This window comes from Sphingomonas glaciei, from assembly GCF_023380025.1.
Taxonomy (GTDB): domain Bacteria; phylum Pseudomonadota; class Alphaproteobacteria; order Sphingomonadales; family Sphingomonadaceae; genus Sphingomicrobium; species Sphingomicrobium glaciei.
Window position 1 is genome coordinate 1 of the sequence record NZ_CP097253.1, and the last position, 57,671, is coordinate 57,671.

Annotated in this window: 48 protein-coding genes (1 of these 48 running past the window's edge); 30 read left to right on the forward strand and 18 right to left on the reverse strand. The window is 65.6% G+C overall.

Features of this window, described 5'->3' with window-relative positions:
- Nucleotides 1-118 precede the first annotated feature (118 nt).
- Entirely contained in the window at nt 119-1,525 is a 1,407-nt protein-coding gene (dnaA, locus tag M1K48_RS00005; protein ID WP_249503851.1) for a chromosomal replication initiator protein DnaA, read from the forward strand.
- 9 nt (nt 1,526-1,534) lie between these two features.
- Here the strand turns inward: dnaA and M1K48_RS00010 are convergent, their stop codons facing one another.
- Nucleotides 1,535-2,701: a glycosyltransferase family 4 protein gene (locus tag M1K48_RS00010; protein ID WP_249503852.1), complete on the reverse strand. Its 1,167-nt coding sequence runs from the start codon at nt 2,699-2,701 to the stop codon at nt 1,535-1,537.
- Between M1K48_RS00010 and M1K48_RS00015 the strand changes: the two genes are divergently transcribed.
- The 3 genes from M1K48_RS00015 to M1K48_RS00025 are packed head-to-tail and all read left to right on the forward strand — an operon-like array spanning nt 2,700 to nt 4,231.
- Nucleotides 2,700-3,317 (forward strand): DNA-deoxyinosine glycosylase, encoded by a 618-nt coding sequence (locus M1K48_RS00015; protein WP_249503853.1) that lies wholly within the window; start codon nt 2,700-2,702, stop codon nt 3,315-3,317. The two genes, M1K48_RS00010 and M1K48_RS00015, sit on opposite strands and share 2 nt — an antisense overlap.
- A 31-nt stretch (nt 3,318-3,348) precedes the next feature.
- Complete coding sequence (locus M1K48_RS00020; RefSeq protein WP_249503854.1) at nt 3,349-3,651, forward strand: hypothetical protein; 303 nt, start codon at nt 3,349-3,351, stop codon at nt 3,649-3,651.
- Between the two features lie 49 nt (nt 3,652-3,700).
- Nucleotides 3,701-4,231 carry a sterol desaturase family protein gene (locus M1K48_RS00025; RefSeq protein WP_249503855.1) on the forward strand — a complete coding sequence of 177 codons (531 nt, stop codon included), beginning with the start codon at nt 3,701-3,703 and terminating at the stop codon, nt 4,229-4,231.
- Here M1K48_RS00025 and M1K48_RS00030 read toward each other — a convergent pair.
- Genes M1K48_RS00030 through crtY form a run of 3 tightly spaced genes read right to left on the reverse strand, consistent with a single transcriptional unit; the run spans nt 4,182 to nt 7,731 of the window.
- The gene (locus M1K48_RS00030) at nt 4,182-5,117 is read right to left on the reverse strand and encodes a phytoene/squalene synthase family protein (protein WP_249503856.1); all 936 of its coding nucleotides are present in this window, start codon (nt 5,115-5,117) and stop codon (nt 4,182-4,184) included. The two genes, M1K48_RS00025 and M1K48_RS00030, sit on opposite strands and share 50 nt — an antisense overlap.
- The gene (locus M1K48_RS00035; protein ID WP_249503857.1) at nt 5,117-6,595 is read right to left on the reverse strand and encodes a phytoene desaturase; all 1,479 of its coding nucleotides are present in this window, start codon (nt 6,593-6,595) and stop codon (nt 5,117-5,119) included. Before M1K48_RS00035 ends, M1K48_RS00030 begins: the two co-directional genes overlap by 1 nt.
- A complete protein-coding gene (gene crtY / locus M1K48_RS00040; protein ID WP_249503858.1) occupies nt 6,592-7,731 on the reverse strand; it encodes a lycopene beta-cyclase CrtY in 1,140 nt (379 codons plus the stop codon). Before crtY ends, M1K48_RS00035 begins: the two co-directional genes overlap by 4 nt.
- Nucleotides 7,732-7,824: 93 nt before the next feature.
- On the opposite strand from crtY, the gene M1K48_RS00045 reads away from it, so the two are divergent.
- On the forward strand, nt 7,825-8,286 hold the full coding sequence (locus M1K48_RS00045) for a DUF2141 domain-containing protein (RefSeq protein ID WP_249503859.1): 462 nt from the start codon (nt 7,825-7,827) through the stop codon (nt 8,284-8,286).
- A 115-nt stretch (nt 8,287-8,401) separates the two neighbouring features.
- On the forward strand, nt 8,402-9,457 hold the full coding sequence (locus M1K48_RS00050) for a phytanoyl-CoA dioxygenase family protein (protein WP_249503860.1): 1,056 nt from the start codon (nt 8,402-8,404) through the stop codon (nt 9,455-9,457).
- Nucleotides 9,458-9,662: 205 nt separating this feature from the next.
- Here M1K48_RS00050 and M1K48_RS00055 read toward each other — a convergent pair whose 3' ends face one another.
- Entirely contained in the window at nt 9,663-10,409 is a 747-nt protein-coding gene (locus M1K48_RS00055; RefSeq protein WP_249503861.1) for an outer membrane protein, read from the reverse strand.
- 312 nt (nt 10,410-10,721) lie between these two features.
- Between M1K48_RS00055 and M1K48_RS00060 the strand changes: the two genes are divergently transcribed.
- From M1K48_RS00060 to M1K48_RS00090, 7 genes are all read left to right on the forward strand, one after another.
- Nucleotides 10,722-11,726: a KpsF/GutQ family sugar-phosphate isomerase gene (locus tag M1K48_RS00060; protein WP_249503862.1), complete on the forward strand. Its 1,005-nt coding sequence runs from the start codon at nt 10,722-10,724 to the stop codon at nt 11,724-11,726.
- A 6-nt stretch (nt 11,727-11,732) separates the two neighbouring features.
- The gene (locus M1K48_RS00065; protein ID WP_249503863.1) at nt 11,733-12,533 is read left to right on the forward strand and encodes a 3-deoxy-manno-octulosonate cytidylyltransferase; all 801 of its coding nucleotides are present in this window, start codon (nt 11,733-11,735) and stop codon (nt 12,531-12,533) included.
- 50 nt (nt 12,534-12,583) lie between these two features.
- Nucleotides 12,584-14,176 (forward strand): glycosyltransferase family 2 protein, encoded by a 1,593-nt coding sequence (locus M1K48_RS00070; protein ID WP_249503864.1) that lies wholly within the window; start codon nt 12,584-12,586, stop codon nt 14,174-14,176.
- A 29-nt stretch (nt 14,177-14,205) separates the two neighbouring features.
- On the forward strand, nt 14,206-14,958 hold the full coding sequence (locus M1K48_RS00075) for a DUF5672 family protein (RefSeq protein ID WP_249503865.1): 753 nt from the start codon (nt 14,206-14,208) through the stop codon (nt 14,956-14,958).
- A 162-nt stretch (nt 14,959-15,120) separates the two neighbouring features.
- On the forward strand, nt 15,121-17,361 hold the full coding sequence (locus M1K48_RS00080; protein ID WP_249503866.1) for a glycosyltransferase: 2,241 nt from the start codon (nt 15,121-15,123) through the stop codon (nt 17,359-17,361).
- Between the two features lie 6 nt (nt 17,362-17,367).
- A complete protein-coding gene (locus M1K48_RS00085) occupies nt 17,368-19,896 on the forward strand; it encodes a glycosyltransferase (RefSeq protein ID WP_249503867.1) in 2,529 nt (842 codons plus the stop codon).
- A gap of 55 nt (nt 19,897-19,951) precedes the next feature.
- Nucleotides 19,952-20,746: a class I SAM-dependent methyltransferase gene (locus M1K48_RS00090; RefSeq protein ID WP_249503868.1), complete on the forward strand. Its 795-nt coding sequence runs from the start codon at nt 19,952-19,954 to the stop codon at nt 20,744-20,746.
- A 33-nt stretch (nt 20,747-20,779) separates the two neighbouring features.
- On the opposite strand, the gene M1K48_RS00095 is transcribed toward M1K48_RS00090, so the two are convergent.
- Nucleotides 20,780-21,793 (reverse strand): FkbM family methyltransferase, encoded by a 1,014-nt coding sequence (locus M1K48_RS00095; RefSeq protein WP_249503869.1) that lies wholly within the window; start codon nt 21,791-21,793, stop codon nt 20,780-20,782.
- Nucleotides 21,794-21,976: 183 nt separating this feature from the next.
- Between M1K48_RS00095 and M1K48_RS00100 the strand changes: the two genes are divergently transcribed.
- From M1K48_RS00100 to M1K48_RS00110, 3 genes are read left to right on the forward strand one after another with little or no spacing between them, the layout of a single operon-like run.
- Nucleotides 21,977-23,140, forward strand: a complete 1,164-nt coding sequence (locus M1K48_RS00100; RefSeq protein WP_249503870.1) for a capsule biosynthesis protein — start codon at nt 21,977-21,979, stop codon at nt 23,138-23,140.
- Nucleotides 23,141-23,180: 40 nt separating this feature from the next.
- Nucleotides 23,181-23,924: an ABC transporter permease gene (locus M1K48_RS00105; protein ID WP_249503871.1), complete on the forward strand. Its 744-nt coding sequence runs from the start codon at nt 23,181-23,183 to the stop codon at nt 23,922-23,924.
- Nucleotides 23,921-24,568, forward strand: coding sequence for an ABC transporter ATP-binding protein (locus M1K48_RS00110; RefSeq protein ID WP_249503872.1), 648 nt, complete (start codon nt 23,921-23,923; stop codon nt 24,566-24,568). Before M1K48_RS00105 ends, M1K48_RS00110 begins: the two co-directional genes overlap by 4 nt.
- A 3-nt stretch (nt 24,569-24,571) precedes the next feature.
- On the opposite strand, the gene M1K48_RS00115 is transcribed toward M1K48_RS00110, so the two are convergent.
- Both M1K48_RS00115 and M1K48_RS00120 read right to left on the reverse strand, forming a co-directional pair.
- A complete protein-coding gene (locus M1K48_RS00115) occupies nt 24,572-25,690 on the reverse strand; it encodes a phytanoyl-CoA dioxygenase family protein (RefSeq protein ID WP_319941182.1) in 1,119 nt (372 codons plus the stop codon).
- 8 nt (nt 25,691-25,698) lie between these two features.
- Nucleotides 25,699-27,276 (reverse strand): glycosyltransferase family 2 protein, encoded by a 1,578-nt coding sequence (locus M1K48_RS00120; RefSeq protein WP_249503873.1) that lies wholly within the window; start codon nt 27,274-27,276, stop codon nt 25,699-25,701.
- A gap of 265 nt (nt 27,277-27,541) precedes the next feature.
- On the opposite strand from M1K48_RS00120, the gene M1K48_RS00125 reads away from it, so the two are divergent.
- From M1K48_RS00125 to M1K48_RS00185, 13 genes are all read left to right on the forward strand, one after another.
- Nucleotides 27,542-28,690 (forward strand): polysaccharide biosynthesis/export family protein, encoded by a 1,149-nt coding sequence (locus M1K48_RS00125; RefSeq protein WP_249503874.1) that lies wholly within the window; start codon nt 27,542-27,544, stop codon nt 28,688-28,690.
- Between the two features lie 59 nt (nt 28,691-28,749).
- Nucleotides 28,750-29,589 carry a 3-deoxy-8-phosphooctulonate synthase gene (kdsA, locus tag M1K48_RS00130; protein WP_249503875.1) on the forward strand — a complete coding sequence of 280 codons (840 nt, stop codon included), beginning with the start codon at nt 28,750-28,752 and terminating at the stop codon, nt 29,587-29,589.
- Nucleotides 29,576-30,424 carry an inositol monophosphatase family protein gene (locus M1K48_RS00135; protein ID WP_319941183.1) on the forward strand — a complete coding sequence of 283 codons (849 nt, stop codon included), beginning with the start codon at nt 29,576-29,578 and terminating at the stop codon, nt 30,422-30,424. The genes kdsA and M1K48_RS00135 overlap by 14 nt, the downstream gene beginning before the upstream one ends.
- The gene (locus M1K48_RS00140; protein ID WP_249503876.1) at nt 30,382-31,584 is read left to right on the forward strand and encodes a glycosyltransferase family 4 protein; all 1,203 of its coding nucleotides are present in this window, start codon (nt 30,382-30,384) and stop codon (nt 31,582-31,584) included. The genes M1K48_RS00135 and M1K48_RS00140 overlap by 43 nt, the downstream gene beginning before the upstream one ends.
- 69 nt (nt 31,585-31,653) lie before the next feature.
- Nucleotides 31,654-32,220 carry a dTDP-4-dehydrorhamnose 3,5-epimerase gene (rfbC, locus tag M1K48_RS00145; protein WP_249503877.1) on the forward strand — a complete coding sequence of 189 codons (567 nt, stop codon included), beginning with the start codon at nt 31,654-31,656 and terminating at the stop codon, nt 32,218-32,220.
- Nucleotides 32,220-33,278, forward strand: coding sequence for a dTDP-glucose 4,6-dehydratase (gene rfbB, locus M1K48_RS00150; RefSeq protein ID WP_249503878.1), 1,059 nt, complete (start codon nt 32,220-32,222; stop codon nt 33,276-33,278). Before rfbC ends, rfbB begins: the two co-directional genes overlap by 1 nt.
- Before the next feature lie 5 nt (nt 33,279-33,283).
- Nucleotides 33,284-34,189, forward strand: a complete 906-nt coding sequence (gene rfbD / locus M1K48_RS00155) for a dTDP-4-dehydrorhamnose reductase (RefSeq protein ID WP_249503879.1) — start codon at nt 33,284-33,286, stop codon at nt 34,187-34,189.
- On the forward strand, nt 34,186-35,055 hold the full coding sequence (gene rfbA / locus M1K48_RS00160; protein ID WP_249503880.1) for a glucose-1-phosphate thymidylyltransferase RfbA: 870 nt from the start codon (nt 34,186-34,188) through the stop codon (nt 35,053-35,055). Before rfbD ends, rfbA begins: the two co-directional genes overlap by 4 nt.
- A gap of 41 nt (nt 35,056-35,096) precedes the next feature.
- The gene (locus tag M1K48_RS00165) at nt 35,097-36,680 is read left to right on the forward strand and encodes a capsular polysaccharide export protein, LipB/KpsS family (protein ID WP_249503881.1); all 1,584 of its coding nucleotides are present in this window, start codon (nt 35,097-35,099) and stop codon (nt 36,678-36,680) included.
- Entirely contained in the window at nt 36,677-37,873 is a 1,197-nt protein-coding gene (locus tag M1K48_RS00170) for a capsule biosynthesis protein (RefSeq protein WP_249503882.1), read from the forward strand. Before M1K48_RS00165 ends, M1K48_RS00170 begins: the two co-directional genes overlap by 4 nt.
- Before the next feature lie 63 nt (nt 37,874-37,936).
- On the forward strand, nt 37,937-38,677 hold the full coding sequence (locus tag M1K48_RS00175) for a class I SAM-dependent methyltransferase (protein ID WP_249503883.1): 741 nt from the start codon (nt 37,937-37,939) through the stop codon (nt 38,675-38,677).
- Nucleotides 38,678-38,973: 296 nt separating this feature from the next.
- Entirely contained in the window at nt 38,974-40,713 is a 1,740-nt protein-coding gene (locus tag M1K48_RS00180; RefSeq protein WP_249503884.1) for an FG-GAP-like repeat-containing protein, read from the forward strand.
- A gap of 397 nt (nt 40,714-41,110) precedes the next feature.
- Complete coding sequence (locus M1K48_RS00185; protein WP_249503885.1) at nt 41,111-46,060, forward strand: beta strand repeat-containing protein; 4,950 nt, start codon at nt 41,111-41,113, stop codon at nt 46,058-46,060.
- A 65-nt stretch (nt 46,061-46,125) separates the two neighbouring features.
- Here the strand turns inward: M1K48_RS00185 and M1K48_RS00190 are convergent, their stop codons facing one another.
- Together M1K48_RS00190 and M1K48_RS00195 are read right to left on the reverse strand one after the other, a co-directional pair.
- On the reverse strand, nt 46,126-46,518 hold the full coding sequence (locus tag M1K48_RS00190) for a response regulator (RefSeq protein ID WP_249503886.1): 393 nt from the start codon (nt 46,516-46,518) through the stop codon (nt 46,126-46,128).
- A gap of 210 nt (nt 46,519-46,728) precedes the next feature.
- Nucleotides 46,729-47,706 carry an ATP-grasp fold amidoligase family protein gene (locus M1K48_RS00195; protein ID WP_249503887.1) on the reverse strand — a complete coding sequence of 326 codons (978 nt, stop codon included), beginning with the start codon at nt 47,704-47,706 and terminating at the stop codon, nt 46,729-46,731.
- A 5-nt stretch (nt 47,707-47,711) separates the two neighbouring features.
- Between M1K48_RS00195 and M1K48_RS00200 the strand changes: the two genes are divergently transcribed.
- Nucleotides 47,712-48,821 carry a glycosyltransferase gene (locus M1K48_RS00200; RefSeq protein ID WP_249503888.1) on the forward strand — a complete coding sequence of 370 codons (1,110 nt, stop codon included), beginning with the start codon at nt 47,712-47,714 and terminating at the stop codon, nt 48,819-48,821.
- Here the strand turns inward: M1K48_RS00200 and M1K48_RS00205 are convergent.
- From M1K48_RS00205 to M1K48_RS00240, 8 genes are all read right to left on the reverse strand, one after another.
- Nucleotides 48,752-49,672, reverse strand: a complete 921-nt coding sequence (locus M1K48_RS00205) for a glycosyltransferase family 2 protein (RefSeq protein WP_249503889.1) — start codon at nt 49,670-49,672, stop codon at nt 48,752-48,754. The two genes, M1K48_RS00200 and M1K48_RS00205, sit on opposite strands and share 70 nt — an antisense overlap.
- Entirely contained in the window at nt 49,669-50,805 is a 1,137-nt protein-coding gene (locus tag M1K48_RS00210; protein ID WP_249503890.1) for a hypothetical protein, read from the reverse strand. The genes M1K48_RS00205 and M1K48_RS00210 overlap by 4 nt, the downstream gene beginning before the upstream one ends.
- Nucleotides 50,802-52,814: an HAD-IIB family hydrolase gene (locus M1K48_RS00215; RefSeq protein WP_249503891.1), complete on the reverse strand. Its 2,013-nt coding sequence runs from the start codon at nt 52,812-52,814 to the stop codon at nt 50,802-50,804. Before M1K48_RS00215 ends, M1K48_RS00210 begins: the two co-directional genes overlap by 4 nt.
- 266 nt (nt 52,815-53,080) lie before the next feature.
- Nucleotides 53,081-53,782, reverse strand: a complete 702-nt coding sequence (locus tag M1K48_RS00220) for a FadR/GntR family transcriptional regulator (protein ID WP_257794154.1) — start codon at nt 53,780-53,782, stop codon at nt 53,081-53,083.
- 15 nt (nt 53,783-53,797) lie between these two features.
- A complete protein-coding gene (locus M1K48_RS00225; protein WP_249503893.1) occupies nt 53,798-54,559 on the reverse strand; it encodes a helix-turn-helix transcriptional regulator in 762 nt (253 codons plus the stop codon).
- Between the two features lie 57 nt (nt 54,560-54,616).
- Complete coding sequence (locus tag M1K48_RS00230; protein ID WP_249503894.1) at nt 54,617-55,945, reverse strand: MFS transporter; 1,329 nt, start codon at nt 55,943-55,945, stop codon at nt 54,617-54,619.
- Nucleotides 55,942-57,345: an FAD-binding oxidoreductase gene (locus tag M1K48_RS00235; protein ID WP_249503895.1), complete on the reverse strand. Its 1,404-nt coding sequence runs from the start codon at nt 57,343-57,345 to the stop codon at nt 55,942-55,944. Before M1K48_RS00235 ends, M1K48_RS00230 begins: the two co-directional genes overlap by 4 nt.
- A gap of 3 nt (nt 57,346-57,348) precedes the next feature.
- Nucleotides 57,349-57,671, reverse strand: partial view of a TonB-dependent receptor gene (locus tag M1K48_RS00240; RefSeq protein WP_249503896.1) — the 3' end only. 1,885 nt of this gene lie beyond the right edge of the window; only the last 323 of its 2,208 coding nucleotides appear in the window; the start codon falls outside the window, past its right edge; its stop codon occupies nt 57,349-57,351.

Consider the following 57,671-nt stretch of genomic DNA (forward strand, 5'->3'; position numbering starts at 1 on the left):
GCGAGGCAGAGGACAGGCTCGTCGACAGCAGTCGGCGTGATCGCCCCCTCTTGCCTGTGACGCGACGCTGTTGGCGCGGACGATTGGGAGGCAGGGTCGAGTGAGCGGATTCGGAATTTTGGATCAGGGACGGGGTAGCGATGCGGAGCTGGCGGGTGCCGGCGACAGCTCGCCGCTCAGCGCCGCCTGGGCCGCGATCCGGACCGGCCTTCGCCGCGATTGCGGCGCGCGGACCTTCGATGGCTGGCTGAAGCCCGCCGAACTGGGCGCGTTCGATCCCGAATCGGGCAACCTCGAGCTGGTGATGCCGAGCCAATTCATGGCCGACTGGGTGCGCAGCCACTTCGGCGAGCGGCTGCAGCTGGCCTGGCGCACGACCTTGCCGATCGTGCGTGAAGTGCGGGTGGTCGCCTGCGAAGGCGGCCCTCGTCCCGCGCCGCTGCTGATCCTCGACGAGGAGCCGTTGCCGGTCGAGCGCGCTGCCGCCGCCGCGGCGCATCCGCGTCCGGCGTTCGATCCGCGCTACAGCTTCGGCAGCTTCATCGTCGGCAAGGCCAACGAGGTCGCCGCGACCGCCGCCAAGACCCTGGCCGAAGCGCCGACCGTTACCTTCAATCCGCTGTTCCTCCATGGCGGCACCGGCCGGGGCAAAACCCACCTGCTGCACGCGCTGGGCCAGCGCTTCCTCGAGCTCAATCCCGCCGCGCAGGTGGTGATGATGAGCGCCGAGAAGTTCATGGTCGAGTTCGTCCGCGCGATCCGCGAGAATGACACGATCGGGTTCAAGCAGCGGCTGCGCAGCGCGGACCTGCTGCTGATCGACGACGTCCAGTTCATCGCCGGCAAGGAGTCGACGCAGGAAGAATTCTTCCACACGATGAACGAGATCATCAATGCCGGTAAGCGGCTGGTGATCACCTCGGACCGCGCGCCGCAGGACCTCGACGGAATCGCCCCGCGCATCCTCTCGCGCCTGAGCTGGGGCCTGGTCGCGGACATCAACGCCGCCGACCTCGAGCTTCGCTACAACATCCTGCTGGCGAAGCTGGCGCTGCTGCCCGGCATCAGCATGGCCGACAATGTGGTCGATTTCCTCGCCCGCCGCCTGACCAACTCGATCCGCGAGCTGGAAGGCGCGCTCAACCGGATCGGCGCCTACGCGCTGATGACCGGCCGGACGATCGACCTGGCGTTCGTCGAGGAAGTGCTGGCCAATGTGCTTCGCGCCAACCAGCGGCGGATCAGCATCGACGAGATCCAGACCCGCGTCGCCGATCACTACTGCATCCGCAAGGCGGAGATGGTGTCGGCCCGGCGCGCCCGCGAAGTTGCCCGGCCGCGGCAGGTGGCGATGTACCTGTCCAAGCAGCTGACGCCCAAGTCGCTGCCCGACATCGGCCGCCGCTTCGGTGGGCGCGACCATACGACGGTGATCCACGCGGTGAAGCAGATCGAGAAGCTGCGCGCGAGTGATCCCGATATCGACGCAGCGATCCGGCTGCTGACCCGCCAGCTGGAAGGCTGAGGCCTTTCTCTAGCCCTGCATGCGGCTGAGCCGCTCGCGGCGTTCGATCGCTCGGGCGTAGGTCTTGAGTACCGACGCGTTGATCACGTCCCAATCCTGGGTCTTTGCAAAGGCTAGGCCGGCCGCACCGTGGCGCGCGCGTAGCTCCGGGTCAGCGGAATAAGCGGCGACCGCGGCAGCGATGGCGCAGATGTCGCCCGGCTCAGCCAACGTGCCCGTCTCTCCGTCGCGCACGAGGTTGGTGGCGCCGGTGGCGGCGGCAGCGACCACCGGCAGGGCGCAGGCCATGGCTTCGAGCGTGACGTTGCCGAAGGTCTCGGTGATCGAGGGATTGAGGAACAGGTCGCAGCTGGCAAGCGCGCGGGCGAGGTCGTCCCCCTCCTGGTGGCCGACGAAGACGCCGTTGGGCAGTGCCTTCTCGAACCAGGCGCGGGCAGGGCCTTCGCCGATCACCAGCACGCGGTGGGGGACCTGGGCGGCGACCAGCTCGTCATGGACGGCGGCGAACACGTCGAGGCCCTTTTCCATGACGATCCGGCCGAGAAAGCCAACCACCAGCTCGTCGTCGCCGAGGCCGAGGCTGCGGCGCCAGTCGAGGCTTCGCCGCTCGGGATTGAACTGGGCGCGGTCGACGCCGCGCGACCAGATCGAGATGTTGCGGTTCATCCGCTGGGCGCGGAGCACGGCGGCGGTGGATTCGGCGGGGACCAACAGCGCGTCGCAGCGCAAATACAGGCGGCGGAGGGCGGCGCGGACGGTCGGTTCGAGCAGTTCGAGGTGATAATAAGCGAGGTAGGTCTCGAACCGGGTGTGGACCGAGGCGACCGCCGGGATCTTGCGCGCGCGGGCCCAGCTGACCGCGCGGTGCGAGCTGATGTCGGGGCTGGCGATATGGACGATATTGGGCGCGAACGCTTCGAGGTCCTTGCGCACCGCGCGGGTCAGGCCGAGGGGGATGCGATATTCGGGCCGCCCGGGCGCCGCGATCGAAGGCAGCGAGACGAGGTCTCCGGTCGGCGGGAAGGCCGGCTCGGCGACGGTCGGCGAATAGGTGCGGACCTGGGCGCCCTGGCGCAGCAGATAGCCGACGAGCCGGTTGAGCGCCTGGTTGGCGCCGTCGCGAACGTAATTGTAATTGCCCGAGACAAGGGCGATGCGAAGGTCCTCGGGAGCCATGCAGCAGCCCTTAGCGGCGGCTGGGCGGGTTCGTCCAATCGCGGCTGCTGCGGGTGAGCAGGATCGCGAGCAGGCCGAGGATGGCGAGATGGAAGGGCCGGGGCATGGGGGCGCTGCTAACATGATCGGAGCGCTGAAGCACGGCCTGCCGCCGGTGGTGCGGGCCGACGCCCGGCTGCTGGTGCTCGGCAGCCTGCCGGGGGAGGCGTCGCTGCAGGCGGGGCGCTATTATGCCCATCCCCGCAACCAGTTCTGGCGGTTGATGGAGGGGGTGGCGGGGGAGCCGCTGGAGGGGCTCAATTACGGCGAGCGGCTGGAGCGGCTGGTAGAGCGGCGGATCGCGCTGTGGGACGTGATCCACGCCGCGCGGCGGAGCGGGAGCCTGGACGGCGCGATGCGAGAGATCGAGGCGCGCGACCTCACCGGCTTCGTCGCCGGGCTTCCGGAGCTTCGGGCGGTGGCCTTCAACGGCGGAACGGCGGCGCGGCTGGGGCGCAAGGCGCTGGCCGGGTCGAGCCTAGCGCTGATCGACCTGCCGTCGTCGAGCCCGGCCTACACCCTGCCGTTCGCCGAGAAGGCGAGGCGCTGGAACGCGCTCGCTGGCTTTCTCGATTGACCTCGGGGCGGCACTTTCCTCTAAGCGGGCCATGGCAGAAGAAGTTGAGATCCCGCCCGCCGAGGAGCCCGAAGAGGACCGCGGCGAGCTGTCGATGGTGGACGAGGCGCTGGTCGCCGGAACCATCGCCAATACCAATGGCCTGCTGGTGATCCTGGCCAAGCTGGTCGCCCGCGGCGTGTTCGATGAGAGCGACTTGAAGGCGTTCAGCGACAGCTATTCCAAGCCGCTCGACCATGAAGGCATGCGCGAGAACGAGCTGGTCAGCCAGATGCAGGACCAGATGGAAAGCACGCTGGCCGAGCTGATGCGGTTCATCGCCGAGCGGGGCTAGGGCATTTCGTCCGGGTGACTGTGGCTCCCTGCGTGCCTATATCCGCCCCATGCCCTGGCTAGCCGGAATAGCGCTGTTCACCGCTACCGTCCTCGTGATGGAGGGGTTCGCCTATGTGCTGCATCGCTTCGTCATGCATTCGCGGCTGGGCTGGGCGTGGCACGAGAGCCACCACCGCGAGCGCGAGGGGTGGTTCGAGCGAAACGACCTGTATGCGGTCGTCTTCGCGCTGCCTTCGATCGTGCTGATCTGGGGCGGGCTGAACGGCGGGTGGGGCGACTGGGCGACCTGGATCGGGGCCGGCGTCGCCTTCTACGGGATCATCTACTTCGGCTTCCACGACGTCATCGTGCATGGCCGGCTGCCACACCGAATCGTGCCGCGGTCGCGTTATTTCAAGCGGATCGTGCAAGCCCACAAGCTGCACCATGCGGTGGAGAGCCGCGACGGGGCGATCAGCTATGGTTTTCTGTACGCGCCGCCGGTGGATGCGCTAAAGCAGGCGCTGAAGCGCAGCGGCGAGGCGCGGGTCAGGGCCGCGAAGGGCGCGTCCACAGACCGGTCCTCGGAACGGGTTTGACCGGCCACAGCGCTTCCCAGAAGGCTTCCATCACCAGCGCGGCTTTCTCGGCCTTGGAGGTGCTGATCCGCTCATCCCAGGCGCGGGGCCCAAGCGCCGCGGCGCGGGTCGCAATCTCGCCATAGATGCCGCTTGCTGACAGCACGGCCCAGCGACTGCGGAATGGCAGTCGGGCAGCGCCGATGCGGGCGGAGCGGCGGTAGTCGTCGGCCATGTCGCTCAAGCGGCGGGCGAGGCGGGCAAGGGCGGGGCGGTGCCGGGGGTCGGCGAGGTCGGTTCCGGCGAGGCCCTCCGCTTCCAGCCAATCAGTGGGCAGGTAGATGCGGCCGACCCGGGCATCCTCGACGATGTCGCGCGCGATGTTGGCAAGCTGAAAGGCGATGCCGAGATCGGCGGCGCGGTCGAGCGTGTCGGTGTCGGACTCGGGCACGCCCATGACGTGCGCCATCATGACGCCCACCGCCCCGGCGACCTGGTAGCAGTAGGATAGCAGGTCCTCGGTCGTGACCGGGCGCCAGCCCGCGGCGTCACGCTCGAACCCGGCGAGGTGGTCGCTGGCGACCGCTTGCGGAATGGCGCAGTCGGCGGCGACTACGCGCAGCGCGTCAAACGGGACGAGGCCGGTGTCCTCGCCGGCGAAGGCGGCGGCGGTCCGGTCCTTGAGGAAGGCGATGCGCGCGGCGGGATCGACGACGCGTTCGGCATCGTGGCCAAGGGTCTGACCGTCAGTGATGTCGTCACAGGCGCGGCACCAGCTGTAGAGCAGCCAGCTACGCTCACGGGTGGGCAGGTCGAACAGCTGGCTGGCGAAACGGAAGCTCTTGGAGCCCGCCGAAATGCTTTCCAACGCGCCCTGGACCAGCCGCGCCCGTTCTTCGCCCGACATCACGCCAGCATCAGTCCCGCGGTTGCCTCCGCGCTTCCGACCACGCCGGGAATGCCCGCGCCCGGATGGGTGCCGGCGCCGACGAAGTATAGGTTGCGCAGCTTGTCGTCACGATTGTGGGTGCGGAACCAAGCCGACTGCCACAACACCGGCTCAAGGCTGAACGCGGATCCGAGGTGCGCGGCGAGATCGGTCGAGAAGTCGGCCGGGGTGTAGTGGAAGATGGTGCGGATGCGACTGCGGATGTCGGGGATCAGGCGCTCCTCGAGCGTATCGAGGACGACTTCCTGATATTTCGGGCCTTCGACCGCCCAGTCGACGTCGGCGCGGGCAGCATTGGGAACGGGTGCCAGCGCGTAGAAGGTCGAGCATCCCGGTGGCGCCATCGACGGATCGGTAATCGTCGGATGATGGAGGTAGAGCGCCGGGTCGGTGGCGAGCTTGCCGGTCTGGTAGATGTCGTTGACCAGCCCCCCGTATCGCGGCCCGAACAGGATGGTGTGGTGGGCGATGTCGCAGGTGCCTTCGAGCCCGAAGTGAAGCACGAACAGGCCGGGCGAGAAGCGCTTGCGCTTGAGGGCACGGACCTGTTGCGCGCCGCGGCTGCTGCCTTCGATCAGGCCGTAGCTGTGGACCACGTCGCCGTTGGAGGCGACCGCGTCGGCGGTGGCGCTCCATCCTGATTTCGTGCGGACGCCGGTAACCCGATCGTTCTCGGCGGTGATGGCGGTGACCGGATCGCCGAGGCGGACGGTGCCGCCGATCCGCTCGAAATGGCGGACCATGCCGGCGATCAACTTGTTCGTGCCGCCCTTGGCGAACCACACGCCCCCGTCGCGCTCCAGCTTGTGGATCAGCGCGTAGATCGACGAGCAGGTCATCGGGTTGCCGCCGACCAGCAGGGTGTGGAAGCTCAAGGCTTGGCGGAGATGCTCGTCCTCGACGAAGCTCGACACCATCGAATAGACCGAGCGCCAGGCCTGATATTTGGCCAGCGCAGGGGCGGCCTTGAGCATGTCGCCGATGCTTTCGAACGCCTTTGTGCCGAGCTTGACGTAGCCTTCCTGGAACACGCCGGCGCTATAGGCGAGGAAGCGCTGGTAGCCGGCCCAGTCATTGGGATTGAGCGCGTCCATCGACGCCTTCAGCTCGGCATCGTCGTTGGTGTAGTCGAATACCGTCCCGTCGGGCCAGCTGAGGCGGTAGAAGGGCTTCACGGGCACGAGGTCGACGTCCTCGGCCATGTCGTGGCCCGACAGCTTCCACAGCCGCTGGAGACAGTCGGGATCGGTGATCACCGTCGGGCCGGCGTCGAAGACGTGGCCGTCCTTTTCCCATACATAAGCGCGGCCGCCGGGACGGTCGCGGGCTTCGACGATGGTCGTCTGCACGCCCGCCGACTGGAGCCGGATGGCGAGCGCGAGGCCGCCGAAGCCGGCGCCGATGACGATCGCAGTCTTGTAGGGGGAAGTGGTCACAGACTGTCCTTCAACACGCGAAGCGCCCGGAAGAAGGGCACGGGAGGCTTGCCGAACAGGACGCGCGCCTTGTCCAGCCCCGTACTGGTCCCCGCATAGAAGCGTGCGATCAAGGGGCCGGAAAGGCGGTAGAAACGCTCCAGCACCCGGTAGCGGTCATGTGGCGCGGCGGCATGGAACAGCAAGGCGGTCAGCAGGCGGTAGAAGGCGCCCTTTTTCCAGTGCTTGCGGGCCCGCGCGCGGGTCGCGGCGCCGAGCCTGACATCGAGCGGCGCCTTGCCCGCCAGCCAGATCGCGAACCGCACCGCGTCAGGCAGCGAATAACTGGTCAGCGGGTGGAAGAAACCGCCGCGGGCACCGGCGCGGGCGACCGGGTCGGCCCGGGGCCACAGCTTGTCGAAATCGCCGCCGGTGACCACGGGGAGGGCGCCATGCTCCTCGCGGGTGCGCTCGGCGACCTGCCAGCCTTGCGCGGCGGCATAGTCGCCGATCCGGTCGCGCAGCTGATCGTGGTCGATCTCGGGCCCGTCGGAGTAATAAGTGTCCTCGACGAACAGGCGGGTCGGGGAAAAGGGCAGGCAGTAGACGAAGCGATAGCCGTCATGCTGCTCGACCGTGGCGTCCATCACGATCGGGTCGGCGAGGCCGTGGCCCTGGGGGATGGTGAGGAGTTGGCCGACGAACTTCTGCCAGCCGAGCTCGAGCCCCTCGGCCTTGCCGCCACGGGCGTCGAGTACGGCGGCGGCGTCGATCCGCTCGCCGCTGTCGAGCACAACATGGGTAGGGCCGAGGTTGCGCACGCTTGCGGCGAGGATTTCGTCGGGCTCCAGGGCCGCGCGGACCGCGGCGTCGAGCGCTTCACTTTCGATCGTCTGGTAGGTCTGGTCGAGGTGGCGCTGGTGGGCCGGGAAGCGCACTTCGTAGCCGGGCCAGCGGTGGCCGATCAGCGGGTCGGTCAGCCAGCGGTGTGCTGGAGCCACGTCACTTGCGAAGAACGACCACAGGTGATTGCCGCCGATGCGTTCGTCGGGCTCGACCAGCAGCAGGCGGATGTTGGGACGGCGACGGCGCAGGGCGAGGGCACAAAGACCACCGGCAAGCCCGCCACCAACTATCACCAGGTCCAGAGCTCGCATGAAGTTTACCGTCTAGCGTGTCCCACAGACTCTGGCGACCCCGGACAAGGTCCGTTAATCATAACACAAGGGGTAGGGTGCCAAGGGGCAATCATGGGCATGAAGCAGATCGGGGTGTTGGCGGCGGCGCTGCTGACGGCGGGGGCGACCATCGGAGCGGCATCACCAACGGTGCCGAGGCCCGGTGCCGACCTGCAGGTGCAGCTATCCGGCCTGCGATCGGCCAAGGGCATGGTCCACCTGTGCCTGTCGTCGAGCGCCTCGCGCTTCCTCCATTGCAAGGACGATCCGTCGGCCGTGGCACGGTCGGTACCCGCCTCGGCGGCCGGGCGCCTCGACCTTGGCGCGGTCAAGGCGGGGACCTATGCCCTGTCGGTCGTGCATGACGAGAACCGCAACGGCAAGCTCGACATGATGCTGGGCATCCCGCGCGAAGGGTTCGGCTTTTCCAACAATCCGGCGATGAAGCCGCGCGCGCCCAAGTGGGAGGAGATCCGCTTCACCGTGCCGCAGACGCCGAGCGTCCAGCAGGTCCGTATCCGCTACGTGCTGTAGCGGCGAGGCTTCAAATTTGGCCATCGCGGAAGCGAACTGTAGGGAAACGAACGAGTACGTTTAGCGGCAGCTTATTCGGCTGGCTGTTCCTGCAACCTTCTCTATCACTGGCTCGATGTCCTACAAAAGGTGGCTGTTCCTACCCCTGTGGTTCCTTGCCCTATTCACCGGGGCCAAGAGTTTCGTCGACAACCCCCTGCTCGGATCGCGTCGCCTCAATCGCCTCGGCCTGCACGGCTGGCGGGTCCGCCTGGCGCATCGGCTGGCCGGGTTGCGGCGCCGCCGGTTGTCGCGGGATCTGGACCCGGCACTTCGGCGACAGTTCGACGCGAACGGTTTCATCGAGGTCCGCGACTGGCTGCCTTCGGATGCCTTTCACTCGCTCCGCACGGCGCTGCTAGACATGGAGACCGGCTGCCGGACGCAAGGGCAGGGCGATACGGTGACGGTTCGCGTTCCGCTTGGCCCCGAGGTGCTCGGTAAAGTGCCTCAACTCGCCAAAGTCCTGAACGGACCCCGGTGGAAGGCGGCGATGAGCTATGTCGCCGGATCGGGGGTGAGGCCGCTCTACTATCTGCAGGCGATCGAAGGTGGCGTACTCGGGGGGCCTCCCGATCCGCAGCAGGACCTCCACGCCGATACCTTTCAGCCATCGATGAAGGCATGGCTGTTCCTGACCGATGTCGGCGAGGAGGATCGGCCCTTGAGATACGTCCCCGGCTCGCACCGGCTGACGCCTGAACGACTTGAGTGGGAACAGCGCAGGAGCATCGACGTCGCGCGCAAAGGGGATCGCCTGTCGCAGCGCGGCTCGCTGAGGATCGGTGAAAGCGACCTCGCCGACCTCGGGCTGTCCGAGCCGGTCAGCTTCAGCGTTCCGGCCAACACTCTGGTCGTGATCGATACCTGCGGCTTTCACGCCCGGGCCGCTTCCTCGCGAACCAGCCTCCGGGTCGAGATCTGGGCTCTGCAGAGGCGCCAGCCCTTCCTGCCGTGGGCGGGGAGAAGCTTTCTTCCGCTGGCGGTCGACGGGCGGGCGACATGGCTGCTCGGGCTTGCCGACCTGCTCGACCGTGTCGGCTTGAGGAAGCAGCATTGGACCCGCGCCGGTTCGTGGCGGCGGCGGCTGGAGACAGCCCGATCGGTCGGGAGCGTCGGCGCGGACAGCTGACGCCTCGCCGAGGTATCGGGTTCACAACGGCGCCAAGTCGGGCCGAAAACGATCTTGTCGACGGGTGGCGGGCCCGATCGGCGGTGACCGCGTCACTCGCGTCGCAAACGACATCGAGCCACAACGAGAAAGGCCTGCCCACGTTTCCGTGAGCAGGCCCTTCTGCTGTTCGTTCACCAGCGCCAGGAGCGCGTGGTGAGCGGCCTTAGCCGCGAACCGGCTCGACCGGCGGCGGCGGCGGCGGCGGCGGCGGAACCGGGCACGCGTCGGTCGCCAGGATCACCGACCCATCCGGGCAGGTCTGGGTGGCGGGCGGCGGCGGCGGAGCGGGCTCAGCAACCGGCGGCGGCGGCGGCGGCGGCGGGGGCAGCACTTCCTGACCACCGAAGCGAACGCCCAGGCTGATCAGCCCGGTGATCCGCGACGAGTTGGTGCGGTAATTGGAGTAGGTGCCTTCAGCCTTGACGTAGAGCGGCGAGCCGAGCTGCTGCTCGACACCGGCGCCGGCAAGCCAGCCGCGGGTGTTGTACTTGTTGTAATAGTCACGACCCGGAGCGTCCGAATCGAAGTACTTGCGCTGGGCGTTCACGACGTAGGCGCCGCGGACGTAGAACAGCGTGCTGGGCGACGCGACGAAGCCGAGACGACCGCCGATCTGATACTCTTCCCAAGCCTTGCGATACGCCACACCAGCGCCGTCACGGGTCACGTTTTCCGGCTTGGCGAACATGATGCCGATTTCCGGGCCGACGGTGACGGTGTCACCAAGGGCGAAATCGAAGCCGGTCGATGCGCCGACCGCCAGCTTGGTCTTGTTGTTGCCTTCCGAGTAGAAACGGGTGGCGCCGACGCCAGCGTCGATCCGGAATCCGTCGAAATTATTCTGTGCGCTGGCCGGCTGAGCGGCGAGCAACGCTGCCGACAGCAGCAGCGGGACTTTTAAGTTCTTCATTTAACTCCCCTTTTTCTGCAGTTATAATTGGAGTAGGTGATCTGGATACAAAGCTAAGCTAACAAAACCGTAAGTAGGCACCTGCAGTTCCGAGCCTGAATGTCAGCCTCATACAGAGCCCATTACCAAAAACGAGACTATTTGTTCCGGCCTATCGAACGAGAATGATCGCACCGTTGCGTTTACGCAACAATGGAAGTGCGCCCTTCAGGCCACATATGGCTAACAAGAGCCTTCATCCCGTAGGCAAATACTTCAACTCTCCGGGAAAGTCGCCTAGGGCCGGAAGCAGGTTTAGTGGGGAGCGAGTACATGGGTATCGGCTTTGCCGTTCCGAAAGTTGCCACAAGCGTTGGTATTCTCCAGCGCGGCGTCGAGGTGATCGCCGCCGAGGCCGATGCGCTTCGCCTGATGGGCGAGCGGCTCGACCACGACTTCGTCGACGCCTGCCGTACCATCTATGCCGCCGCCGGCCGGATCGTGATCACCGGCATGGGCAAGTCGGGCCATGTCGCCCGCAAGTGGGCCGCCACCATGGCGGCCACGGGAACGCCGGCCATCTATGTGCACCCGGCGGAAGCAGCGCACGGCGACCTTGGGATGCTGGTGCGCGGCGACGTCCTCATCGTAATTTCCAATTCCGGCAACACCGGCGAGCTTCGCCCCTTCCTTCGCTATGCCAGGTCGATCAACGTCGAGATCATCGGCGTCGCCTCGCAGCGGGAATCGCTGGTGATGCAACAGGCCTCCGTGAAACTCTGCTATCCCGCGGTGCGCGAGGCCTGCCCGGCCAATGTTGCGCCGACGACGTCCACGACCCTGCAGATCGCGCTCGGAGATGCCATTGCGCTGGCCGTTATGGACATGCGCGGTTTCTGCCTGGAGCGCATGAAGAACCTCCACCCGGGCGGAACGCTCGGCACCCGCATGACCTTCGTGAGCGAAGTGATGACCCGCGGGCCGCAATTGCCGCTGATCGGCGAGGATGCCGACATGAACCAGGCGGTCGAGGTCATGACTTCTTCCGGGCTGGGAATTGCCGGGGTGATCGACATGGCCGGGCGCCTCAAGGGCGTCATCACCGATGGCGACCTTCGCCGCAACATCCACCAGCTGCACGTCGCCAATGCCGCTTCTGTCATGAACCAGGCGCCGGTGACGGTCGAGCCGCAGATGCTGGCCGACGAGGTGCTTCGTATCCTCAACACCAACGAGATCACCGCGGCATTCGTGATCGAGCCCGATGCGGCGGTGAACAGCCGGGTTCCGATCGGGGTCATCCACGTCCACGAACTCCTGCGCCTCGGTCTCAGCTAAGCGGCGATGGCGGCCGATTTCGCGGTTCTGATCCCCGCCCGTTTCGCGTCCACTCGCTTTCCGGGCAAACCACTGATTCCCCTTCGCGGCGCAACGGGTCTGGCCAAGACCCTTGTGCAGCGCAGTTGGGAATGTGCCCGGCAGATCGAAGGGTGCAGCGGGCTGTGGGTCGCCACCGACGACGACCGGATCGCCGAGGAAGTCGAGCGGTTCGGCGGAAGCGTCGTGATGACCTCGCCCGATTGTGCCAATGGCACAGAGCGATGCGCCGACGCCCTCGCCAAGCTGGATTGCGACGCCGAATTCATCGTCAATCTGCAGGGGGATGCACCTCTTAGCCCCGGCTTCATGGTGCCCGAGCTGGTCGCGAGGCTCGCGGGCGATCTGCAATTGGCGATGGCCACCGCGGCGATCCACTGCAATCCGACGATGCTCGAGCACCTGCAGGCAGATGAAGCCGCCGGCCGCGTTGGCGGAACGACGGCCGTATTCGACGGTCGCCTGCGCGCGCTCTATTTCTCGAAGCGTATCCTGCCCTACCTGCCTCAGACCGGAAGCGAAGACGTTCCGGTCTTCATGCATCTTGGCCTCTATGCCTATCGCCGCGCCGCCCTGCTGGACTACGCCGCCGCGGAGCCTTCGGTGCTCGAGCGGGCCGAGGGGCTCGAGCAGCTCCGCTTCCTTGACCTCGGCCTGCCCGTCGGGGTCTGCACGGCCGACCCGCTCGGCTGGGATCCGATCGAACTCAACAACCCTTCCGACGTGCCGGCGATCGAGCGACTGTTGGCGGAGCGCAATCTCGCTTAATCGAGCGCATGCGGTTTCCTCCTTCCGAACCGACAAAGAGAGTGTCGCGCGTGCGCGCCCGCCTGCTGGTGCGCGTGCACTGGGACGGATTCCGGGCAAGTCCGCGCGACTATCTCCAGGCTGCCTGGTGGAGATTGCGAGGGCTGCGGCTTCGCTCGCGCCACAAGTTGTCGTCGCTGATCGGTCGCTCACCCCGCGCTTATGATCTCTGGCGCCTTCGGGAGCCTGCCGTCGGAACCGGTACGGCTCCTGGCCCCGAGATGGTTGCGCTGGTCGATTGCCGTGCCTCGCTCGATGGGATCGTACGGTCGCTGGCTTCGATCGAGGCCGCTGGCCTGAGGCCCGTCATCCTGGGCGAACCTCCGGCCGGGTTCGAAGGGGCGATCATCCGGGAGCCAAGCGGCTTGAGCGGCCTGGTTCCGGCCTCAGGCTCCATGCTGCTGATCGCGATCTGCCCTGGCGATCGGATATCACCCGACGCCCGGCAGCGCTATTGGGAGGTGCTCGGCGATTCCGACCGGCTGCTCTACGCGGACGACGACCGTGTCGATCAGTCGGGGCATCGCAGCGATCCGCATTTCAAGCCGGACTGGAACGCCGAACTGTTCCGGCATCACGATTATCTTTCGGGTGCCAGTCTAATGCGCGTCAGCCGGGAAGAGCTCGCGCGCTTGCCCGGGGACGGGTGGAACGAGGCGCTCATCGCATCGCTGCTGGCATCGGGCGTCAGGCCGAAGCATGTGCCGACGATCCTGCATCATCGATCGACCCGGCCGGCCCCGCATATTCCCGGACGGGCCGTTGCGGCTCCGGTCGGCGGTTATCCCCTCGTCAGCGTGATCGTTCCCACCCGCAACCAGGCGCCCCTGCTGCGGGCCTGTGTCGAGGGGCTCGGGCGAACCGATTATCCCGCGGTCGAACTGATCGTGGTCGACAACGGTAGCGATGAAGAGGATGCCCTGGCGCTGCTCGACGAGCTTCGGGCCACCGGGGCCGAGGTCCTTCGTCGGCCCGGCCCGTTCAACTTCAGCGCGCTGGTCAACGCCGGGGCGAGGCATGCCGGGGGCAAGCTGCTCTGCCTGCTGAACAACGACATCGAGGTGCTGGCGCCGGACTGGCTGAGGATTCTGGCGACGCAGGCACTGCGCGGCGATGTCGGCGCCGTCGGAGCGAGATTGCTATACCCCGATCATAGCCTCCAGCACGCCGGGGTCGTGATCGGCCTGGGCGGCGGGGCAGGGCATGCGCATCGCTTCGAGGCGGTAACGGAGCGCGGCTATTTCTACCGGACGCATCTGCCGCAATTCGTCAGCGCGGTGACGGCAGCTTGCCTGATGGTCGACCGGGATCGCTTCTGGGCGGTCGACGGACTGGACGAGCAGCATTTCCCGGTCGCCTTCAACGACGTTGATTTCTGCCTTCGCCTGAACGCCAGGGGGTGGCAGTCCTTTTATGAGCCGCGCGCGACCCTGATCCATCATGAATCCAAGTCGCGCGGCAAGGACAGCGACCCGGCCAATCGCGAGCGGTTCGCCCGGGAACTGGCGGAGCTAAAGCGGCGCTGGAACACGGATCGGGCGGCAGATCCCTTCCACAACCCCAATCTCAGCCGCTTTTCAGAGCGCTTCGTGGTCGATCTTTGACCGGGGAAAGCCGCCTTGCGCTCCCGTCGGTGACCCTGGTCGCGGCGACCTCGGTGAATGTGGACGCCACGCTCGCGGCGCTGCGGCAAAGCATGCGCGGGATCGACTTCGCCGCGGTCAAATTATTGACCGACGATCGGGTCGAGCCGGGAGCAGGCATCGAACGGATCGCCATCCCGGCCATCACCTCGGCGCCCGCCTATTCGCATTTCATCCTGCGCGACCTGATCCGATACGTGTCGACGCAGCATGTGATGGTGGTCCAGTGGGATGGCTTCGTCACCCAGCCATCGCTGTGGCGGGCCGAGTTCCTCCTGTTCGACTATGTCGGGGCGCTCTGGCCGCAGTTCGGCGACGGGCACGATGTCGGCAACGGCGGCTTCTCCCTGCGCAGCCGGAAGCTGCTCGAGGCTTGCCTGGATCCGGCCTTCAAGCCGGAGCATCCCGAGGATGTCGCGATCGGCCGCACCAATCGCCGCCTGCTCGAGGAAAAGCACGGCATCCGCTTTGCCGATGCGCGAACTGCCCGCCGTTTTTCCAGGGAACGCGACGGGTCGTCGGAGCCGAGTTTGGGATTTCACGGCGTCTTCAACATGATCGAGGCGCTCGGGGCCGAGAGGTTCTGGCAAACCTATTCCTCACTCGACGAACGTCGCGGCATCGGCCGCGATCTTTTCCTGCTGGCGAAGCAGCTTCGCGGCGCGGGGGGACGGCACCGGAAGCGCTTGCGCCTGTTCCGCGATCTGGCAGGCGAAGAGCTGCGGCGGAGGCTGGGCCGGTAGCGCCGACCAGAATGCGGTGGAACTTGCCCCGCACAGTCTTTATCGGCGCTCGCAGCCGAATATCATTGCTTGCTGTTGTGCGGAGAATGCCAAGTGTCTCAACCGGATATGAGCCTCATCAAGGCGGGTGCCACGAAGCCCGCGACGAGGTTCAAGGTTTGCGTGGTTACCCGGACCAAGGACCGACCGGTGATGCTGGCGCGGGCGGCGGCAAGCATCGGTGCGCAGACCTTCGAGGATTATTGCTGGGTCGTGGTGAACGACGGCGGCGACGAGCAGGAAGCGCGTCGGATCTGGGAGCAGAGCGATGTTCCGTCCGATCGCCGGCGCTTTCTGTCCAATCCGCGATCGAAGGGCATGGAAGCGGCTTCCAACCAGGGTGTCGACGCGGCCTCCTCGGATTTCGTCGTTATCCATGACGATGACGACAGCTGGGAACCGACCTTCCTTGAGGAAACCGTCGGCTTTCTCCAATCCGACGAAGGGCAGCTCTATGGCGGCGTCGTCACCCACTCGACCTATGTTTCCGAACTGGTCCGTGAAAACGAGATCGTACGGCTCGACGAGAAGCCTTATCAGAACAAGCTGACGCATATCGATCTCGACACGGTGATCGATCGCAATCTGTTTCCGCCGATCTCGTTTCTCTTCCGGCGTCACATCCTCGAGCAGATCGGGGGGTTCGACGAGGGGCTGCCGGTGCTTGGCGACTGGCTGTTCAACATGGAGTTCCTGCTCCGCGCGAACATCGGTGTCCTGCCCAAGCCGCTGGCCAATTATCATCATCGCGACAAGCCGGGTTCGACCGCGCCTGAATATCAGAACACCGTGGTGGGCTCCCTCGCGCTCCATCAGAAATATACGGCGATCGTTCGCAACGATTTCCTGCGCCGGAATATCGGAAACTCCGCGGTCACCTTTCGACTGGCGCTCAGCGGGGCGAGCCCCGGTCCCGCCGACAGCCATTCCTCGCAGGCGCGCCACGAGGCTCAGGCGCTTCCCATGGTGCAGACCCTGTCGCGCGGCGATGGCGATCTCAGCTGGACCATCAGCACGATCAACGCGAAGCTGGCCGAGCGCAAGCTGGGCACCCTGCTCAAGTACCGCAAACTCCGGCCGTTGCAGCCCAACGCATCGTGGAGCACGGTACTGCCCCTGCTCAGCGAACTGGAACTGCGGGTTCCGCCCCCGCGCGACTTCGACGAACAAGCCTATCTGACCGCCTATCCCGATGTCGCGGAACAGGTTCGCGCCGGCAATCAGAAGTCGGGCTTCAATCACTTCCTCATGCATGGCCGCCACGAAGGCCGGGTCCGGGCCAGCGGGGAGTTCGTGCCGGCGCCCCAGGCCGCCCTGTCCGCGGCCCGGCCCGATGGAGCGGCGAGCCAGGTCGGACCGATCTTCGACAGCCTGCCGATGACCCGCAGCAGCCATTCGGCCGACGGTTTCGACAAGGTGCTCCATGTGGCGCATCACGAATGGCACGGGATCCGCCAGGCCACCGCCTACAGCCCCGGGCACAAGCTGCTGATCTCCGCTCACGAAGCGATCGATGTCGACGGCAAGAAGATGATCGCGGAGGAGATCTCGCGTCTCGGTGTCGAGCGTATCTGCGTGCAGGGCTATTCCAGCAATGCGGATGCACTGCTGCTGTTCCTGCGCTCGGCGCTTGGACCCAACGTAAAGTTCTACATGGTGAGCCACGTCAATTCGGCGCAGTTCGACCATCATTTCGAGATGCAGGTCATCGCCAAGCTGCTGAGCCGTCGGCGGTTCGGCGTGCTTGACGGCATCGCTTCGGTCAAACCCAATTTCGGCGACGCAATCGAGGGCTTCTGGCGCGGCACGATCATCAACTACGCGCCCAATATCCCGATGGTGAGCGGTCGACGCTCCGAGCAGGTAGAGGTCTATGCACCGCTCGATGTGGGCTGGCGCAAGAACCTTTACACGAACCTGCTGGGCGCTTCGCTGGCGGCCAACGTGGACCTCGTCAAAACCGCGAACTTCCCGAACGGGCTCGAGGATATCTACGATCTCGCGAAGCTCCGGCTGGTGGGCTATCTGCGTGGGCGCGACCTGCTCGACGAGATGGCACGCAGTTCCCTGACCCTTGTCGCCACCCTGGCCGAGTGCCAGCCGATGACCCAGCTCGAAAGTTTCGCGGTGGGGACGCCGTCGCTGACCGGGCCCCTCGATGTGGCGGAGTTTGCGGACGACCCGCTGGTCCGGCTCTGCACCACCTATCACCTCGACAATCCGGCGCTACTGGCCAAGGATATCGAACGGATCGTCGACGTCGTCCGCGACAACCCCGCCGAGATGGAGGGGATGATCGCGAGCCACCTGGCCTCGCGCCACGGGTTCGCCACCCGTTCCTACGCCGACTTCCTGGAGCTCTGATCGACGATGTCTGCCGGAAAGCCGTCGGTCTGCCTCGTCACCAACGAGCTCTACCCGCTGGGGCCGGGCGGGATCGGGCGGATGCTGTACAATTTCGCCCGTCACAACCAGGATCTCGGCTCGCCGGCCGACATCCACTTTCTGGTTCCGCCGATCCTGCTGTCTTCACGTGCCGACGCCCGCGAGGTGCTGGAACAAGCCCTCGACGGCCTTGCCACGCTGCATGTCTGCCCGGCGCTGAAGTCGGTTCCCTCGCCACTGGCGCAGTTGCTTGCGAAGGCGGAGGAATATCCCTGGACGAGCGAGTGGCTGTACGGCGAATCCTACCGTTATTACCTCGGGCTTCGTCTCGCTCAGGAGCGTATCGGTCGCCCGTTCGACTTCGTTGAATTCCCCGACTTCGGCGGCTGGGCAGTCGCCAGCCTCGAAGCCAAGCGCGCCGGGATGGACTTTGCCGAGACGGTCATCAGCGCCCGCGTTCATTCCACCCAGGGCATTCTCTACGGCGTCGAGCGCTTTGCCTACGACCCCGGCCATTGGGCCGGCATCATGTTCGATGCCGAGCGGCATCTGTTCGCCAATGCCGACCTGATCGTTGGGCACGATCCCGCGATCATCGACTATACCGCCCGGAACTACGCCTTGCAGGAGAGGTGGGACGGACGAACGGTTCTCGAATTCCCGCCGGTCTATATCCGGACGGCTCCGGGCACCTACGTGGGTGCCGACGAAGTCGAAGTCCCACCGGCCGACGACGCACGCGATTTCCTGTTTGGATCGCGCCTGCAACCGGTCAAGCGGCCCGATCTCTTCATCCGCGCCGCGATCCTCTACCTCGAGACCCAGCCGGATTACCGCGGGACGTTCCGATTGGTCTGCGGCGGCTGGGACCGGGTCTTCATCGACAATCTCAAGTCGCTCGTTCCGGACAAGCTGTCCGAGCGGATCAGGTTCGTCGAACGCGCCGATTCCGACGAGCGGCAACATTATATCGACCGCTCGATCGTGATCGTGCCGTCCGATTACGAGAGCCTGTGCCTGTTCGCGTTCGAGGCGGCCCTGGCCGGGCGCAAGGTCATCCTGAACGGCGTCTGCCCGGCGTTCGGCAACGGTTTCCGCTGGCGCGACCGCGAGAACTGCCTGCTGTTCGACGGATCGGTGGAGTCACTTGCAGCGACGATGCACGACGCCCTCACGTGGCGCCCGACCGGCGGCATCGAGGTCGCGCCGAGCGCACCTTACTGGCTGAGCCACCGAGATGGGGAAAGCGCCCCGGTTCAAGCGGGCGCAACGCCCCATCGCGTCTTCTGCTATGGCGCCAATTCGACCTCCGAAGTCTATCGCCATATCGACGTGGCGGCCGACCTCGAGCAGGCACTTCGGGCCCAGGGCCGGACCTCCGACATCATCATCCAGATCCCCCGGGGAAGCTTCGACGAGGGTGATCCCGAGGCCGAGGCGATCCGGAAGCGGGGGTGGACCGTCGCGTTCAGCTCGGGCAACCGCGAATGTCCGTCGATGTTCGCCCACCGCCTGCTCGCGCTTGGCGATGGCGCGGTGCTGCTGCTCCCGTTCGGCTACGAACCGAATGCGGCCTTTGTCGGCAGCGCGTTCGACGTTCACGCGGCCAATCCGTCGCTCGCCCTGGTCGGAGGGCATGTCGAAGGCATCGACGGTTTGACCGCGAGAAGCGATCACCTCAAGGTCTATTCGGGGGCCGCTCCGTCGACCGCCCTGCTGTCCGGACGCATCGCTCCGGCCATGAGCCTGGTCAGCCTCGATGCGATCCGACGCACCGGCTTCGATCCGCTTGCCGGCGGCCTGTGGTTCGAGGTGTTTGCCCGAACCTGTGCCTTGAACGGTGAGAGTATCGCGGTTCTGCCGATGGTCGCGGGTACGCTCGATCTGGTGGCGCGAGGAAAGGTCGAAACGACCAAGCGCATTTCGGCGGGGCTGCTCGATCAGCTCGGTCGATCGGCGGGCTGGCAGGCGAGGCTCCTGAGCGTCGAACCGGTGCAGGTCCCGAGCGAAGGTGGGGGACCCATCGCGCTTGACCACAACCAGCTTCGTCAGGCGCTGCGGATCAGCCCCGCCCGCAGGGATCGCCAGTGGGAGCCGGTCGGCTGGCACAATTCCGTCGGTGTGCTGGTTCACCCGATCGATGGCGAGATCACGATCGCCGAACTGCCCGGCGTGTCTCGCCGCGTCAGCGCGGTCACCGGCTATGTCCGCAACTTCAGCTCCGACAATGACGGCGCGATGGTCGCCATCGCCCTTGCGCGTTCGAATGTTTCCGCCGACCGGATCCGGCAGATCGTAGAGAGCGGCGAGCATGCCGAGGAAATGGCGGTGAGTGGATGGAGCAAGATCGAGCCCGGCGCCGATCTGAAGATCTTCCTCCCGTGCCTCGGGGTGAGCAAGGGCAATGACAAGATGCTGCTGATCAGCCGGGTGCCCGACGGCGGAAGCGAGGCCAACGCCGAAATAGTGTTCGTCGGGGTGGAATTGCAGTCGGACAACAATACGATCGGTTAAGCTCTGGTGAGCCGCGCCTGGAACAGCTTCGATAGTCAATAAAGGATTGGTGCAGATGGAAAACGAAGGTCTCTATTCGACCCAATATGTCGAAGCCACGCGCAAGATCGAGACGCTGAACCTGGACGAATACAAGGTCGGCGCTCCGTTTGCGCCGTTGCCCCGTTCGTTTTACGTCGTCGATCCCCGGCTCAGCGTCGTTCAACCCAAGGCGACCGACGACGAGATCGCCGCGACGGTTGAGCAACGAGGGAAGTTCCGCGTCGGCGATTACGCCGAGCCCTATGTGGCCGACGTCTTGCGCGCCTTCCGCTTGCTGCGCGGCAAGAAGACCTATCTCGAGATCGGCATCTTCGACCGCGGCAATCTTTCCTACGTCGCGTCGCTGCTCGACGATGATGCGATCCTGATTGGGGTCGACATCCAGGCCGACGAAGAGCGCGACGCCGTGCTTCGGGCCTCGCTCAAGCCGTCCCAGCAATATCACGTCGTGATCGGGTCGAGCCGCGATCCCGAGGTGGTCGCGCAGGTCGGCCGACTGCTTGGCGAACGCAAGCTGGACGGCATTTTCATCGACGGCGATCACACCGCCTATGGCGCCATGTGCGACCATGCCCTTTACGAGCAATATGTCGCAGATGACGGCGTCATTCTGTTTCACGACAGCGTGTGGGAAGGCGACGAGACCTTCAAGGGCGTCTGCGATGCTCTCGACGAACTCAGCCGGGTGGAGCCGGTCTACATGGTTGACGGCTCGAACCCCGTACGCCGCTTCAGCCGTCCGCTTTGGCGTGACAGCCTGTGGGGCGTGGTCGCGGTGGTCTTTGCCTCCGATCAGAAATGGCGCTGAGGCGGAGGCATCGCCTGCCGGACGCCGGAGCGTTCAGGCCGGAGTGATCTGCCGCAACGGGCCGTGCGCTTCCTCGTAGCCCGCGATCTGGTGCAGCTTCTGCTCGTGGATGAACACCACGTTCGCGCCGGTCGGCGTATAGGGCAGGCCCTGTAGATATCGCGCCTGGTAGCCCGGGCCCAGCAAGGCGAGCACACCGGCGGTTTCGGACACATCGAACAATTCGATGATGGCCGTTGGTCGGTCGCGCGCAACGACCTGTGTCATCCCCTTGAGGACCTCGGGCTCATATCCCTCGACGTCGATCTTGATGAGATCGACCGACGGGAAGGGGACTTCCAGCACGATCTGGGTCCTGTAGCGGTCCTGGTCGGCGAGAAGCTGGTCGAGGCTGACCATCGGCACGGTTTCGGTGAACCAGGGTTTGCTGACCCGGTCCTCCACGAAGCTTTCGTCGCTGGAAAGGACGTAGACCCCCGACGGGTGCCTCAGGTCATGCGTCCCTTCGCTACTGCCGACCCCTGCCCGGAGAGGCGCGATGCGATCGTCGAACGCATTCGCCCGAACGTTGATGAGCAGCCGGCTGTAGGTGTTGAAGGCGGGTTCGAACGCCATCACGAAACAGGTCGGATTGGCGGCCACGGCGGCGAGCGAGAAAACCCCCGAGAAGGCCCCGACGTCATAGATGTAGTTCGCTTGCCGGGCGAGGTGCACCCAGAGGCGCAAGGTATCGGTCTCGAAGCTATGCGGCCCGGCATAATAATAATGTGCGGCCACCACGTCGTCGGCATTGTTGAACATGACGAACGACGGTTGGTCCTGCGCTGCGCAACAGTTGACGAACCCCGAGTGACGTAGCCGCTGATTGCATTCCCCGACCTCCCGGGAACCGAACAGCCGCACCCTGGCCTGTTCTGCTGCTCGAAGATTTCTCGTCTCGAACTCGTAATAGTCCATCTTCGGCTCCGTACTGCGTCCGCTGGCGAGTATCCTCGCGCTGGCCCCAAGGCCGGAGAGGTGCATAACCGGCACGTCGGTCGTGTCCAAGCGAACTGCGCACGCGTGACAGGCTTCGTGCCTCCGGCTTGCCGGTGCCGGTCCGACGACCGTTCGGGATCCGCCGCCTGGCGCGCGGACTTTTCTGGCCAGACCGCTCCGCTTCAGCTAAGCGCCAGAAAACTATGTTTAAGAGGCTGGCGCCAGCGCTGCGACGCCTCAAGAGGTTTAGGAATGAACGCAAACAATCTCGATCACGAGGCCCTGACGGAAGTCATCCGGCAATCGCAGCGTCGGTCGTGGTTCTATCGGCATCGCTTCATGGGCCTGTTCGTCGGGCTGCCGACTCTGCTTGCCATCGTATATTATGCGTTCATCGCGACGCCGGTCTACGTGAGTTATTCAAGCTTCGTGATCAAGTCGCCCAATCAGCGGCCGACCCAGTCGCTGTCGCTTGCCAATATCGTCCAGACCACCGGCTTCGGGATGGGAAGCGAGCAGACCAAGGAAATCCTCCAGTATCTTCGGTCGCGCAACGCGCTCAAGGATTTGCAGGCCAAGCTGAACGTTCGTGACCTGTATGCCGAGCGGGGGGCGGACTTCCTGTCACGGTTCCCCAAGCCCTTCCGCGGCACCACCTTCGAAGACTTGTTCCGCTATTATAACAGTCGCGTGTCCGCGGACATCGACAGCGAAAGCAACATGGCGGTGCTGCAGGTCGAAGCCTTCACCCCGCAGGATGCCCTGGCGATCAATGCCCGCCTCCTCGATCTCAGCGAGGGACTGGTCAATCGCCTGAACCAGCGCGCCGAAAACCGCGCCATCAGCGAAGCGGAGCGACGGCTGTTGCAGGCCGAGGAACGCGTTCGCAATGCCCGTGTGTCGCTCAGCGCGTTCCGCAACCAGAGCAATATCATCGATCCGGAGCGGCAGGCCCAGGGCGTTCTGGAAATCTCGAATCGGCTGGTGACCGAGCAGGCGGCGTTGCAGGCGCAGCTTGACCTGATGGTCCAGGTGGCGCCTCTCAACCCAGCCATTCCGGCGCTCCGCGAACGGATCGCCGCCGTCGGCACGGCCATCGACAAGCAGAACAGCCGCGCGGTCGGCTCGCCTCGCGCCATCTCCTCGAAGCTGGCGACGTTCGAGAAACTGCAGGTAGAGCAGGAATTCGCCACGCAGATGCTGACGGCCGCGAACACCTCGCTCGAGCAGGCGCGGACGGAATCGCAGAAGCAGCAATATTATCTCGAGCGGGTGGTGGAGCCCAATCGTCCCGACGATCCCGCCCTGCCCAACGGCTGGCGGCAGGTGCTGACCATCCTCGGGGCGTCGCTGTGCCTCTACTTCATCGGCTGGATGCTGATCGTCGGCATTCTCGAGCATTCACCCGAGGATTGATGTGAGTCGATTGGCTGCCGGCTGGGGTATCCAGCGGAGGGTGATCAGCGCCCTCATGCTGCGCGAGCTGGTGACCCGCTTCGGGCGGGAGAACATCGGCTTCCTGTGGATCATGGCCGAACCCCTGTTGTTCGCGCTTGTGGTCGGTGTCCTGTGGCGCTTCATGAAGGGCCCCGAGGAGCATGGCGTCAGCGTCATCGCCTTTGTCGCCACCGGCTATATTCCGCTGACCCTGTTCCGGCAGTCGCTGCAGAGATCGGTTCGCGTGTTCAGCGTGAACGGCAGCCTGCTCTATCATCGCCAGATACAGGTGCTCGACTTCATCTTTGTTCGCTTCTTCGTCGAGCTGATCGGTGCGATGATGGCCTATGTCTTCATCGCGATCCTGCTGATCGCGGTCGGCGAGTTCCCCGTTCCCGCCAATCTGGGCATCTTTCTGGTCGGCTGGTTCTACTACGCCTGGTTCACCCTCGCGCTCGTCCTGTGCCTCGCGCCGCTGTCAGAGCAGTCCGATATCCTCGAGAAGCTGGTTCCGCTCACCACCTACATCGCCATCCCGTTCTCCGGCACCTTCACCATGATGTCGTGGCTTACTCCCCCTGCGCAGGCGGTGCTTTGGTATTCGCCCTTCGTGCATGCGATGGAGATGATGCGCGACGGGATCTTCGGTAGCCGCGTGGACGCTGAATATGGCTTCTTCGTTCCCACCGCCGCCTGCCTGGTGCTGACCCTGTTCGGGCTCATACTCTGCCGGCGCGTCCGGCGCGATCTGGTCGTCGAATGATCGTCTGCGAAGGTCTCAGCAAATCCTATCCGATGGGGTCGGGCCGCAAGCAAGTGCTGCGGGGCCTCGATCTGGCGATCGAGAAGGGGCAGCGGATCGGCTTCCTTGGCCGCAACGGCGCGGGCAAGACGACCCTGATCAAGCTGATCGGCGGCGTCGAACTGCCGACGGCGGGCAAGATTACGCGACAGATGAGCGTGTCATGGCCGCTCGGCTTCGGAGGCGGCTTCCAAGGCAGCCTGACGGGCTATGACAATGCGCGCTTCATCGCCCGCATCTATGGCCACGAATATAGCGAGCTGAAGGAATTCATCGCGGATTTCAGCGAGCTCGGCGCGCAGCTCAAGATGCCGGTAAAGACCTATTCGTCCGGCATGCGTGCAAGGCTTGCCTTTGCCTTGTCGCTGGCGATCGAGTTCGACTGCTATCTCGTCGACGAAGTGATCATGGTCGGCGACCATAATTTCTTCGAGAAGTGCCGCTACGAACTATTCGAGAAGAGGCACGACCGGTCCCTGATCTTCGCGTCGCACAGTGCGGACCTGGTTCGGGAATTCTGCAACGGAGCGGCGATCATCCACGACGGAAAGGCACGGTTGTACGGCGACATCGAGGAGGCCCTCGACCGCTACAACCACCTGTGACGATCAACCCTGTCGATAGGGTCGTGCTTCGCGATAGCCGAAGGTGCGATAATGTTCGGCCGGGTCCATTCCCGCCTCGGCGACGTCCGGGTTCAGCCGGAGATAGGCCGCGGCGTCGAAATCGCCCGGAAGTTCGGCCTGCGGCTGGAGACGCCCGGCCGGTCGCGGCTTGCGCTGCCAGGGAAATCTGCGGCGGCCAGTCCCGGCCTCGTCCCTTGCGCCATCGTCCTTCGCCTTGAGCACCTCGCCCAGATATAGGTTCGGCTGCGGGCGATCTGCGGCAATGTTGAAGATCGACCGGACGGCAAGGTCGCCCAGCGCTTCGTCCGAGAAGGCGGGCGTGTAGTAGATGCAATCCTCGAAATAATAGTGGGTCACCTGCGACCAGCGCGTGCGACTGTGATCGGTCTGAACGCTGCCGCCATGCAACAGGTTGGCAGCCCAGATCATGGCCTGACCCTTGCGGATCAGCAGGACTTCCTGCTGCGATCCGCTGGCCGCCAGCATCGCGTTCCACACGTCTTCGAAGGGGTCCTGCGCGGACTGCAGGGCGCCGCCCGTTCCGCGGCGGCCGATCATAAGGTTGCTGACGATCGGCCATTTATGAGACGCCGGGGCGTAGGTGAGGGGACCCGCGTCGGCGTGCACGTCCTCCATGGCCAGCCAGATCCCGCACATGAAGCGTTCCGGTATGCTGGAGAAATGGTTGGAGTCGCTGTGCAGCTTCTGTTCGGTACCGATCGGAAAGTTCAGCGTCTGAAAGGGAATGGCCGGCCGGCCGTACAGACGTTCGAGCAGCGACAGGACGGCCGGATTGGTCGCGATGGCCCTGACGTCCTCGTCCTCGCGCCAGGCGTCCTGCACCCGCTGCAGCCCGCCCGTCTCGAGCCGGGTCGAGGTATCGTTTGGATCGATCCCGAAGCGCGGCGCGAGTCTCTTCTTGATCCGATCCACGCGCTCCCCGATCGCCGGATCGGGGAAGTCGATGACGGCATAGCCGCGCTCGTGGAGGTCGGTCGCGATGCGCCGCTCTTCGGGGGAGAGTCCAAGGTCGTCTAGCATCGACCGGAACAGGGGAGACTCGACCAGCGGTACGCCGGGCAATGGATTATTGGCAGGCACGACCGGTCCTAGCGCCGAAGGTTGATCGAATATCGTTCACTGTAGCGATCCAGATTGGGGTTGTGTAGCGGGTCGGCATAGGTCCGCGCACCCCATCGCTCTTGGAAGATCCTCAGTTCGCGCATGTACCGGTCGAGATGTTCGACAGACAGGTCGTTGCCGCGCGACTTCGACTCGTGGTGATACAGCAGGGCATGCGGCGTATAGACATTGCGCCAGCCTGCCCGCTCCAGCTTCAGGCACAGGTCGACATCGTTGTAGGCTATCGGCAGCCCCTCCTCGTCCAGCCCGCCCACGGCCTCATATTTGTCGCGGCGAACAAGCAGACAGGCAGCCGTGACTGCGCTGACGAAGTGCGGAACATGCGCCTGCCAGAAATAGCCGGGATCGTCGGGAGCCTGGAAGCGGTGGGCGTGGCCCGCGGCCTCCCCCATTCCGACCACGACCCCGGCATGCTGGATCGACCCGTCTTCGTAGAGGAGCTTCGCGCCCACAGCTCCGCCATCCTCGCGGCAGGCATAGCGCATCATTTCATCCAGCCACTCGGGCGAGATCACTTCCGTATCGTTGTTCAGAAGCAGCAGGAACGACCCTTGGGCCTGGCGCGCCGCCAGATTGTTGAGCGCGGAGAAATTGTAGGCGGCAGCCGAGTGGATCAGCTTGACGTTCGGCCGCGACGCCAACTCATCGAAGTAACGGAAGGTCGAAGCCTCGCTGCTGCCATTGTCGACGACGATGATCTCATAGGGCTGATAGGCCGTCTTCTCGAACACACTCTCGAGGCAGGCCCGCAGCAGGTCGACCTTGTCGCGGGTCGGCACGATGATGCTGACGAGCGGCAGTGGGTCGGGCAGCGGCCAGTGCACGTGCACCGTATCGAACGGCCCGGGGAGGCACCGGGCGCGGTCGCCGAGATGCCGCGCAACGGCGCTCAACCTTTCAGGGCGGGGGAGGGGCGGCGCCCCGGCGTGATTGAGGATCGCCGGGACGTGAACGATCTCCGGCGAAGCAGCCATGACGAGGTCGACGAGGAAGGCATCGAACGGCAGATCGGGCGCAGCCCGCTCCGATACCCGATCGAAGATGTCGCGGCGGACGGCGAGGGCCGGCGAAAGATAGTCGAGGGCGAGGAACATCTCCTCGTTCCAGGCCGGCTTGAACCACGGCTGTCGCTCCTTGCCACGAAGCGACGGGCGGTCGTCATCGCCATAGAGCAGGGCAGGGCGGTCCTCGACGATCTGCTCGGCAAGCCTGAACAGCGCCGACCTGGGCAGTCGATCACCGACATGCAGCAGGAGGACGTAGTCGCCATCGACGGTCGTGGCCCCGGACCGGAAATCCGTGACCGAAGAGGGGTAAAACGACCAGGCGGAATAGGTCTGCGCCTCGACCGACCGCCTCGAGCGATCCACCATTCCTTCCGCGGCCTCTTCGGTCCCGACCAGGAGAATGGCGAAGGTGGGCGCGGCCTCGTCGGGATGCACGCTGCTGTGGCCCGCCAGCCGCCGGTCCTCCTCATCGAGCCACATGTCGTAGGCCAGCGGCAGGTCCCTGGCCGCGTCGCGCACGACATTCCCGGCGCGCACCCTTCTTCGGGACACCCGCCAGTAGATTGCGAGCAGGGCCTGCGCCGGACGATATCTCAGTAGCCGAAAGGAATTGCGCCAGAACCGGGACACGCTTTGAGACCTTCTGCCGGATCAGCGGCGCATGATGGGGGAGTGGCGGCCGCCGCCTTCTTTGACGACGGAAACGCCGAGGGCAAGGCCGCATGCCGACTTGCGCCCTCCGGTGGCTGAGTGGTAGACCGCGCGGGTCAGCCCCAGCCACCAGCTAAATGTCGGAGATATAATGCGTTTGCCGAAGTCGGTAAGTCTTGGTCGACGGTCGTTTGCGGCCTTTGCGGCCTGCCTTCTGGTCAGCGGTTGTTCGACCCTGCCGAGCAGCGGGCCCACCGGGTCGGCCATCCGGAAGAGCGCCGACATCACCGAGGCGCCCTTTCCCTACAAGCTGGTGAACGTCGCCGGGGTCGCCGATCTCCCGCTCCCACCGGCCAAGATCGTCCCGACCCTGCGGGACGCCGGCCAGCGTCCGACCGACCTCCTCGGGCCGGGCGATGTCGTGAACGTCGCCATCTACGAGGTCGGGGTCAGCCTGTTCGGCGGCGGATCGATCGTCGGTGCCGGGGAGAGCGCGGCATTCGGCATTCCCGCAGGCTCTACCGCCGAACGACTGCCGGCGATGCGCATCGACGACCGGGGCATGATCAAGGTTCCGTTCGTCGGCGAAGTGCGGGCCGCCGGCCGGACCGCCGCCGGGCTGCAGGCTGCCATCCAGGGTGGCTTGCGAGGGAAGTCGCAAAGCCCGCAGGTGATCGTCACCGTTGGCGATTCGGTATCCAACAGCATCATCCTGGGCGGCGAAGTGGCTCGCCCCGGGCGCCTGGTCCTCACCACCAACCGGGAAACGCTGTCCGATGCGATTGCGCTCGGGGGAGGCTATCGCGGGCAGGCGAAGGATGCCGTGGCGCGCGTGGAGCGCAATGGCGGGACTTTCGAGATGCGGCTCAGCGACCTGCTCGACCTGCCCGCCGAGGACATTCGGGTGGCACCGGGCGACCGGGTGTCGGTCATCAGCCGCCCGCAGACCTTTTCGGTCCTGGGAGCGGCGAGCCGGGCCGAGGAGATCACCTTCCCCCGATCCTCGCTGAGCCTCGCCCAGGCCGTGGCGCTGGGCGGCGGTGCCAATCCCAACCAGGGCGATGCGGCGGCCATCTTCGTGTTCCGCATGGACAAGGATGCGGCGGGCGTCGACCGGCCGACGGTGTACAGCCTCAACATGATGCAGCCCGGCGCCTACCTGCTGTCGCAGCGGTTCATGATGCGGGATCGCGACCTGTTGTACGTCGGTAATGCGCGCGCCAATCAGGTCAGCAAGTTCGTCCAGTTGGTCAGCCAGCTGTTCCTGCCCGTCGCAACCGCGCAATCGACCGTGCGCTAGGGCCGCCGTCCGACTTGATACGAGGCCGGCCCAGGCCAAGACGCCGAACGAACGAGGTTGTGAACTTGCAATTTCCGATCACCAGCAAGGGACAGCTGTTCCTTATCGCCGGACCATGCGCGATCGAGAGCGAGGAGTTGTGCCTGCAGGTAGGCGAGGTGCTTGCCGGGATCGCCCGGCGGCATGGTCTGCCGGTGATCTTCAAGGCCAGCTTCGACAAAGCCAACCGGACGGCGGCCACGTCTTTTCGCGGGGTTGGCCTCGACGAAGGCCTGGCCATCCTGGACAAGGTGAGGCGGGTCACCGGCCTGCCGGTTCTGACCGACGTGCACTCGCCCGATCAGGTGCGTGCCGCGGCCGAGGTCGTGGACATGCTGCAGACGCCCGCCTTCCTCGCCCGGCAGACCGATCTCATCGAGGCCGCCGCGGCGAGCGGTCGGCCGGTGAACTTCAAGAAAGCGCAGTTCATGGCGCCTGCCGACGTCGTACCGATGATCGCCAAGGCACGGGCCGCGGCGGCTGCGGCGGGCGTTCGGGACGATCACTTCACCGTGTGCGAGCGGGGGACGAGCTTCGGCTACAACAACCTGGTCGTCGACATGCGCAGTCTCGTGCTGATGCGGCAGGCGGGGTGTCCGGTGGTGTTCGATGCGACCCACAGCGTCCAGTTGCCCGGCGGCCTTGGCGATCGGTCCGGTGGGCAGCGCGAGTTCGTCCATCCCTTGGCGCGGGCGGCGGTTGCGGTCGGCGTCGACGGTCTGTTCATGGAATGCCACCCCAATCCCGCTGAGGCGCTGTCGGATGGGCCAAATGCCATTCCGCTGAACGAGCTCGAGGCGATTGTCGCGGACCTGCTGCGCCTGCAGCAGGCGGGGCTGGGCGGCCGTGAGCCGAGCTGAGGCGACACGGCTGCAAGCCGGGCGCCTTGCCGCGGGTCTGACCGGGGAGGTCGCCGCACTAATGCGAAGGGCGGCGAGCGAGGTCCTGCTACCACGCTTCCGGACGCTTGCGAGCGGAGACGCCGAAGAGAAAAGCGCCGGCGAAGTCGTGACGATTGCCGATCGCGAGTGCGAGGCGATGCTGGAGCAGGGGTTGGCCGCAATCCTCCCCGAAGCCTCCATCGTCGGTGAAGAAGCGGTTCACGCACGGCCCGGCCTGCTCGATCGTCTAGGCGACCCTCTGTGCTGGATCGTCGATCCCCTCGACGGGACGGGCTATTATGCCGAGGGGCAGGAGCCTTTCGGGATCATGATCGCGCTGGCCAGCGGCGGGCGGACCGTCGGTGGATGGATCCTCGATCCCCTCGCTGACCGGCTTTGCTGGGCGGCTGCGGGGGCCGGCTGCTGGATCGATGGCCAACCAGTGCGGTGCGAACGAGGGGCGGAGGTCCCGCCGGTGATCGGTCTCTCTCCCTTGCTGCAACGTCGACCCGAGCGGCTGCAGGCCGTGAGGTCCAGGCTTGAGGGTCACTACCGGATCGTCGACATTCCCCGCTGCGCCGCGGCCCACTATCCGGCGATGCTGAGCGGCGGGCCGGACCTGACCCTTTACGAGCGAACGCTTGCCTGGGATCATGCCCCAGGGGCCCTGATGATCGAGGAGGCTGGCGGCCGCTGTGCTCGGCTGGACGGCAGCGGCTACCGGGTCGACGACGCGAAGGTGGGACTGCTGGTCGCGACCGATCAGGCGCTGTGGGACGGGGCCGCCGCGCGTTTGACGGATTTGCCGAACTGAGCCCCTCGACACTCCTGCTCCTCGACGTCACCAGGCTGATCTGGCGGCGCTGGCGCGGCAACCTGCCGACCGGCGTCGATCGGGTGTGCCTCGCTTATGTCGAGCATTTCGCCGGGAGCGCGCAAGCCGTGATCCAGCGCAAGGGCTGGGTGTTCACCCTGTCCCCGCGCGATTCCGACAGGCTGTTCGCACTTCTGCTGTCGGGCGGTCCGAGGTTCCGAAGCCGCTTCGCGCTGTTCGCCGCCAAGGCGGGACTGTCCGCAGTTCGCCAGCGGACCCCGTCCGGAGCCTTGTACCTGAACGTCGGACATACCGGGTTGGAGGATGCAGCGCTGCCACGCTGGATCAAGCGGCACCGCCTTCGCGCGGTGTACCTGATCCACGATCTCATTCCGTTGACCCATCCGCAATATTGCCGGCCGGGCGAGGATCGGAAGCACGAGCGGCGGATCCGCACCGTTCTTGCCAGCGCGTCCGGCGTGGTCGGGAATTCGCAGGCGACGATCGACGATCTCGCGGCTCAGGCGGCGCGACTTGGAATGCCGATGCCGCCCCATGTCGTCGGTTGGCTGAGCGGCCGCACGCTGGAGCGGCCGGCCTCGGTGCCAGCGGGCGGGGACCCCTATTTCCTCGTCCTCGGCACGATTGAAGGCCGCAAGAACCATCGCCTCCTGCTCGACGTCTGGCGCCGGCTGTTCGAGCGCTTCGGGGATGGGGCGCCCAAACTCGTGATCGTCGGGGCCCGGGGCTGGCAGGCGGAGGAAGTGCTCGCGCGGCTCGATGCACTTGGTCCACTCGCCCCCATCGTCCAGGAACGCTCCCGCTGTTCCGACGGGGAACTGAGCCGATTGCTGTCGGGAGCCCGTGCACTGCTGATGCCGTCTCATGCGGAAGGCTATGGCATGCCGGTGTTCGAAGCCCTGGAGTTCGGAACGCCCGTCATCGCGAGCGCCCTTCCGGTCTATCGCGAAGTGGCGGGCGATATTCCCACCTATCTCGATCCCGATGACGTCGAGGCGTGGGAGCGGGCGATCATTGCCTTTGCCGCCGAAGGCGGCGAACGCGACGTCCAGCTGGCCCGGATGAAGGGCTTCCAGGTGCCCGACTGGGCGCTTCATTTCGCCGCGCTCGATCCGTGGCTCGCTAAGCTGATTGATTAACGATGCCGAGCAGGTAAAGCCCTCCGTCGTCGGGATGGCTTGCGGCCTTCTCTCGTTGCGAGCCATGCCATGCAGATCACACCGCTGGACCCCGCTGGTCTTCTCGAAATCGTCCCTCGCAAGATCGGCGACGAGCGCGGCTATTTCTCCGAGATCTTCCGTGCCGAACCGTTCCAGGAGCATGCCGGCAAGATCGATTTCGTTCAGGACAATCAGTCGCTCAGCGTGAAGGCGGGCACGATCCGCGGCATCCACTTCCAGACCTCGCCTGCGGCTCAGGGCAAGCTGGTGCGATGCCTGAGCGGGGCCGTCTTCGACGTCGCGGTCGACCTGCGTCATGACTCACCAACCTTCGGTCGATGGGCCTCGGTCGTCCTGACTCCCGAGCTGAACAACCAATTGTGGGTTCCGGTGGGGTTCGGTCATGCCTTCTGCACCCTGCTGCCGGACAGCGTCGTCGCCTATCGAGTGACCGACTATTACAACGCCGGCTGCGACAAGGGTCTGGCGTGGAATGATCCTGCAGTCGGCATCGAGTGGCCCGAGATCGCGGACCCTCAAACCCTTTCGGGCAAGGACCGGGCGCAGCCAGCGCTGACCGACCTGCCACCTTTCTTCTCGATCGGAGATCGTTGATGCGCGTGATGGTAACCGGGGGAGCAGGCTTCATCGGCTCGGCCCTGGTGCGCTTCCTGGTGCTGGAAAAGGGCTATGAGGTCCTCACCGTCGATGCCCTGACGTACGCCGGCAACCTTGAATCGCTGAAGGATGTCCAGGGCCGCGCCAACCATCGTTTCCTCCAGACCGACATCTGCGATCGTGGTGCGATCGAGCGAGCCTTTGCCGACTTCAAGCCGGACCGGGTCATGCATCTGGCGGCGGAAAGCCATGTCGACCGTTCGATCACCGGTGCCGCCGACTTCGTGCAGACCAATGTGATCGGGACCTTCACGATGCTGGAGGTCTCGCGGGGCCATTGGAACGCCCTGCCCGATGCGCAAAAGGACCGGTTCCGGTTCCTCCACGTCTCGACCGACGAAGTCTATGGATCGCTGGGTGCCGAAGGCCTGTTCCGGGAAGATACGCCCTACGATCCGAGTTCGCCCTATTCGGCGACCAAGGCGGCTTCGGATCATCTCGCGAAGGCCTGGTACAGGACGTACGGCTTCCCGGTGATCGTCTCCAATTGCTCCAACAATTACGGACCCTATCACTTCCCCGAAAAGCTGATCCCGCTGACCATCCTCAACGCGATGGAGGGCAAGCCGCTTCCGGTGTACGGAAAGGGGGAGAATGTCCGGGACTGGCTGTTCGTCGAGGATCACGCCCGTGCGCTCGACCTGATCGTCGACCGTGGCCGGCTCGGGGAAACCTACAATGTCGGCGGCCGCAACGAGCGGCGCAATATCGACGTGGTCCGCCGGATCTGCGCCGTCCTCGATACGCAGGTCCCGCTTGCCCGCCCGCGCGAGGAATTGATCGAATTCGTCGCCGATCGGCCGGGTCACGACGCGCGCTATGCGATCGATGCCTCACGGCTTGAAGGGGAGCTCGGCTGGCGCGCCGAGCATGATTTCGATTCCGGAATCGAGGCGACGGTGCGCTGGTACCTCGACAACGAATGGTGGTGGAAGCCGCTGCGGCACCATTATGCGGGCTCGCGACTGGGCCTCATCGAGAAAGCCGAAGGCTGAGCCTCGTGCGCGTCGTGGTCACCGGGCATGAAGGGCAGGTCGCTCGATCGCTGAAGCGGTTGGGGCAGTTGTCCGGGCATGAGGTCGTGACCATCGGGCGGCCGGAACTAGACCTTTCGGCTCCTGAGCAGACCATCGTCGCTGCGCTGTCTTCCGCAAGGCCCGACTTCATCGTCTCGGCTGCCGCTTACACGGCCGTGGATCAGGCCGAGGAGGAGCCCCGCTTCGCCGAGGCGGTGAACGTCGCCGGGGCGGCGGCCGTGGCGCAGGCCGCGAACAGGATCGGAGTGCCGTTGCTGCACTTGTCGACCGACTATGTGTTCGATGGGCGGAAGAGCGGGCCCTATCGAGAGGATGATGCGCCCAACCCGACCGGCATCTACGGCTGTACCAAGCTTGACGGCGAGCGGGCGGTCATGGCCGCGCACGGCGATGTCGCCGTCTTGCGGACGGCATGGGTCTATAGCCCGTTCGGTCGTAACTTCGTGAAGACGATGCTGCAGCTCGCCGCGGACCGATCGCAGCTTCGCGTGGTAGCGGACCAGGTCGGCAATCCGACCGGAGCGCTCGACATCGCTGCCGCTGTCCTCGAGGCCGGCGATAACCTCGTCCGCAGCACGGACCCCGGATTGAGAGGGGTCTTCCACCTCGCCGCACCCGATGAAGCAAGCTGGGCCGACCTGGCCGAGCATGTCTTCACGGTATCGGGGTTGCTCGGCGGGCCAAGCGCCTCGGTCGTCCGGATTGCGACCGGAGACTTTCCGACCAGGGCACGGCGGCCTGCCAACAGCCGTCTCGATTGCAGCCGGATTGCCGAGCGCCACGGTATCCGCCTCTCGCCCTGGCGCGCATCGGTCGCGAATGTCGTCGCCGAACTTATTCAATCCCCCAACGCAAAGGCACCGAAGTGAAGGGTATCATCCTGGCGGGGGGGAGCGGCAGCAGGCTTTTCCCCATGACGCTTGCAGTCTCGAAGCAGCTGATGCCGGTCTACGACAAGCCGATGATCTATTATCCCCTGACCACGCTGATGCTGGCGGGCATAAGGGACGTCCTGATCATCACCACCCCGCACGACCAAGGCGCGTTCCGGCATCTGCTGGGCGACGGGTCGGCATGGGGGATGACCATCAGCTATGCCCAGCAGCCCGAACCCAACGGCCTGGCGCAGGCCTTCGTTATCGGCGCCGACTTCGTCGCCGGCAGTCCCTCCTGCCTCGTGCTGGGCGACAATATCTTTTATGGACACGGCTTGCCTGAGTTGCTAGACGAAGCCGGTAGCCGGCCCAGTGGAGCAAGCGTGTTTGCCTACCAGGTCGTCGATCCGGAGCGCTACGGAGTGGTGGCTTTCGACGACGAGCGGCGCGCCTTGTCGATCGAGGAAAAGCCCGAGGAGCCCAAGTCGAACTGGGCGGTCACGGGATTGTATTTTTACGACGAACAGGTGGTCGATATCGCTGCGAACATCGCGCCGTCGGCTCGTGGCGAATATGAGATCACCGACGTCAATCGTGAATATCTGCGGCGCGGCGAGCTCAGCGTGCTGACAATGGGAAGGGGCTACGCCTGGCTGGACACGGGAACGCCCGACAGCATGAAGGAAGCGTCCGAATTCGTCTCGACGCTCGAACGACGCCAGGGAATGAAGATCGCTTGTCCCGAGGAAATCGCATGGCGGCAGGGCTTCATCGACGATGCTGGACTGGAGCGGGCCATCGAACGCCTGGGTAAGAGTGACTATGCGAAATATCTCCAGCGCATCCTGAAATTCGGCTGAAAGAAAGGCGTGCGCGGCCATCGCTGCAACTCGTCCGAACCATGGTCGCGATGGATGTGATTCGATCGAGACGGAGCGCCCGTTCGCACGCCTTTCTCTCGATCCCGCCTTTCCCGCGGCGGCGATATGACGGCTTCGTGCTCTCGGCAATCGCAGGAAATCTGTCGGACGAGACCCTCGACGAACTGGCTGAGCTCATTCGCGAGGCGAGAGTGGGTGGCTGCTACTGGGGCGCCCAGCCGGTTCCCGGGGACTTTCCTGACCATCTCGGTCCGGACGACCTGGCGACGTTGGGCGCTGACGTCGATCCCTGGCACCTTCTTTCGGCTGCGCGGGAAATCAGCTGCGATCCGGGCGGTGACCATTACCTGATCGCGGGACTGCTGGGCGTCCCGGTTCGCCGACCGGGATCTGCGGCGCCGGCACGGCCGCTCGGCCGGCAGGAACTTCGCCCACTCCTGAAGGCGGCACTCGGTGGCTTCCTGATGTGCGATCCTTTCGGCGACGAGCCAATGAGCTGGTCAGAAGTGATCGCATTGTGCCGCCAATGGCGCGAACTGATCGATGCCAATCGCGAGATCGCTGCCATTTATGGATTCGCCGGCTGGAAACGTGCGACCACCGAGCCTTTATTGTGGGGCGGTTCCGACAAGCAGCGCTTCGACCGCGATCCTGCCGAACTTACTGCCGGGCAGGCCGTCGCGGTCTGGCGATCCCGCACCGCGCCGGCTGTCCTGTCGGAACTGGAAGCTTCAGGCGTCAGGCTGATCGAAGTCGAGGACGGGTTCATCCGCTCGGCCGGCCTTGGCGCGAATTGCGTCCCTCCGCAGTCGATCGTCGTCGATCCGATCGGCATCTACTTCGATGGACGCACGCCCAGCAGGCTGGAGCAGCTCTTGCAGAGTGGACGGTTCACGCCGGACCTTCTGGACAGGTTCGACAGTCTGCAGCGCCGGATCACTACGCTCGGGCTCACCAAATATGACAGCGGTCATCAGCGGCTCGATCGGCGTTCCCCGAAGCCGCACGTCCTCGTCCCGGCGCAGGTAGAGGATGATCGCGCCGTGCTGTCGATCGACGGTCCTCCACTGACCAACCTTGAACTGCTCAGGCGGGTACGGGCGGCCCGACCCGATGCCTATGTCCTGTTCAAGCCGCATCCCGACGTCGAAGCCGGGCACCGCAAGGGAGTCGTCCCCGAAGCCGTAGCCCTTCAATTTGCCGACGAGATCGTACGGGAGGGCTCGATTGCCTCGTGGATCGACCTCGTCGACGAAGTTCACGTCAACAGTTCCCTGGCCGGCTTCGAGGCTCTGGTCAGGGGCAAGGCCGTGGTGACCTACGGCGTGCCCTTCTACGCCGGATGGGGCCTGACGACCGACCTGGGATCGATTCCTCCACGGCGGACGGCCCGGCGGTCGCTGGGTGAGCTTTCGGCTGCCACGCTGCTTCTCTACCCACGCTACGTCGATCCGGTGACGAACCTCCCATGTTCTGCCGAGGTAGCCGTCGCCCGCCTTGCCCACGGGACGCGGCAAGGCAGCATCGGCGCCTCTGCCTTGGTGCTTGCCCGCCGCATTGTGGGCTGGCTAAAGCGACGACTTCATCGCAACGATCCCGTGTGACCATTCCCATTCGCTCCTTCCTGTTGCTGCAAGGTCCGCCCGGACCGCTCTTTCGTCGGTTAGGCGACGCCTTGCGTGAGCGCGGGCATCGGGTTTGCCGGGTCAATCTCGGCGGCGGTGACCGGCTCGACTGGCCGGAAGGCGCGATCGATTATCGAGGCACTTTCTCGGAATGGCCGACCTTCGTCGACCGGTTGCTGCGGGAGCAGTCGATTACCGACTTGCTGCTGTTCGGAGATTGTCGGCCCTATCACGTCAAGGCCCATGGGATTGCGAAGCTTCGCGGTGTGCGGACCTTCGTCCTGGAGGAAGGATACCTCCGACCCAACTGGATGACGCTGGAACTGGACGGCGTGAATGCGCGATCGTCCCTTCGGGGCAGCAAGGAATGGTTCCTGGCCGAAGCCGCCCATCTGCCGGAAGTGCCTTCGTTGCCGACCATCGGCGCCAGCTTCAGGCGAAGGGCGCGCGATTCCTACTGGTACTATCATCATGTCGTCACCGGTCGCTTGCGCTACCCGCACTACCGGTCCCATCGGAAGGGTTCCCTCTTCATGGAGGGCCTCGGTTGGACGTGGCGGCTCCTGCGCCAGGACAGGCGCGAGCGTCTGGCGCAGCGGACCTGGGCTGCCGTGCGCGGGCGCAAGGTCTTCCTCTTTCCGCTTCAGCTGTCAGGTGACTTCCAGATACGGGCGCACTCCCCCTTCGTGGATATGCAGGGAGCGACGGCCTATGTGCTGGAGAGCTTCGCCATGCATTCCCCCGGTGACGCGCACCTTCTCATCAAGCGACATCCGCTCGACAGCAGTTTCTTCGATTGGGGCGGCTTTGTCGCCAGACTGGCGCGTCGTCTCCAGGTCGCCGATCGGGTCCATTTCATCGATGGCGGCGACCTCGACGAAATGGCCGCGGAGACGACCGGCCTGATTTGCGTCAATAGTACCTCGGCGACATTGGCGCTGCTGCACGGCAAGCCCGTGTGCGCGATCGGCGGGGCAATCTACAAGATGGAGGGCTTGACCCACTGCGGTCACGTCGACGATTTCTGGTCCGCTCCGCGCGCACCCCAGCCCGGATTGTTCGAAGCATTCCGCAAGGTGCTCGTGGATCGCTGCCTGGTGCGGGGCGGGCTTGCAAGCGAGTCAGCGGTGGACACGTTGGTCGAGGGAATGCTCAAGCGGATGGCCGTTTGAGCATGGTCCGGTGCGGACCGTCCATCCTCGCTCTTGCCGAAGTCGACTGCGATAGAGGCTGCGTTGATCGACACTGACCGGATGTGGGATCGCTGGGGCCGGACGGATCCCTATTTCGGCGTTCTCGCCGACCCTCGCTTCACGAAGGATCGGATCGACGCCCATCGCGCCACCTTCTTTGAAAGTGGCCGGGCGCAAGTCGCGGCTATGCTCGCCACATTCGAACAGCATTTCGGGCCGTTGGCGCGTGACAGTGCACTCGACCATGGCTGTGGTGTCGGCCGCCTGACGATGCCCTTAGCAGCTGAATTCGACCAGGTGGTTGGGGTCGATGTCTCCCCGGCCATGCTTGCCGAGGCGGAGGCGAATTGTGCAGCGAACACGATTTCAAACGTCGAGTTCGCCAGGTCTGACGATGAGCTATCGGGTGTCGAACGCACCTTCGATTTCGTCAATTCCGCCATGGTGCTGCAGCATGTGCCGGTTCGGCGTGGCAAGCGACTTATCGCCGCACTGATCGAGCGGGTTGCGCCCGGCGGCGGGTTCCACCTTCACTTGTCCACGCGCACGGATAGGCGACGGTCTCGTGTCTTGTGGTGGACCAGTGCAAACGTGCCCGGCGTCAAGACGATACAGAATTTGCTTGCAGGCCGCGCGTGGGACGCGCCCGCCATGCAGATGAACAATTACGCCCTGAGCGACGTGGTCGACATGCTCTCGACCAAGGGAGTGTCGCAGATCCTGCTCAAGAGCGAATTGCATGGCAGGTTCCTCACAGTGAGCTTGTTTGGACGGGTCGCCTGATCAGAGTTCGCGCGGAGAGGACTACGGCCGAGCAGAGGCTTCTGGGAACGAGCGGCTGTGACCATTTTGGGACACCTCGCCTTTGTCTTCAAACTGACGGAGCTTTACGCCCGGACGCTCGTTTCTGTGGGTTATGCGAAAGCGGGACGCGTCAGATTTGCGTGTGGTACCTGGGTCGAGCCCGACCCAGCGACTACCCTGTCATATGCACCAATCCCGCTTCGAACAGAGACGAGTGACATCATCTCGCCGTGGAAACCGGCGCCAGTTTGCGTTTGATATCGGGAGTTTAATTGATGGCTAGAGTTGTAGCGTTCGAGCAGTTTGACCTCTCTTCCGTCGATCTGTCGTTTTACCTCCGCACTTCGGTCGGCACTCAACAACAAAATAATGGTCAATTCACCTTTGCAGGTGTCACATACCAGGACAAATACACCATCCGAAGCGCCAACGGGACCGAACTGGTATTTCTCGGAAGCAACTTCACCAGTGACGCCAATGGACGTCTCCTGTCGGGTACTGTTAGCTTCTTCGGAGTAGTCGAGACCGGTACCAACCGGCTTTACTGGTACACGTCTGGCGTCACCATCGGTGCAGCGGCGTTTTACGACGCGATCACGACGACCTCCAATGCCGACGATCTCGGACTCATTACCGCTGCTCTCAACGGCAATGACTCGATTACACTGTCCTTGTTCAATGACAGGATCGACGGTTCCGCCGGTAACGACACGATCACGGGAGGGTTGGGCCAGGATTGGCTCGCAGGCGGTTCGGGCAACGATACTTTCCTCGATACCGCGGCGGGCTTGAACGGCGATACCCTTGCCGACTTCGCGGTCGGCGACCGGATCGTGATCTCGGACGCGACGCTTGCAAACTTCAGCGGTAGCGTCAGCGGTTCGACGCTGACGTTCACGGGCGGAAGCCTCACCTTCGGATCTGCCATCACGTCTCCCCTGGTCCTCAATGCGGCCGTGGGCGGGGGAGTTGCATTAACGGTGTTCACCTCGCAATTCGCTCCGGCGAGCGGCGTTCTGGTGAGCAACTTTGCCGTCGGCGCAGGCGGCTGGTCGAGCCAGGACCTGTATCCCCGCCACATCGCCGATGTGAATGGCGACGGGTTCAACGACATCGTCGGCTTCGGGCAATCCGGTGTAGTGGTGGCCTTCGGCTCGGCCAACGGCACCTTCGCCGCACCGCGTCTGGCTACTGCCAGCTTCGGGCAATCCACCGGGTGGACCAGCGACAATCAGTTCCATCGCGAACTGGCTGACGTCAACGGCGACGGTCGCGCCGACATCGTCGGCTTCTCCACCACGGGCACGGTCGTGTCCTTCGGTCGGGCCGATGGCACCTTCACCGATCCCATTGCGGCGACCGCAAACTTCGGCACCAACCAGGGCTGGACCACCCAGGATCGCAACGCCCGTACGACTGGCGACGTCAACGGCGACGGCAAGGCGGACATCATCGGTTTCGGCACGGCCGGGACCCTGGTCGCGCTCGGCAACGGCGATGGCACCTTCCAGGTCGCAAAGGTTGCCGTCGCCAACTTCGGGGTGCAGCAGGGTTGGACCAGCGACAATCTCTTCCACCGCACCGTGGCCGACGTGAATGGCGATGGTGACGACGACGTTCTGGGCTTTGGGACTGGCGGGACCTGGGTTGCGCTGTCGAATGGCGACGGCACCTTCCAGGCAGCGCAGTTGAAGGTTGCGAACTTTGGCACTGATCAAGGCTGGTCAAGCCAGAACAGCTTCGCTCGCGACGTGGGCGACGTGAACGGCGACGGTTTCGCCGATGTCGTCGGCTTTGGCGTTGCCGGCACCTTTGTTGCCTATGGAACGGCAGACGGCTCTCTCGTCACTCCGCGCCTGGACATCCAGAACTTCGGTGCCAATCAGGGCTGGACCAACGACAACAACTATCACCGCGAACTGGCCGATCTGAACAATGACGGCGCGATTGATGTCGTCGGTTTCGGCCAGGATGGGGTCTTGGCAGGATTCAATCAGGGGCTGTGGTTGATGTAGGCAGGGCTTCACGGTCTGGTGCCCTGGTTTCCAGGCGCATGATGACGACCTACACGCGAAGGTCTGTGGTTCTTTTAAACCGCATCGTTGAAGTCTCGACATAGTCGAGCCGCCTTGTCGGCGCTTGCGATCCATCGTGATGGTACCCTGCGGGTTACCATTGCCAGGGAATGCAAGCGCCGCAGGTGCGTCTGGTGCCCGCGACATTCGTCATCGGTAAATGCTCGCCCAAACCTGCATGGGAGCCCCCGGGTCATGCGGCAAGGAGCATAGATCGGTTAACCAGAAGTGCCCGTGACGGGCCTTGCCGGCCATAATTTTTCGCGCATAAATTAAGCAAGCTGCAGCACTTAGCGTCTACGTGTGGGTGTGGAGCTAGCGTGGGGCTGTGCGGAATATGGTAAAGCTTACGGGTTTGTCGGGCAGCGAAGTCCTGGTCGGCAGTGTCGCCGACGACATTTTGAATGGTGGTGCCGGCAACGACATCTTGCGGGGCGGGGACGGCGCGGACCGGCTGGACGGCGACTTCGGCGACGACCAGCTTTACGGCGGGTCGGGCGGCGATGTCCTGATCGACCGGCTGGGCGGAAGCGACAGCCTGTACGGCGAGGAGGGCGACGACCGGCTGCTGGTGGTCGACTTTACCGAGGACGAATTCGATTCCTCGGCACGGACGCTGGTGCTGGAAGGCGGGGCGGGCAACGACAGCCTGCGTCTCGACGCGGTCTACAATACCAGGGTCACGGCAACGCTTAACGGCGGTGAGGGCAGCGACACGATCGCGGTCGACGGTGGCGGCACCGTCACCATCGACGCGGGTGCCGACGACGACGTGGTCAAGATCAATGCCGACTGGCAGGACTATCTGGACCGGGCGAGCTACAGCGTCACGCTCGGGGCCGGGTCGGACACCCTGTCACTGCTGAGTTCGACCGATCTCGACTGGTCCAACGGTGTGGTCGATGACGAAAGCGAATTTGGCGGAACCAGCTTCCAGGCCATCCGCGTCACCGACTTCACCGCGGGCAATGGCGGCGACCGCCTCGACCTGCTCGGCTTCCTCAAGGATCACGTCACCGGCTATAACGGCCAGTGGGATCCGGCCACCAATCCCTTCGCCGCCGGTTACCTGAGGCTGATCCAAGCTGGAGCGGACACGCAGCTGCAGGTGCTGGTCGCCGAGTATAACCCGTCGACCAACCAGACGTCGGGCGTGTTCAAGACGGTGATGACGTTTGCGAACGTCGCCCCGGGCAGTCTGACCGCGTTCAATCTGGCGGGCTACGACCCAGCTGGAGCGGCCGTGTCCGGCGAGGCCTTCGTCGGCACCGGGGGTAACGACACGCTGACCGGCCTGTCGGGCAACGACGTCCTGGACGGCGGGGCGGGCGACGACTTCGTGAACGGGGGTGCCGGCAATGACATCTTGCGGGGCGGGGACGGCGCGGACCGGCTGGACGGCGACTTCGGCGACGACCAGCTTTACGGCGGGTCGGGCGGCGATGTCCTGATCGACCGGCTGGGCGGAAGCGACAGCCTGTACGGCGAGGAGGGCGATGACCGGCTGCTGGTGGTCGACTTCACCGAGGACGAGCTCGATGCCTCGGCACGGACGCTGGTGCTGGACGGCGGGGCGGGCAGCGACAGCCTGCGTCTCGACGCGGTCTACAACACCAGGGTCACGGCAACGCTCAACGGCGGCGAGGGCAGCGACACGATCGCGGTCGACGGCGGCGGCACCGTCACCATCGACGCGGGTGCCGACGACGACGTGGTCAAGATCAATGCCGACTGGCAGGACTATCTGGACCGGGCGAGCTACAGCGTCACGCTCGGGGCCGGGTCGGACACCCTGTCACTGCTGAGTTCGACCGATCTCGACTGGTCCAACGGTGTGGTCGATGACGAAAGCGAATTTGGCGGAACCAGCTTCCAGGCCATCCGCGTCACCGACTTCACCGCGGGCAATGGCGGCGACCGCCTCGACCTGCTCGGCTTCCTCAAGGATCACGTCACCGGCTATAACGGCCAGTGGGATCCGGCCACCAATCCCTTCGCCACCGGTTACCTGAGGGTGATCCAGGCTGGAGCGGACACGCAGCTGCAGGTGCTGGTCGCCGAGTATAACCCGTCGACCAACCAGACGTCGGGCGTGTTCAAGACGGTGATGACGTTTGCGAACGTCGCCCCGGGCAGTCTGACCGCGTTCAATCTGGCGGGCTACGACCCAGCTGGAGCGGCCGTGTCCGGCGAGGCCTTCGTCGGCACCGGGGGTAACGACACGCTGACCGGCCTGTCGGGCAACGACGTCCTGGACGGCGGGGCGGGCGACGACGTCGTGAACGGGGGTGCCGGCAACGACATCTTGCGGGGCGGGGACGGCGCGGACCGGCTGGACGGCGACTTCGGCGACGACCAGCTCTACGGCGGGTCGGGCGGCGATGTCCTGATCGACCGGCTGGGCGGAAGCGACAGCCTGTACGGCGAGGAGGGCGACGACCGGCTGCTGGTGGTCGACGTCACCGAGTACGAGCTCGATGCCTCGCCACGGACGCTGGTGCTGGACGGCGGGGCGGGCAACGACAGCCTGCGTCTCGACGCGGTCTACAACACCAGGGTCACGGCAACGCTCAACGGCGGCGAGGGCAGCGACACGATTGCGGTCGATGGCGGCGGCACCGTCACCATCGACGCGGGTGCCGGCGACGACGTGGTCAAGGTCAACGCCGACTGGCAGGACTATCTGGACCGGGCGAGCTACACCGTCACGCTCGGGGCCGGCTCGGACACCCTGTCGCTGCTGAGCTCGACCGACCTCGAATGGTCCAACGGTGTGGTCGATGACGACAGCGAATTTGGCGGCACCAGCTTCCAGGCTATCCGAGTCACCGACTTCACCGCGGGCAATGGCGGCGACCGCCTCGACCTGCTCGGGTTCCTCAAGGATCACGTTACCGGCTATAACGGCCAGTGGGACCCGGCCACCAATCCGTTCGCCACCGGTTGGGCCCGCCTGGCGCAACAGGGCAATGACGTCGTCCTTCAAGTGCAGGTCCAGGAGTATGATCCGCAGCTGAGCGCCTATGTGGCCGTTTCCAGAACGATACTGGTGCTCGAGAATGTCGACATTGCCGATCTGACTTCCGACAACGTCTCGGGCTTCGACTTCCGAGGCAATGGTCGCACCGCCTATCTGGGCACCGACGGCGCGGATGTGATCGCGCCCGGAGGCGTGGTCGAGATCAACGGCCTGGACGGCGACGATACGCTGATCGGTGGGTCGGGCAACGACATCCTTCGTGGGGGCGGCGGATCCGACAAGCTCTATGGCGGTGCGGGCAGCGACCTGCTCTCGGAATTTTCCGGCAACTACGGCCCGTTCGGAGACGATCTGTACGATGGCGGTTCTGGCGCCGATCGCGTCAGCTACTTCCGGGACGGCGGACCTGGAGTGGTCGTCGATTTGCGGATCGTCGGTCCCCAGAACACCGGGAGCCAGGGCTTCGATACGCTGGTCAGCATCGAACACGTCACCGCGACTTATGGTGATGACATCCTCACCGGGAACGAGGCGCAAAACTGGTTCTGGAGCTTCAGCGGTAGTGATCAGCTCTCCGGCAACGGAGGAGACGACTATTTCACCGTCGGTCGAGGCAACAAGATCATAAGCGGCGGCGAGGGTATCGATACGGTCGATATCCTCGATCTCGCCACCTCGCCGCTCGATACCTTGAACGGCCTTACGATCTCTCTTGCGCTGCAAGGGACGCCGCAGGCGACGGGCACGGGCAACTGGACCCTTTCGGGCATCGAGAACCTGGGCGGCTGGTACGGCAACGACAAACTGATCGGTGACGGTAACGGAAACGTCCTTGCCGGCGGGCAAGGCGACGACTCCCTGCTCGGAGGCGGCGGAAACGACATCCTCGTGGGAGATGGTGTCTTCACCGTCGATGGGGATCAGACACTCTCTCTGCTGATCGACCGGGAGTGGGTGGGTGGCGCCGACTGGCTGGAAGGGGGAGCGGGTGACGACGTCCTGACCGGAAATGGCGGGAGCGACACGCTGACCGGCGGCGCTGGCCGCGACGTCTTCACCGACACCCGCGCTGGCCTGAACGGCGACAGCATCATGGATTTCGCGGTCGGTGATCGTCTTGTCGTAAAGGGCACGTCGCTTGCCGATGCGAACTTTACGCTGGTCGGCGACAAGCTCATCTCCGAGGGTATGTCCCTGACCTTGGTTGGGGTTTCCGGACAACGGCTGGTGGTTCGTACGGCAGCGGAAGGGGGAGTGGAATTCACGCTCGACCCGTCCAACCAGCAGTTCGCCGAACCAAGCACGATTGCGATCAACAACTTCACGAGCGGCGCCGGCGGCTGGTCGAGCCAGGATCGTTATCCGCGGCACATCGCCGACGTGAATGGCGACGGGTTCAGCGACATCGTGGGCTTCGGTCAGGCCGGGGTCGTGGTGTCGTTCGGCTCCGCCAGCGGCAGCTTCTCGGCCCCCGGCCTGGTGCTAGCCAATTTCGGCCAGTCGTCCGGCTGGAGCAGTGACAACCAGTTCCACCGTGAGCTTGCGGACCTCAACGGCGACGGCCGGGCGGACATCGTCGGCTTCGGCGTTGCCGGCACCCTCGTGTCCTTCGCACGGGCCGATGGCAGCTTTGGCGCTCCGGTCACCGCCACCGCCAATTTCGGCGCCAACCAGGGCTGGACCTCGCAGGACACCCACGCCCGCACGACCGGCGACGTCAATGGCGACGGCAAGGCCGACCTCATCGGCTTCGGTGCGGGCGGGACGCTGGTCGCGCTCGGCAACGGCGACGGTTCGTTCGGGACCGCGGCGTTGGTCCTGGCCAATTTCGGGGTACAGCAGGGCTGGACCAGCGACAATGCTTCCCACCGCACCGTTGCCGACGTGAACGGCGATGGGGCCGACGACATCATCGGCTTTGGCAGCGCCGGTGTGCTGGTCGCCTTGGCCAGGGGCGATGGCACGTTCGGGGAAACCCAGCTGGTGCTTCTCGACTTCGGACGGGAACAGGGCTGGTCGAACCAGAACAGCTTCGCGCGCGACGTCGCGGACGTGAACGGTGACGGCAGGGCCGATATCGTCGGGTTCGGGATCAACGGCACCTATGTCGCTTACGGCGAAGCCAACGGCACCTTCACGCCCTCTCGCCTCGATCTCCTGAACTTCGGCGCGAACCAGGGCTGGACCAGCGACAACAGCTTCCATCGCGAACTGGCCGACATCAACAATGATGGAGCAATCGATATCGTCGGCTTCGGCGCCGGGGGCGTGATCGCCGGCTATGGCCAGGGCCATTGGCTGTTGTGAACGGGGCTCGCCTTTATGGTTGCGGCGAGCGGCGAGGCAATCGCATTCCGATCAAGGCGACCGCCTTACAGGCTGTCGTCCGGCTCCAGTCCATCGAGATGTTCCTGGACGATCTGCACCAGCCGACCGGTAGGATAGGGTTTGGGGAGGAAGGTGCCATGAAGCGGCAGGTTATCCTCGTCGACCACCACGGCGCCTGACGTCACGATCAACGTCACGTCCGGAAACCTGCGGCTGACTTCGTGCGCGAGATCCAGGCCGTCCATCTCGCCTGGCATGTTCACGTCGGTGAAGACGAGGCCAATGTTCGGATGTTCTTCGAGCGCACTCAGCGCCTCGCCGGCGTCACCCGCCTCCCAGGCCATGATCCCGCGATCGGACAGCGCATCGGCAGCGACCATCCTGACGAATGGCTCGTCTTCGACGACGAGGACTTCCCTGGGTAATGTAAAGTTCATCGACACCGAACCGGTGGGAGGGCAAGGCGTTCCAATCATATCGGGGCCGACCAACGAGCCAGCGTCCTGCAGGCGCGCCGGGCTCGCGACTATTCGGGTCCGCTTCATGGTCGCCCGAATGCGTCGGCGGCAGACCTTCGATGAATTGAACGGGACGATATCAAGGCGAGGTGACTGGCTCACGTCCTCAACTTTGGGACCCCACCGCCATTATCGATCCGCCGATCTGAAAGCGCGCATGAGGGTTCGGCTGAAAAGCCGGTGCGTTTCGCTGACGCGGTGGCTGCCATTCTGCGAAGGCGCGATCCCAAGTGAGGCGGAGGGGGTAAAGGTCAACTCGCCGAAATAGACGCCGTCGAGGCCGTCATAAAGATCGACGCGAACGTATTCGAACGATGCCGACAGCGCGCGAGTGGTCGCGGTCATCGCGGCCAGCCGCTCGGGAAGTGGGAGCCGCAAGCCGGGCGGCGCGATCAGTCCGTCGGCCGGGTCCAAAGGCTCGAAGTCGGGCAAGCACAGCATCCGACTCCACGGCTGGCCGAAGCGGGCATGATCGATCTGGCAAGCGAACGGCTCGCCGTGGACGCAGTGAAACTTGAAATCGTCGGGCGGGTGGCCGTCGTCGGTGGGGATGGTGGCCTCGACGATGACGCGTTGCGGCAACCCGGCATATTGCATCTCGCGCATGACCAGCGCGTAATTACTGGTGGCGAGCGCGTGGAGGTCGGCCAGTTCCGCAGGGCCCGAGACAGTGCGGAGGAAGACGGTTCCTCCGCTCGCCTGCGCCGGTTTGGCGATGGCGTCGGTGCCGATGAAATCGTGCAGTAGAGCGAATAGCTCGGCCGGCGAAGCGACCTCGTCCATGTCGATCGTCGCGAGCGTGGCCGGGATGCGCAGGTCGAGACCTGCCCGGGCGACCTCCGCCTTGGCGGTGATCTTGTCGACCATTGCTCGCTCGAGCGGGGACCAGTCAGGGTCGATCATGCGGGCGAAGATCAGGTCGTTGATCAGGGCGTCGGGGTGGTGCGGGGGGAGCGGCGAACGCCCGAACTTCTCGCGGAAGATCGGCGCGACCACCGCACGATTGGCGTCCCGGGTGAAGTCCGCTGCGATGGTATCGATATAAGCCAGCCTGTTTTTCCAATTCAGATCAAATGCAGGAACAACGGCCCCAATGCCTCGGTTCAAGGATCGTGCGCGACCTCACCGATAACACACCCCTGCGGATCGCGGTGATCGCGCATGTCCGTCACCCGGTGGCTGCCCCCTTCATGGGCGGTATGGAAGCGCATTGCGAGACGCTGGTGCGGGCCCTTGTCGCCGATGGCCACGACGTTACCCTGTTCGCCAGCGGCGACAGCGATCCTTCCCTCCCGGTGCACGCCATCTGTCCCCGTGCCTACGAAGCAGAACTTCCGTGGGCCACGTGGCACGGCACCGCCACGCTGCGCGAGTGGCTGCTCCGCACCTATCGCGGCGCGTGGGAGGCGATCGTCGAAGGCGGCTTCGACGTCGTCCACAACAACGCCCTGTTTCCCGACCTCCTCGACTGGGCGTCGCGCGACCGGGTGGCGATGGTAACCTCGCTGCACGTGCCGCCATTCCGTGCGCTCGGCGAGGCGGTCGCCCGCAATGCCGTTGCGCCGTGGCAGCAGCTGACCGTTTGCTCGAGCCAGCAGCAGGCGCTGTGGCCGGCCGGGACAACGCGCGTCGCCTTGAACGGCATCGACATCGCGCGCTGGCCGTTCGAGGCGGTCGGAGGAGGGCGGGCGATCTGGGTCGGTCGGATCACCCCCACGAAAGGCACGCTGGAAGCGATCGACGCGGCCGAGGCGGCGAGGGTACCGCTCGATATCGTCGGACCGATCGACTGCCGCGACTATTGGGTGCAGGTCAGCCCGCGGATACGTGCGCCGCATCGCTATCTCGGCCATCTGTCTGGGGCGGCCCTGACGCACGCCGTGCAAGGCGCATCGGTGCTGGTCGCCACGCCGATGTGGGACGAGCCGTTCGGCCTGACGATGGTCGAGGCGATGGCCTGCGGGGTGCCGGTCGCGGCGCTCGGGCGTGGGGCGATCCCGGAAGTGGTGGGGGATGCAGGCGTCGTCGTCGCCAGCCCCGCCGACCTGCCGCAAGCGATCCGGGGCGCGATGGAGATCGACCGAACGGTCCCGCGAGCGCGGGTGGAACGGCATTTCTCGGCAGCGGCGATGATCGGGCGCTATCGCGAGGCCTATGCCTCGGCCATCGCCGGGCTGCGCTCGGTTTCGAGCATCGAGAGCACCCGCGCGCTGCTGGCATAGGGCTGGTCGCTCTGCTGCCGCGTCAGCGCGAGATCGGCTTCGGCCGTCGCGCGGACCCGCACGAAGTCGTCACCATGCCGCTCGACGAGCCCCATCAGGGTGAACGCCTTGAGCCAATGGTCCATCGTCACATGACCCCACTTGTCGCGAAAGCGATGGGCGTTGGCGAGGACGCTGTCGAGGTGATGGACCGGCGGCATGTGGTGGGCATGATACTGGTGATAGGCGCGCGCGCCCCGGGTCCAGTGGAACGTCAGCCCGGCCTCGGCGGCGGTGCGGCCGAAGTCGGTATCCTCGCCGCCATAGCCGACATAGGCCTCGTCGAAGCCGCCGAGGCGCAGGAAGGCCGACCGCCGCATCGCGAAGTTGAGTGACCAGAAGCAGCGATAGTCGGTGCAGGAGCCGAGCGGGGTGTCGGGCGGACCCGAGCGCTCGCTATGCTTCACCCCAAGGCCGGCGAAGTGGTCGAAGTCGAGGCCGCCGTCGGTCGCTCCCTTGGGCAAGTAGAGCACTTCGCCCATCAGGATGCCATCGGCGAGATCCATTCGCGCGTCGTAGTCGGCGACGAGGTCGGGATCGGGAATGCAGTCGATATCGAGGAACACCAGCCGCTCGTGGGCCGCTTCATGCGCCGCCCGGTTGCGCGCAGCCGCCAGCGTCAGCTTGCCGCTTCCCAGCACGTGCTGGCGGATCGGGAACGGGGTGGCGGGCAGGTCGTAGGGCTCGTCCTGCATGACCCCGATGACGAGTTCGGCGGGCATCGTATGGGATCGGGCCAGCGCTTCGACGAGATTGCGCAGGTGCGAGGCCCGGCCGGAGCCGAGGGTGCAGACGCTGATGGGGGCGGTCACGAGGCAATCGCCCGGAGGACGGGAGCCGAGCGGGGTGCTTCGCCCCACGAGCGGGCGATGAGGTGGCGGAGCCACTCGGCGGTTCGCTGGGCGGCGTGGGGATCGACCAGCGACTTCTGCTTTTGCAGGTCGAGCGACCTGGCCTGTTCCCACAGGCCGCTCCAAGCGGCGGCGCTGGCGGGCCAGCCGTCGGCGAAGACTGCGGTGCCGGCTTCGCCCAGCATCCGCGCCTTCCAGCGCTGTTCGTCGAAATAGCGCCATTCGGGCACCACGATCCACGGTCGTCCGGCAGCAGCGACGGTGTGGACGGTGGTGTTGCCGGTCGAGGAGATTATCCGGTCGGCGGCTGCGACCCAGCGGCTTGCATCGTCGACCCAACCGCGATGCTGGAGGTTGCCGGGCGGGGTGTCGTGCCACGCATCGGTGACGGCACCGATGGTGATCCACAGGCTGTCGGGCTCGGCCCGAGCGCCGATGCTGAGGGGAGGGGCAGGCGTGCCTTCCCCGCCGCCGCCGGCGATGACCAGCACCAGATCTGCGTCCGGGTCGATGCCCAGCGCCGCCCGCGCCGCGGTCTTGTCGAGGGCTTCGGGCGCGACGCCGAGGCCGCCGGCATGAAAGATCATGTCCTGCATCCACGGCGGGCGGCCCGGCTGCTCGAGCTCGGCGGCGTAGGGGGCGAGAATGCCGACCGCGCCTTCGTAGGCGGCCATGTGACCGGGGTCGTCGCGGTCGCCGTGCTGGAGCACGGGGACGCAAGGGATGGACGCGATTCGGGCCAGTTGCGCCAGCTCGGCCGAGACGTCGGTGATGAACAGGGCGGGGCGGGCTTCGTGGAACCAGCGAACCAAGGTGGCGACGGCGTCGGTGATCTGGTCCCAGCCGAGCGGCGCGCAATGCAGGGTCGGCGGCGTCCGTGCCGATGCGAGGCCTTCCGGGGTGGGCCCTGCGGCTTCGAACAGCGACGGCAAAAGCTGGACGCGCGCCCATGCGGGGAGGGGCGGGAAGATGTCGTCGCGGGCCGAGAACAGGGTCACGGGCGTGTCGGGCCCGAGTGCACCGACGATGGCAGCCGCACGCTCGGCATGGCCGCGGCCCTGGTGGTGGATGAAATAGCCGATCGCGTTCCTCATGCCGCGAGGGACCCGGCCTCGTCGGCCCCCGCATAGGCGCGGAACGCCTCGACGATCCCGCCGGCGTGCGGCGTAGCGCTGCGATAGACGTTCTCGCGGCCCGACAGGTCGGCGACCGTCGGGCAATGGTTGGCGACCAGGATCGCGCGCGGGCAGGCTTCCAGCATGTCGCGGTCGTTGCCGCTGTCGCCGGCGGCGAAGACTGACGAGAGAGGAAGCGACAGTCGGTGCGCGACCCAGCGCATCGCCGCCGCCTTGCCGCCGCGTAGGGGCAAGATGTCTAGCAGGTTGCCGTGGCTGTGAATGACCCGCGCCGCGAGGCCAGCCTCGGCCAGGCGCTGGCTCACCGAGCGGGATGCCGCCTCATCTGCGAAATAGCTGATTTTGAAGCGCCGCTGCTCGACCGCGGCTTGCGGGATCAGCCCATCGAGACCGGCGAGGGCATCGCGGATGCGCACCGGCTCCCATCCGTGGTCCAAGTGACGGGCATAGCCGTCGTCGCGCTCCAGCCGCGCACCGCGGCGCCAGTAGATTTCGGAGCCGACCGAGGTGACGAGCACCGACGGCGTTCGATAGTGCCAATCGCCGAGGATGCGCTGAGCCTCCTGCAACGAGCGGCCGGTGGCGATGCCGAACATCCGGCGCGGGTCGCGGTCGAGTGCGACCTGCAGGCGGCGCGCGCCCTCGCGGCAGCCGGTGAGAGTACCGTCGATATCCGAGAGCAGCAGGTCGCGCGGACGGAGGATTGCCGACACTGGCGACATCAGGCCTCGGGCGATGTCGACGAAGCGCTCGGCGTAGCGCTCCCAGCTGTAAGCCCGCACGCGGCCCCGGCCGGTGGTCGAAGCGTTCGACCATGCCGCGCGATCGGACAGCAAGTGCAGCATAGCGGCGACGAAGGCTTGCCCGTCTGCCGGATCGACGCTGATCCCGTGGCCGATTTCGGCAACGATGTCCGCGGCGCCGCCGTGGCAGGTGGCGACGACCGGCACACCATGCAGCGCGGCTTCGGTCAGGGTGAGGCCAAAGGGTTCGGTTGCGGCGGGGTTGACGAAGAGGCCACCGGTGTCGCGGGCAAGGGCATAGAGGGAGGCTATATCGGACTGCTCGTGCCGCTTAGGCAGGGCCAGCGCCCCATACAGGTTCCATTGATCGAGACCGCTAAGCAATTGTCCGATCACATCGCGCTGCTCGCGCTCGCCGCTGTCGGGCCCATCGCGAAGACCTGCGACGACCACGAGGTTGGCAGCTTCTCGCAGGGCCGGGGACGAGCCGTAGAGATCGACCAGCAGGCCGAGGTTCTTCTTCTGCACCGGACGGGCGATGGCGAGGATGATCGGCTTGGCCGGATCGCGCAGGAAGGGCGCCACCATATCCCGCGCCCTGGCAGTGTCATCCAGCGTCGGTCCCTGCAGGGCGGCGCCCGGCGGCACCCGATGGATCTTCGCCGCATCGGCCGAGGGATAGCGCATCAGCTGCCGCTCGGCCTCGTCGCGCGAGGAGGCGATGATGGCGTCCGCGCTGGCGATCGCACGATCCTCGAACCCGATGCGGTCTTCCAGGTCGGCGCTGGTCGCCTCATGGTCGGCCTTGTCGATGCCGAGGGAGTGGGCGTTGTAGACGAAAGGGATGCCGAAGCGGTCGCGGATCGCGATCGCCACCTCGGCGGCATCGGCGAAGTGGGCGTGGACGACGTCGGGGCGGACGGGGCGCGCCGCAAGATCGGCGAGCAGCGCGGCGATGAAGGCGGGGCGGTCGGCGGCTGAAGCCTCCTTGCTGAGATACCGCCGGTTGCCGCTGTCGATGCGGGTGATCCTGAGCTTCGGCCCGCAGGGTTGTTGCGGCAGGGCATATTCCGCGCCGAGCGCGGGATCGTCGAACAAGCGGGTGACCAGCTCGGCTTCGGTGATGTCGTCCCGTTTCGCCAGGGCATCAGCGGCGCCCCAGACATAGGTAAGATGGCCACCGCTATCCTCGGTAATGCCGAGGGGAAGGGGCGGCGGACGCAAGCATCCACCGAGGGCAATCGACATGATCCGCAAACATCTGCTCCGGAGATCGGAAAGGGTAGACCCATGAAGCGAATGGGAGGCCGGTAAGTTGCTACGGCTGATGGGCCGCATTTCCGCCCGAGCGCGGCTTTGACGGCCAGGACGCGAAATGGCTTACAATCGTGCCGCAGTGGCGTCTCTTACGTGTTCGCCCACCAGTGCGCATGCGTCGGCGGCTTTGAGACCCCTATGATCGATCCCCGCTGCCGTCGGTGTCCAACCGATCAGGACGTCACAAGCTGATCGCGGATGCTGGCATCGAAATGCGTGTCCATCAGCGCGCGGGCATTGGCCGGGTCGCGGTCGGCGATGGCGGCGGCCAGTTCCTGGTGCAGGCGCGAGATGCGCTGCCGCTCTTCCTCGGTGGTGCGGGTGTGCCAGGCGGCGGGGATGGCGATTTCCATCATCGGCGCGAAGGCGCGAACGATCTGCAGGAACAGCATATTGCCCGACGCGCGGGCGATCGCGGCATGGAAGGAGACGTCGTAATGGGTGCGCGAGGCAAGGTCGTCGCCGGCGGCCGCGATGCCGTCCGCCAGGCGAACGATCTCGCGCGCGTCGGAATCGCTGCGCGCATTCGCCGCCAGCTCCGCGGTGCGCAGTTCAAGCGTTCGGCGCACGTCCCACACTTCGCCGACCGAAACCTGCGCGGTGGCGATCGCGTGATCGAGCGAGGTGGCCATGACCGATCCGTCGATCGCCCCGACCCGGGCCTTACGCCCGTTGCCGACGTCGATCAGGCGAAGCGCGGCGAGCGCGCCAAACGCTTCGCGGATCACCGCCCGGCTGACGCCGAGCAGGCCGGCGAAATAGCCTTCGCCCGGAAGCGTGTCGCCGACCTTGAGGTCGTTGGCCTTGATGTGGTCCCGCACCGATTCCACCGCTTGGTGCACCAAGGACCGGCCGTCATTCGCTCGGCTCGCCATGATGGTCGCCAATCCTTATGTGTTCAGTGAAGCAGCACGGAAGCCCGAGGGCGCCATGCCATAGCGGCGCGAGAAGGCGCGGGTAAACGCGGCATTCGTCCCATAGCCGCAGCGATAGCCGATCGACGAGATAGGAAGCTCGGTCGCCAGCAGCATCTGCTGCGCCGCGCTGAGGCGCTGCTCGGCGAGGAGGCCGCCGACGCTGTGATTGAACAGGTCGCGAAAGCCGCGCGCCAGCTTGCTGCGGTTGAGGCCGCAGGCCGCAGCGATCGAGTCGAGCGTCAGTTTCTCGTTCCAACGGGTTTCAACCAGCCGGCGGGCGGCGCGGATGCGCTCGCAATCGCCATAGGAGAGCTGGGCGTCGCGCGCGGTCGCGATCAGGGCGTCGGAGCCGAGCAACTGGAAGGTCTCGCACAGAAGCTCGATCGCCTTGGCGAGGCGAAGGGTGGTCCGGGCGGGTTCGGCCAGGGTGCAGCCAAGGATCGCCGCAGCGATGCCGCGAAGCGTGGGCGGAGCGTGGAAGGCGCCCTCGGGCGGAAGGCTGCCGAAGATGCGCTGGCAGGCCGAGCGGGCGACGATCAGCAGCAGCGAGGCCTCGACCGCCTCGAGCGTGGCAGCGTCGGCCGGGCCGTGGTAGGCGAGCGTCGCCGAAGGATCGCCGATCGCGAAGGAGAAGGCGACCGGCTGCTCGGGCCAGGATGCGGGATCAAGCGCTCCGGCCCCGATCAGCGTGATCATTTCTGGTGAAACCTGGATCAGCACACGTCTGGCGGGCACGGGTGCCTCCTCTTGAAATCCCCGAACGCCTACACCTATCAGAAAGCTGTGGCAAGCCTATCTGACAGGTTCTGTCGCATTCGAAGGGGCGTTGCGCATCGCGACGACGAAGGCGCCGAGCGAGACGAGGCTAACGGTGAACCCCACCCCGGCCAGCGCAGTGGCGAGGTGCTGCTCACCGCCGAGCAGGCTGCTAATCAGGGTGACGAGGCTGGGGGCGATGCCGAAGCCGATCAGGCCGGCGACCGCGATGAACGCGCCGATGCACAGGCCGCGCAATTCGTTGGGCACGAACACGGTCAGCGCGACCGAGGTGATCAGCCCGGTGACGGTGCCGCACAGGACTAGGGTACCAAGTGCGATGGCGAACAGGGTCGTGCTGCCCGCGAGCGGAAACAGCGCGGCGGGGATGGCGAGCACGGCGGCGATGACCGCGCCGATCAGCAGGCCGCCGCGCCGCCCCGTCTTCTGCCCCGCATCGGCCGCGATCCCGCCGAGCACGGCGCCGGCGATGCCGGTGAACAGCATCATCGCGCCCATCCAGCCGGCGAAGTCCTGCGGTTGCTGGCCGAAGTCGCGGCCGAGGACGGGCGCAGCCCAGATCGCGGCGGCGGCATCGGCCATCACCACGGTCACCTGGCCCGCGAACAGCGGGAGGAGGAAGCCGCGGCGCTCCCAGAACTCGCCCGCGAGAACCCGGAACGGAGCGCCGACCTGCGCCTCGACCTCGTGCCGCGGCGGCTCGCGGAAGAACAGCAGCGGGAGGATGCAGGCGAGGCTGGCGAAGGTCAGCGCGAGGTGGGTCGAGCGCCATGGCGCGAGGCCGAGCCAGTTCGCGGCCGAGGTCTGGACGAAATAGCCGAAGGTCCAGCCGACCACCGCAAAGGCGGCGGCCTGGCCGAGTGCCTTGCCAAGGCTGATCAGCAGCACCCCGCGGCCGCGCTCGGTCGGTCCGCACAGGTCGGCGGACAGTGACAGGGCCGCGGTCAGCGCGCCGGTGGTGCCGATCCCGGTCAGCATCCGCCCGACGAACAGGATCGCGACGTTGGGGGCATAAGCGGTGATCGCGGTGCCGAGGGTCCAGGTCAGGGCCAGCGCGATGAACAGCCTCATCCGGTTGCCGCGATCGACCAAGATTCCGATCGGGATCGAGAACAGCACCAGCGGGACTGCTGCGCTGACCCCTTGGATCAGTCCGAGCACGGCATCGCTGAGCCCGAGTTCGGCCTTGGCGGCTTCCTGGACGGTGCCGAAGGACATCATCGCGGTGAAGCCGGCGGCGATCGCCAGCGACAAGGCGGTGATCGGCAGGAAGGATCGGGCCAGCGCGGGCTCGGCCCCGGAAACCGCCGGCGTGGGAGCGGCGAGCTTGGCTTCGAAGTTCATCGTGAAAAGATCTTTCCGGGGTTGAACAGGTCCTTGGGGTCGAGCGCGGCCTTGATGGTGCGCATCAGATCGACCGCTTCGCCAAGCTCGGCTTCGAGATACTTCTGTTTGCCGAGGCCGATGCCGTGCTCGCCCGTGCAGGTGCCGTCCATCGCGATCGCCCGCTCGACCAGCCGTCCGTTGATCGCGGCGACCTCGTCGCGCTCGCCGGGCTCGTTGGGATCGATCGCGAACACCACGTGGAAATTGCCGTCGCCGACATGGCCGAGGATGGTTGCGGGGATGGTCGTGCCGGCGAGGTCACGCTTGGTTTCGGTGATGCACTCGGCGAGGCGGCTGATGGGCACGCAGACATCGGTCGCCCAGCCGACCGCCCCGGGACGCAGCGCGACCGAGGCATAATAGGCCTCGTGCCGCGCCTTCCACAGCCGGGCGCGCTCCTCGGGGAGGTTGGACCAGTGGAAGGTGCCGCCGCCATTGCCGCCGGCAAGCTCGGATACGGTATCGATCTGCTCGGCGACATGCGCCGGAGATCCGTGGAATTCGAAGAACAGGTGGGTGGTCTCGGGCAGGTCGAGCCGAGAAAAGCGGTTCACCGCGCGGATCTGCATGTCGTCGAGGATCTCGACCCGGGCCAGGGGTACGCCGATCTGGATCGCCTGCACCACCGTATCGACCGCTCCCTCCAGGGTGTCGAAGGCGCACACCGCCGAGGAGATCTGCTCGGGGATGCCGTGAAGGCGCAGGGTCACTTCGGTGATGATACCGAGCGTGCCTTCGGCCCCGATCATCAGCCGGGTAAGGTCGTAGCCCGCCGCCGACTTGCGCGCGCGCCGCGCGGTGCGGATGTCGCGGCCGTCGGGGGTAATTACCCGAAGCGACAGGATCGCGTCGCGCATGGTGCCATAGCGCACCGCGTTGGTGCCCGAGGCGCGGGTCGAGGCCATCCCGCCGATGGTGGCGTTGGCGCCGGGATCGATCGGAAAGAATAGCCCCTGGTCGCGCAGATATTCGTTCAACTGCTCGCGCCGGCACCCGGCCTGAACGGTGCAGTCGAGGTCCTCGGCATTGACCGCGAGGATGGCGTCCATCTCCGACAGGTTGAGGCTGATCCCGCCGCGCACGGCAAGCGTGTTGCCCTCGATCGAGGTGCCAGCACCGAACGGGATGATCGGCACCTCATGCTCGGAGCACAGCCGGACCAGCGCCACCACCTCTTCGGTCGAGCGGGCGAACACCACCGCGTCGGGCGGCATGGAGGCGAAATGCGCTTCGCTGCCGCCATGCTGGAGGCACATCGCCTCCGTGAGGTGGAGCCGCTCCCCGAACAACGCTCGCAGCTGCTCGAGGAGGGCGGGGGCCAACGCCGTGCGGCCGTCCGGGATCACTGCGACGTCCATCGCTCAGAACCGGAACCGGGCCCGCACTCCGTAACGCCGGCGGTCGCCGATGATCCCGAGGTCGGACGGCGGCAGGAACGGCACGGCCAGCGCGAGGGTGGTCTGCTCGATGTAGGAGTCGAAATAGTCCTGGTTGAACAAGTTGTTGACGAACCCCGCGACCTCGATCCCGCCGATGCGATAGGTGATCGCCCCGTTGACCAAAGCGTAGCTGGCGAGCACCGGCGCGCGGGTCTCGCTGATCGAGCCTGCGATGCGGTCGCCCTTGCCGGTCACCCCGGCGGTGAAGGTCACGTCGCCTTGGCCGACCGGAACGACATAATCGC

What these genes read in the sequence shown, in the direction of transcription:
- M1K48_RS00015 (WP_249503853.1), top strand. Translation starts at nt 2,700, where the DNA reads ATGCAGCAGCCCTTAGCGGCGGCTGGGCGGGTTCGTCCAATCGCGGCT.
- M1K48_RS00010 (WP_249503852.1), bottom strand. Translation starts at nt 2,701, where the DNA reads ATGGCTCCCGAGGACCTTCGCATCGCCCTTGTCTCGGGCAATTACAAT.
- M1K48_RS00020 (WP_249503854.1), top strand. Translation starts at nt 3,349, where the DNA reads ATGGCAGAAGAAGTTGAGATCCCGCCCGCCGAGGAGCCCGAAGAGGAC.
- M1K48_RS00025 (WP_249503855.1), top strand. Translation starts at nt 3,701, where the DNA reads ATGCCCTGGCTAGCCGGAATAGCGCTGTTCACCGCTACCGTCCTCGTG.
- M1K48_RS00030 (WP_249503856.1), bottom strand. Translation starts at nt 5,117, where the DNA reads ATGTCGGGCGAAGAACGGGCGCGGCTGGTCCAGGGCGCGTTGGAAAGC.
- crtY (WP_249503858.1), bottom strand. Translation starts at nt 7,731, where the DNA reads ATGCGAGCTCTGGACCTGGTGATAGTTGGTGGCGGGCTTGCCGGTGGT.
- M1K48_RS00045 (WP_249503859.1), top strand. Translation starts at nt 7,825, where the DNA reads ATGGGCATGAAGCAGATCGGGGTGTTGGCGGCGGCGCTGCTGACGGCG.
- M1K48_RS00050 (WP_249503860.1), top strand. Translation starts at nt 8,402, where the DNA reads ATGTCCTACAAAAGGTGGCTGTTCCTACCCCTGTGGTTCCTTGCCCTA.
- M1K48_RS00055 (WP_249503861.1), bottom strand. Translation starts at nt 10,409, where the DNA reads ATGAAGAACTTAAAAGTCCCGCTGCTGCTGTCGGCAGCGTTGCTCGCC.
- M1K48_RS00060 (WP_249503862.1), top strand. Translation starts at nt 10,722, where the DNA reads ATGGGTATCGGCTTTGCCGTTCCGAAAGTTGCCACAAGCGTTGGTATT.
- M1K48_RS00065 (WP_249503863.1), top strand. Translation starts at nt 11,733, where the DNA reads ATGGCGGCCGATTTCGCGGTTCTGATCCCCGCCCGTTTCGCGTCCACT.
- M1K48_RS00085 (WP_249503867.1), top strand. Translation starts at nt 17,368, where the DNA reads ATGTCTGCCGGAAAGCCGTCGGTCTGCCTCGTCACCAACGAGCTCTAC.
- M1K48_RS00090 (WP_249503868.1), top strand. Translation starts at nt 19,952, where the DNA reads ATGGAAAACGAAGGTCTCTATTCGACCCAATATGTCGAAGCCACGCGC.
- M1K48_RS00100 (WP_249503870.1), top strand. Translation starts at nt 21,977, where the DNA reads ATGAACGCAAACAATCTCGATCACGAGGCCCTGACGGAAGTCATCCGG.
- M1K48_RS00110 (WP_249503872.1), top strand. Translation starts at nt 23,921, where the DNA reads ATGATCGTCTGCGAAGGTCTCAGCAAATCCTATCCGATGGGGTCGGGC.
- M1K48_RS00125 (WP_249503874.1), top strand. Translation starts at nt 27,542, where the DNA reads ATGCGTTTGCCGAAGTCGGTAAGTCTTGGTCGACGGTCGTTTGCGGCC.
- rfbC (WP_249503877.1), top strand. Translation starts at nt 31,654, where the DNA reads ATGCAGATCACACCGCTGGACCCCGCTGGTCTTCTCGAAATCGTCCCT.
- rfbB (WP_249503878.1), top strand. Translation starts at nt 32,220, where the DNA reads ATGCGCGTGATGGTAACCGGGGGAGCAGGCTTCATCGGCTCGGCCCTG.
- M1K48_RS00165 (WP_249503881.1), top strand. Translation starts at nt 35,097, where the DNA reads ATGGTCGCGATGGATGTGATTCGATCGAGACGGAGCGCCCGTTCGCAC.
- M1K48_RS00180 (WP_249503884.1), top strand. Translation starts at nt 38,974, where the DNA reads ATGGCTAGAGTTGTAGCGTTCGAGCAGTTTGACCTCTCTTCCGTCGAT.
- M1K48_RS00185 (WP_249503885.1), top strand. Translation starts at nt 41,111, where the DNA reads ATGGTAAAGCTTACGGGTTTGTCGGGCAGCGAAGTCCTGGTCGGCAGT.
- M1K48_RS00190 (WP_249503886.1), bottom strand. Translation starts at nt 46,518, where the DNA reads ATGAACTTTACATTACCCAGGGAAGTCCTCGTCGTCGAAGACGAGCCA.
- M1K48_RS00210 (WP_249503890.1), bottom strand. Translation starts at nt 50,805, where the DNA reads ATGAGGAACGCGATCGGCTATTTCATCCACCACCAGGGCCGCGGCCAT.
- M1K48_RS00220 (WP_257794154.1), bottom strand. Translation starts at nt 53,782, where the DNA reads ATGGCGAGCCGAGCGAATGACGGCCGGTCCTTGGTGCACCAAGCGGTG.
- M1K48_RS00230 (WP_249503894.1), bottom strand. Translation starts at nt 55,945, where the DNA reads ATGAACTTCGAAGCCAAGCTCGCCGCTCCCACGCCGGCGGTTTCCGGG.
- M1K48_RS00235 (WP_249503895.1), bottom strand. Translation starts at nt 57,345, where the DNA reads ATGGACGTCGCAGTGATCCCGGACGGCCGCACGGCGTTGGCCCCCGCC.